The following is a 42,644-nucleotide window of genomic DNA, read 5'->3' as shown; positions in this document are numbered from 1 at the left end:
CCCCATAATTGCCTTGTCCCGCCTGACCGACCAGAATTCGCAGAACAGTGCCTTGTGTCAAGGATAAAGTGGTAGTGAGGACAGCGCCGTGGCCACCCGGGCCAAACCCTGACGACGCCCCCCCCACACCTCCCGCGATGGTTACGGTGTAGGCTCCGGTTGCCGGCACGGTCCACGACTGAATACCGCCCGATACCGATACCGTTCCGGCCAGGAGCGTTCCGCTATAAGCGGTCGCACACTGAGCGGCGGTCGGCCCGTTGGCACCGGTGGCTCCGCACGCCGTGAATTGATAAGGCCCTTTGGGTACCGGTGCCTGTGCCTGTGCTTGGCCCCGTAGCCCCGAAAAGGGCACCCGGAGGGTGTAAGTTGCGGCAGAGGCTCGATTGTTCGCCCCTAGAGCCAGAAGGCTAAGGACAAGAGCTGATAGCGCTGCTCTGGTGTACGTTTTCATTGTGTTTTAGGGCAAGGGGTGGGCGTCGTTGAGCCGTATAGGAAAGCGCGGTCCGGTCCGGTCCGTTCCGGCGACAGGGGCGTGCCGATTACGCGGTTGAGGGGTGCACGCGGGCCCATCGTCGGCGATGTTCTAGCATCCCGGATAAGCCGATAGCCGTTTGCTTTGAGAGATTTTTCAGGAGACTTCGGCGCTTTACAAAAAAGCAGGGGAGTCCCTACACTGGGTGTCTCAGGACACTTCCACAACGACAGGACACTAAATGACCACCTCTACAACGCAAAGCGAAGCACCTAAAGACGGGCTGACTCCGTCACATGCGACTGCTGTTCTCAACGTGGCGCAGAAGTTCGATGTATGCACCTGTCGAACCGCTGCTGGCACGCCGGCAGCTTCGCACCACAAGCCGGATTGCCAATACCGGTTGATGGTCGAGGCCGCGCAGATTCTCGACGGCGTCCCCGGTGGCTGGCCGCAAGTGAACACAGGGGAGACCGAGATTGCCGACACTGCCGACACTGCTCTGGACTGGAAAGAGCGCGCTCTCAAGGCCGAAGCCGCTTTGCAGTGCTCCGGGGCATCGCTGCTCGTGGTGCCGGATGCACAGGTAAGCAACAAGCATCGCGGCGGTACGCAGGCCTATCTCGCTACCGAATACTTCAACGAGGGTTTCAACGCATGCCGCGATGCTGTCCTCGAGGGTATGACGCTCGCAGGCGCCGCCCAGCGCAAGCTGAACGGCTGGCATTTCGGCGAGTATCACGACGGCTGGCTCGTCACCGACCCACAAGGCCGCGTGCATGTTGCGCATGACAAGCCATCGAGCGACGAGACTGAAAGGACGCTTGCGCGGTTGTGTCAGGCGCTGGCTGGTTCGCGGGCCACCGCGTCCACGCAAGTCCAAAGCGTGCTGGAAAACGAGGAGCACAATGGCTAAGGCGCGAATTTCACCGTCGATGCGCGTGGTCCTCGAGAACCTGGCCGCCGGACGGGAAGCCTTCGGACACATCAGCGGGCGGTCCGCGCATGGCGGCGCGTCAGGGACTGCAGGGGCCTTGCTAAGGCAGGGACTTGTAACGAGTGTCGCCGGCCGGATGACGTTGACGGATGCGGGCCGTAACGCTGTCGCCAACAGCACCGCAATCGGCTAGATTGGCCCTGCTGTCGAGGGCCGCCCATGTAATTACGCCCCTTCAGCGAAAGCTTGAAGGGGCATTTCTTTGGCAATAGGGCGCGGCGTCTTTCTTGACGCGCCGCAATACTGCGGTGATTGCGGCATTAGGATGGATTGGGTATCCGGATTCTCTGGTTGAAACGTGTAAGGTTTCCAGACAATCCACATACCCAAGAAAAAGCCGGAAGCGTGAGCCTCCGGCAGTAAATCAGTGCTTGGTCTTCTCGACCTGCTGGAAGACGTCAATTACCTCGGCCCACGCGCGCATGCGCGATTCCTCATCGAGACGATGCTCGCCGTTTGCGCTTCCCCCGCTCGTCGCCTCGCGTCGCAGCATATCCACCGCGAACTGATAGGTGGAGGTGATTCGTTGCTCTGCCGTTTCTGTTCGCGAAGTACCTGCGTTTGTCAGGCGCGCGAGCACCTGAAAATAGACGCGTTCACAGATGACGCGATAACGCAGGTCCGGCAGGTCGGCAGCGACCTTGACGACTGCCAGAGGGTCATCGGCGGTAGCAGCGGCTTTGAGCTTTGCGGCCATATCTTCCATTGCCCGGAAGCTTGCCTTATGCAGTTGGCCGATACCAAAAACCAGCTCTTCCAGTTTCTTTTCGTACATGGTGTTGTCCTCATGAGTTGCACGGTTAGCCCGTGAACGGTATAGCCAACGCGCCGCCACCAACGGCCGGAAGAGCCTTTCTACCCACACGTTGCCCGAGGATTGCGTCGCGACAGTGCTTCAGCGCGTCGCCGTCTCAAGAAAGGGGAGCAGCCGGAGCGTAGTGGGATGGTAGTCCCGCGTCTCGCCGGCAATATCCTTCGATTGTGCGTATGTCTTCCAGCGCATCGCCTCCGAATAGCGCCGGCGGAAGGCCTGGTCGAACGCCGCGCAAACCTCTTCGTACGTGGCGCCCTTCAGCTCCGGTCTGAGCACCATTCCCGGCAGCTGCGTCGCGAGCAGCCCGGCAGCGGGCTGGGTCATATCCAGGTCGGCGGTATTGTGCGGAGAGGCCCAAAGCATGACGATGTCGTCGTCGCGCACGGTATCGCCGCAAAAGACAGCGTAGAGTGCTTGCTTTGTGGCCAGTTTGAAGTTTTGTGTTTGAAAGCCCATCCATCTTCCTTTACAAATTCCGCACCGCTCTGTGCCCCTGCCGAAACTGAAGGTGCACCAGTATTGACGGCAATCCGGTTTTGCTATTGCTGGAGTAGCAGTGCAAAACCGGCGTAATTCGCTTAATCGCCCCACTTCTTGCCGACGACACCAGAAATAATGGCTCCCGCGATACTCCCGGCAACCTTCCCAGCGTCTTTAACCGCCGACAGTGCCTGTTCTTCCATGTGGATTTGCCGCGTCATTGCACTGACTTCACCGCGCACCAGCTCGCGGTTCATTGCCCGCACCTTGTTCGCGTAGGTCTCGCTGAATATCGACTTCGACCAGTCCCAATTGATGGCCCCGGGCTGGCACTGCCACGGAGACTTTTCCGGCGTCAATTCGCCGTTGTACGCATCGACCGCCGCGCCGACAAGGACCTCAAGACCGAGAATGCCGGGGCCAAGCGCAATCTTTTCGCCTGTCGTAAGGCTCCTGCCATCTGCGCGAAACGCGCCGTCAATCTCGGCTTGCGTTGGCGGGTCGTTGAAAATGCTGAAATCGCTCATAGCTCGTGCCTCAAGTTTTCCGATTCGTTATCGCCCTTGTGTGCGGCCCGCGAAGGTTACAAACGGAGGCGGGTCAGTACCACTGCGTCATGGTTGAGCGCAGCGTCGAGGGCATCACGTACGCTGTTGCGTTCCCGATATTGCTGCGGCTGTTCCCCGATGTACGCCAACTCGAGGTGGATACCACCATCGAGCTCAAGCCCCATAGTGATAACTCCGGTCTGCGCGGCAGCTTCGAGTAAATCAAGACGTTTCGTATCAGTCGCCGCATCGAGCTCGCGTGACGTCGTGTTCCGGGCGCGGGCTGCTTCAAGTTCGCCGAGCATGACAATCAAATCGTCATGGCGAACAGTGACCGACCCGATACCTTCGCGGTTGTTGTGGGCCGGGAACCCGCAAGCCGATTGGCGCAAACGGTCGTATGCTTCGTGTCCGGTCATGCTGCGTTTCGGCCCGTCGGTCAGCTTCAGCTCGCCGGCGCGTCGCTGTGAGGTGGCTGCGAGTCCTGCGTCAACAGCCGCCAGTAGCTTCTGCTCCGGCGGTTCGCTGCTGAAAGCGTTGTGAGCGGCGGGGAAGCGCTTGCGCAGCTCAGCGAGCAGATAGTTCAGCCGCGCCGCCGGGGAGCCAGCAGCATCCGCGTAGAAGCTCTCAACAAGTCGCACGACAGAGCGCTCGGCGTCTTCGACCCCGGCCTTCTCATGAAGCGGCGGGGAGGCGCTGTTGAGGTAGGCATTTTGCCACTGTCGCGCGGAGTAAACGAGTTCTGTGAGGCGCGATTGCAGTTCTTTGCGCTGATAGTCGGTGAGGCGGGCCGGTTGGGCGCCTGCCGGCGTATCGGGCGCGCGCGTCGCCTTCACAAACGCGTGCACCTTGTCGGTCAGCGGCGTTGTGTAGTCGGCCTCTGTGTCCGTGTTGTACTCGTGCGCGGGACTGTCAATCAGGTTTCCAATAACGCGAAGCTCCGTTTGCAGGCGCGTTACCTGGAGGCGCAATGCCTGCAACAATTCCTGCAGGTCTGGATGCTTCCAGTTTGGCTCGGCATCGCGCGTGACGGCGTGCGAGGCTTCCCACGCCTTCAGACCGAATCGAATCTGGTCGGTGTCCCAGTTGAAGGCAAGGTCGTCCGGCATCGCGTATTCGCGACGAAACCACGCTTCGAAATTTTGTCGACTCGTCATACAGGTGCTCCTTCGCTGACGCGCAGCGCTTGTTCTATCGCGGCGCGCACGTTGTGCGCATACCATTCACCGTTGTTCGCCTGGCAGTCGAAGACGATTCGATTAATTTCTTCGAGCGACAGCTTTCGGCTACTCGTGGCGGCCCGAGGAGCGACGGCGAGCATCGCCTGGTAGCGGCCCGTCATGTCACCCATGTTCTCGTGACGGCAGCCGGTCGCTACCATTTCCTCGGTCGGTTCCACAGGAGCCCACTGCCAGACGTCGACTGCTTGCGAGTTCGCAAGGGCGCTTGCGGCGGCGCTCCACGCGGCCAGTTCGTCGCGCTGCACGTGGGGAATCAGGTCGCTTTGAGCTGTCGTCACCCGGCCACTCCCGCACGGCCGAGAAGGTCTGCGGCTTTTCGCAAATCTCCTTCGCTGTCGATGAGCGCAGTCTCCAACCGGTCGTCGATTGTCGCGTCCGCAGTGAAGCCCGTTCTGTACGATACGAGCGATTGAAGCGTGTCGAGACGCTGAGCGTCGGTAGGCGCGTCGCGTGCGGTTAGCTTCCGAGGATGATTCGGCTCACTCGCGGCAGGTGCCTCGTTTTCCCAGCGCTTGAAGTACGCGGTTTCCTGTTCCTCGTCGGTCGCGCCTGCTGCGGCAGGGTCGTGCGGTCCGTTAGCAATGGCTGCCGGTGGCGTGTCCAGCATCGCGGTGAGGAACTGCCAGATGAACGCGTCGGAGCTTCCCCCGTCCTGCCAGTTAAAGCGCCACGCCTTGCCGTCAGGCGCGGCTAGCCTGACCTGAAATTCCGACGTGCGCTCCAGCGTCCATCTGTCCGGCAGGGCGACCGTGGTCGGTTTGACCCGCACGGCCTCCGTCGTCACCGCTGACTGCGCGGCAGGAGAGCTGGTGAGAAGATAGCGTCCGAAGTCGGTCAGGTAGTGACGCCCGAAAGGAGCGACGCGAACCGCGCCAAATTCAGCCAGCGCGCGCATGTCCTCCTTGTCCACATCATGCCCGTCCGACTCGGAATCCTCGCAGCATCCGTTGAAGCGACGCAGGCAATGCATGAGCCTATGACCCAGACGCGGAAATTGCTCCACCGGCTCCGCTGTAACAGAGGGCTGCGCTTCATCGCCGGCGCGAGTTGCGTTGTTGATTCCGGGCATTGCTTGCTGTTCCGGATAGCAGACGACAGAAGGGGCGCAAAGATAGAGCTTGGTGCCGTGCGGCAAGTCTTCCAGCCGTTTGCACTCGCCAAGCGTGTTGAGAAACACCTGTCCATCGCGGTGCTGGATGTGCGCCACCGGCTCCGGCGACAGGCGGGTCTGCGCCTCATCTTCCGGTGCGGAGGTGACTGCGAGGTCTGACAGGCGGCTGATTGGCAACCCCCGTATCACGTCCGTCCATGCGCCAATCCACGTATTCGATTGCGCTGACTGTGTCGCAACAGGTGACTGCGCGGGCGGAGTGCACGACTCCTCAAGCTCGGACTCGGCTCTCCCGCAGACCCTGCAAAGCCCCAGCACGACCTCGCCGTTGCGGTCCAGGACCTGCGGCGGCGCGTCTGCGTCGCCCGTCTTGTAGAGCAGGTGAACGGGTTCGCTCTCAGCGACGGCCTCGCTCATGGTTTCGCCGGAGAGCAGCACATTGAGGCGCTTGGCGAGCTCGGGGCATTCGCTGAGCGACAGCCCGTGGGTCCATGCGTCGCGCATGTAATTTATCAGCTGTAAGGTGCTCTCGCGGAATGACTGCGAATCGGCGGTGTTGCTCATTGTTGTGTCCTCTGGTTCATGGTCGCATTTACGCCGGAGCCTTGGCGGCGCGGCGTGCAATCCTTCAGCGCTTTTCTTGAGCTAATGTAAAGGCTACGATTTGGAGGCAATTATACGCGGCCGCCGCTTTTGTAACGAGTGTTTGTTGCCTGCGCCACTTTACAGCGCGGACACCGAGGCTAAAGGATTTGGCTATACAATCGCGCAGGCCTGCAGTGGAGGATTTCCTCTCGACGCTGGCCCGGGCCGGAACGGTTCGCCGCGTTGGGCGGCGCACGGAAACCTAGCCTATAACGGAGAAGAATTCATGAAACTCACCTTCCCGGAGGCGCCATGTTAGTCAGTTAATTACTGGAGACTAGCATGGTTGTCATTCCGAAAAATGATGGGCCGTACACGGTTTATGACCGTAACGGCAATGTGTCGGTGTATCGCACGAAAGCACAGGTGGTCAAAGCGTCTGGCGGGTACGGCCGCCTTAAGCGGCGTCTCGAGCGCGGCAAGCCGGTGTGCGCACGGGCATGGCTCGCCCAGCCCGAAGCGTCGACGGTGTGGTATTACGCCGAGGAGCGTGCTTCTCGGCTGGTGTTGAACACGGTGGGCGACTCGCTTGCGATTGAGGCGTTTGCCGAGTTTGCGCCGGTGAAGAAACCTCGCATTCAAGGTGACTACGGAGTCTCTCACGAGGGCCGCAAGCGCACCAACGGGCGCTGGTATCGAACCATCGGCACCTTCCCCGAGCGTCGCATGAATGCTCTTGTCCTCTTCGAGGACGGCGAGACGGCATCGCGCGCGGCCCGGCAGGGCAAGAACCTGCCGAGCCCTTGGGACGACTACGTTCGGAGCAACGAACGCAATTGGAAGGTTCAACGCCAGAAGCAATACCGCGTCCGCTGACCCGCGATGCGCAGACACAGGTGGCCCGGCCAAAGCCGGGCCACTTCACTTTCACACCAACGAATTCCGAAGGAGAGGTATGCCATTCGACGACACGCTGGAAAACCGGCGCATATCGCAGACAGCGCCCGAGAGCATCACGCTCTGGACGCTCATCGTTACCATGTCGGATTTGCACGCGACAGTGTTCCGGGCGCATGAAAGCATTATTAGCTCGCTGGCGACGCCGAATCTGGACGAAACCGAGGCGCTGGAGCGGGTAAAGATGAACCAGGAACTCATCGAGCGGGCGCAGGAAGCTATTGCCGACATCGAGGCTCTGCTCGAGAGCCGTCGCGCAGCGATTGCGGCCATTCCGAGTCAGGAAGGCTAGCATGCCATCGGTGCCCGCCGAGTCGACAAATGCTCGACGGCCGCGAAATCGAGAGGCACCCCGGAGGAATGGGCCGAGTGGCTCAAGCAGCTTCGGGCGAGGGTAAGCGGGACAGCAATGTGCGATTTTGCAGTACGGCGGGCCAAAGCGGTCATCTCTGAGATGGACACGCGCGCAGCGCTTGGAAACGAGTGTAGTAGCGCCGCATCCCGTCTTTGATTTTCAAGTTCGGTAGGCTTTACAAATGTTTGTCTGGAAAGCACTCGACGGCTTTACATTTTACCGTTTACAATAGGTAACGGCCACGAAAGCACTAGACAAATGCAACAACTCGAACAGAAGAAAATCCGCACTCACAAGTCTATCCGCGTCAGTCAGAAAGACGGTCCCGACACGACAATCGGACTGCAGGTGACGCTGTTCCAAACCGCCGCACAGGCGCTTGGAAGCGAGCAGGCCGTGAGCCGGCTCGTAAAAGACGCCAGCCGGGCCTACGACAACTTGCGCGGAAAAACCACGAGCCGCTCTGAGTTCTGCGCAACGCTGCTTGCCGAGACGATTGGCAGAAACTCGCTCGCAGGCGTTGCCGCGTGACGGACCTCGCCAAGGGATACCGGCCTATATCGAGTGGGGCAGGCCGCATCGAGTAAGGCCGTCCCGTAGCACCTAGATGAGGAACCGCCAGCCGGCGCCATTGAGCCGGGCGAGCAGGGCGCGCAGCCCGCAGTGGGCAATCGACGCGCCTTAAGCTACCGTATGCCGAGTGGAAAAAAAGGAAGCCCGCCAAGCGCGGGCTTTCGAATTTTTATGCGGGCTGCTGTGCGCGTTCACGGATAAGGCGGTAGCTGCAGTTCGCCTTTGCCCACGCCAAAAGCTGCTCCCTCGTGTAGGGGCCGTAGTACTCTGCATCGACACCGTAGCCCGGGTTCAGGCCATACACGACATCCGTTTCCGCCTCGTCCGACCAAATTGGCCAGAGATGGCCGACCCCGCGCCCTATGTACCGCACAATCTCCTGATTGAGCTCAACGACTCGTGAGCGGGCTTTTAGACGTAGTTGCGAGTCAAACTGCTTCTGAGCCTGCTTTACCGCCGCTTTGTCGTCCTCACTCAGTTTTGTGAGGTCCGCCATGATGACGCCGCCAAGGCGTTCGTTGCGTTTCAGGAATGTCGCAGCGAAGACGACATTTCCGGCGCGAAGTGCCTCATGAAAGGCGGTGAGCGCTTGCACATATCCCACGCCGCGCACGCGGATTGCGAACGAACCCGAGTCCCATGCGCCCGCGACGTGGGGGTCCTGATACTTGGAACCTTCGATGAAGCGAAGCTCATTTGTGCACTCCGACAGGCTTTGCGGCGCGAAGCCCAGAATTGCTTCGGGGACATCGCCCTCGGCAATGACGAACTGAAGCTGTTGCGGAAACTTCACGATGCGTTTCGATTCGAGCAGGTCCGGATAGACCGGCTCCTGTCCGCGTCGAAGGACATCAATGGCATCTGCTTCGGATTCGCTCTTGGCCGTCAGGCTCGACAGCAGGACTTCGCTGCCACACTCGTGCTCCGTGCAATGGTCGGAGCCCGTAGCGAATCCCACCAGACCCGAATTCGAAAAGACAAGCTTGCTTTCGCATCCACGATGCATCACTCACCTCAAAAAATGGTTGGGCGTCGCGTATAAGGAAGTCTTCAGTTCTACAAACCGCGCGGACCCTCAAGCCCTTAACAAATAATACACCTGTCGGCAGGCTAAAACGCTTCCCTACACGGGGCTTTGCATATTTGCAGGCCCCTCGTGAACGTTTCCAGCTTTTCAAATCGCGCGGATACCGCTCTTCGAAACCGCACAATCCGTCGTGAGGTGCGCGGACTCATCGAGGCGCTCGAGTCGGTCTCGACAACGCTTTGGCCCGGAAAGTCGGAAAAGCAGGCCGGCAAATGCATCCTGCAGCCCATGCTCAATTGCTGGATTGAACAGGAACTCGTCGAGCGCGGCTGGACGAAGGAAGTGGCGGTTACCGGCGTAAGCGAAACCGACGGCATGCGGGTGGATTTCTGCCGCAAGATTGGCAAGCGGGTCATCCTGCTCGAGGTTCAGCTCGGTAACGTGGGGCGACTCTATGCCGATTTCGCCAAGTTCCAGCACGCGCAGATGAAGGGCAACCTTGCGCTCGCCATTACCGTGTCGCTGACGGCCGCGACGGCCAAGCTCACAGACAGCGGACTCTCGACGCATGAGAACACCCTCACGCGAGTGGCCGAGTTCAATGACACCATCTTCGAGGCTATTCCGGTGCCGCTGTTGTGTCTTGGACTCAGTCACGACCCCTCCAACGTCGTCGACCTCTCGAAGTCGCGTTTCCCGCATCCGAAAATCCTGAGCGGCAAGGGCGCAAAAGCCGAAATCGCGAGCGCAGTCGAGAAGCTTCGCCGTGGTGTTCCGGTAGAGTGGGTCGGCCCTCGAGAAAACGCGGCGGTGATGGTGGCGAGCGGTCGTGTGGCGCCGCGCCGCGCGGCCACGCGCCAGACCGCCCGCCGCACTCACCTGAAAGCGGCATAGCCAAGCGCGCCGCCGGGGCGCTACGCCCTAACTTGTCGAGGGCGGGGACGCCGCCTCTGCGGTCTGGCTCACGAGGTCGTGCGTGACCAACACGGTCCAGTTCAGGCCGTCGCGCAAAACCACGTAGTAGCCGAGCAGTCTCCGCCCTTTCCAGGCGGAGCGCACGCCGCCGGGCGTAGCGCCGGCTAGCATCTCAATCTGGTCGGCGCCGTGCTCCCGCGCGAACGGAATGAGCCATGCTTCTCCGGCCTGGGCCGCGTCGATTTCGTCGATGAAGGTCTGCATCATGGTTGCGGTTCCCGTTAGCGGTAGTACAGGTACACTTGTGGGCCGTCTTTTAGGATGAACAGCTGGAAGCCGACATAGCGCCGGTCCGGCGCACGCAGCTTTACGGCTTGCGCGGGTGTCACCCATCCGTCTTTCGCACACTCGGACGACCAGGTGGCGTCCTTAACGCAGATTGCGAGCGAGCCGTCAGGGAAATGAGAAAACTGGTCCGCGTGCATGAAGCCGGTAGCGGTCGTTGCGGACACGAACCCGGAATTCTGGGATACGGACTCATCCGGCGGCGCCGTATAGGTGGCGTTGGCCGTCCGCGAAAACAGAAGCGACGCGACACAGCCTGCGACAGCGAGCAGAAGCCGCGAGTTCGGATTAAACATCGTTATTCCTATTTGTCTTTTTCAGCACAATCAACCTCACCCAATAGGCTGGCGTCCCGCGTCCTGCATGGGGTGTACCGCGAGTCCTTGCGATGCTTTGCGATATGCAGCGTGAGTCGGTCCTGCAGGTCTCCGAGGAACCCAGGGCAAGGTGGTCAACCGCGTTGCGCGGCGCCGGTCGAGAATTCGGCGCTCGCGTCGCGCCGGCCCAACTCGGCATAGGCTGCTGTACGGGCTTCATCCCCCGCGCTGTCGTACACGCGGCGCTCCCGTCCGGCCAGTTCGTCCAGTTGCTCCGCCTGGTCGCGAAGCGTGCGCGCGAGAGTGTCATTGCCGGATGCAAAAGCGACACCGGCTTTGTCGCGCAGTGCCTTCGCTGCCTTGTCGACGCCGGCGTGGATGCCTAGCTGAAACGCGGCATCGCCAATTGTGCCGGCGAGAGACACCAGCGTTTCGGAAGTGAGGTCTTGGGATTGGCTCATCGTGTCGGGTGATTGTTTAAAGAAATGCACTGCGACAGGAACGCTTAAAGATGCCTGCCCGCCAGCGTTGTCCATACGCCTATTTTGCACGCGCCCACCGGACTGCTATTTCGGCGGCGCGCCGCGCAAAGCCGGTTCGACTCAGGCCGAGGCAGTCTCGCGCGCCTCAGGCGATACCTGCCATTTGCGCGTGAATTCCTGTTCCAGGGCTTCGTTCTGCTCGGGAGTGTTCTTGCTGGACCATACGACCTCTTGTGCTAGCTTGATGGGCTGCAGATAGGGCCACAGGGTCTCGCCGTCCGCAACGACTTCCTGACGCCAGTCATTTGGAACATCCGCGTACTGCGCCTTGTAGTCGGGCAGCTTTTTCCTGTTGTGCTCGAGGGTTTCTGCTGTCTCCGTTGCCGGACTCAGCCTGATGGTGGTCATGAGTACAAGTTCGAGCGAACTCTCCGGCGTGATTCCATAGAACTGCATTGAGCGTTCTGACGACTCGTTTTCGTCTCGGAAGGACGTGAGATAACCGTAGTAGTCAGTGGTGGTCGAGCCTTCCTTGAGCACCTCGCCACCGTGCCGGAACAGCCTCTTGGTCTCGGACTCCTGAATCCAGACGATGTCTTTCTCGAAGGTCATGCGTCGACGCTCACCGCCGACCGTGACGAACTCTGTGAAGGTTTCGGTGGTCCGCTTGACGACCGGGCAGTGTGTTTTGAAGGTACTCATAGTTTTCGCTTTTTGGATAGTGAAGGGCGGAGCCGTGACAGCGCGGATTCGGCTAGAGTTGTCAAGCGCGGCTTCGCGGGTTATCGGTATCCGATGGCGAATCGTGCAAGGCTTGGATTGCAGGGAAAACGAGTTCCCGGAGCGTCGGGTTACCGGGCAGGGCCTCCAGGGCACCCACCGCGATTGCGCGAAGGTCGGCGGGGAGTTCGTCGCCGAAACCATGGGCCGCTGCCCAGCCAATCATTCCGAGAAATCCATTCCGAAGCACCTGAAGTTCTTCTTTGTCAGCCACGAGGGCATCTCCTTTGCGCACGTTGCGGGTTGAGCCAGCCTTGGGTAGCTCTGCCACTCTCCGGCAGAAGAGGTCCCAGAAAGCGGCGTGCATGCTGCGGTGGCTGGGCGTACCTTCTGGCGCTTCCCACTGTTGCCAGGTACGCACTGAGGTGTGCACCAAGCCCGCAGCCCTGATTTGCGAGAGACCTGCCCGTGCGCGCGTCGCTCGCACAAGTTCTGGCGCTGGACTCTCAACGAGGGCGACACGCCGTTTGGTCGTGCGCGCCCGGTTCTGTTCGACCATGCTATGTCGCCTGCGGCGCGCCGCCCTTGAGCGCGCTCAGCTGTCGGTGAGCCGCTGCAAGCTCTTCGCACAACACCGCAACCGTCCAGCCCACGGTATTGACTGTGGACTCCGCAACATCGGCCGGCAAGCTGCGCCGGAGCTCGCGAATCGCCTTGCGCGTGTCGGCGACAAGACCGATAGCCCGGTCGCTCGCCAGCATGCCCGGTCGCGGGAAGGGCGCGGCTTCCAATGCTGCCAAGATGGCCATGCGCATCGCAGGAGTGGCCGCCAGCGGCCCACGCGTGTGCATCACGTTGTCGTACGCCTCGTCGGCCGCCACCAGCATCTCTTCGGTGACCACAGGATTCTGTTCTACTGGCAACATCTCAGTCGTTGCCCTCGAGGACGTGCGTCACTACCATCTGCTCGAGCCACGAGGTGTAAGACGGCTTCGGCTCTGGCAGTTCGGCGTAGGCGACGATGAGGCGCTTGCGCTTGTCGTCGATGATTTCGAGGAAAGCACCGATATCCTCTTCCGGGTCGACGTAGAAGGCGTCCTTGGGCTTGTAATAACCTGCCTCACGCGCGGTGCGCGTGGGCTTGCCCTCGGCGTCGTAATAGTTGCGAGACTCAAAAGTCTGGTTGAACGAGTCGAACTCCGTGAAGTCGACCAGCAACTGGCCAACTTCGGGTTCTGTGACCCTCCCGCCGACGATTGCCATGCGCATGCCCGCCTCCGCATAGCCGTCCCAACGGCCGACCTCGTCTTTACATTCGACGACAACGGGTGCGCCGCTGGCGGCGAGGGTGAAGAGTTCCTTGAATTTCATCCGTTGAAATGCTCCTGGAAACCTCGTCCTTCAGGGCGAGGAGGAAAGGAGGGCCGGCGTAGCCGGCCGCTTTGTTAGTGTGAGTAGCCATAGCCGTCGGCACGCTGTATGACCTTGCAGTGTCGATGACTAATGCCTTGAACGACGCCTTGTGACGTCTGGATGTTAAAGCTGCCAGTAGCGCGAACGGCCACGCGCCCGACGTAGGTGCCGACCTTCTTGCCGGAAGGGACGACGGCCTTGACGCGGTCACCGGTCTGAAACCCGTGTACACGTTTGGTACGCATCAGGTAGCCGCGCGGGAAGCCTTGCGCGGTCAGGCGCGTGCGCTGATAGCTGCCGCGACCCGCGCACTTGACCTCCAGCGTCGGACGCTTCCAACCCTGGACAGTCTCCACTTCACCAACGCAGACGGCATCGAGCGCGTGCGCCTTCGGAATGTGAAAGCGCGTGCGATTCCACTTCGTGCGCCCGCCGCTGGCGAGTTCAACCGCGAGTTCCGTCTCTTTCAGGGCCGAGGCGAGCGCCCAACGTGTGCTGTTGACAGCGGCAGCGTCGCGCAGCGGAGCTTTCGCCCGCGCCAGGATACGTTTGAGCCGCTGCTCGTCCTTGACGAACTCTCGCACATCGAGCGAGCCTTTGCGGCAATTGCACGGTTCGCAGGCAAGCGTCAGGTTCGACACGCGGTTCGAGCCGCCGCGCGCACGCGCGACGATATGCTCAATCTGCAGCGGCACCCCTTCGTCGTCGCAGTACGCGCATTGTCGCCCCCACTTCTCGAGCAGGTACTCGCGAACCTCATAGCCCAACAGTTCGCCTTGCTGATATTCGACGCCGGAAATCTCCGGCTTCTGCATCGCCTGCATGTCGAACCGCACGAGCTCCATCGAGAGAGCCGAGACCGGCGCCCAGCGCATCAGCCGCCGGACCCAGGACATCGTCGTGTCGACGCGATGCTGAAGGCTAGGCGCAAGCCAGCCTTCGCGACGTGTCCGATTGTTGAAGCGCGGCGCGCGGTAGCGAAGGTTCGCGCTACGCCGCCTGCGGCGGAAGGCGCGCCGCGCGGTGAGCGCTTCGCTGATTTGACGGCCGCGATGCACGAGGTCGAAGAGGTTCAGGACAGCCACACCTTCGTCGAACATCCGGACCAGCGCGACACCCGTTACCTTGCTGCCCGGGTCGAGCTTGACGCGAAGCGACTGATACGCGCTGTCCTCTGCAAGACGGTCCGTCAGCCGAATCACGAATGGGACCACGCGATGAACGCGCGCCCGACCGCGCGCGAGTAGCAGGCGCGCCCGCTTCTCACTGCACGGCATTAACGGCCTGCCTCGTCTGTCCAGCACAAATACTGCCATTTACTCTCCTTTGTCCCTTACGGGACCTTGTGACGGAAGCCTTATGGCTTCGCTCCCCTCGCCCATGTTGTACAGCGGTGCATCCTTGCGACCCGTTTCGTGCCTACCCGAAGCGTGTCTGCGGTCGCAGGTTCCAGAGTCCGGAACTGAGGAAAGCATTCCGGAGTGGGTCTTTAACCTCTGTACAACGTAGTCCCCTGCGGGACTGGGGCTGGTCAACCTCGGCTCTTTACAAGCCTCGCCCTTCAGGGCGGGGTGATTGACGTGGGGCTTCTGTCTTGTTTGATGTCGTTAGTTTACGCGCATTGCGCGTCTTTTACAAATCGGAGTTGACTTTACAAAACATGGTCCAAGCCATTCAAGTCGTAGGTGAATACCCGTAAAACGGGCTGTTTAGGGGTGAAGACGACAAAAGATGTGGATTTCCCTTCCTACATTTGAGAAGGTTCAAAAGGGAGGAGACATGAAAAAACCACTCACTTTTTGCTTGGTCGCAACGACCAGTCTGCTTGCACTGGCGGCCACAGACAACGTCGGGTTTCTGGCGCTCAATCCGGACACCTATGACATTGTCCAGCTCATGCTGGCAATGGTATCGGTTGGAGTTGCGGTATTCCACGTCGGCCAAAGGGTTCGCCAGAGAGCCATTAGCGTCGTCCCACTCATTTTTGGCATCATAGCGGGAACGCTGACGGGCGTTGTAGCAACAAAGAATCCGATGCTGGGCACCCAGCTTTGCGGCATCGGCAGCATATTGGCGCACACATCCATCCTGGCGTTGGTTGTCGATTCGATTCTGTGTCTTCTTTCCTACGCGGAACTGGATGGCGCAGAAAGCCTCGCGGAACAGGAAAGTCCGCCGGTATCGTGACCGCCGTCCGTAATTCAACCGCCGTAGTTGGACCTTGGCGGGGTTTTTTATCGCCCGGATTTGTCTGTATAATCCCACGCTTTTGAAGGAATCGTCGGCCGGTCCCGGAAAAGAACGTTTGCGCCCGCATGCCTTTGCGGTTCGTTTCGTTCCTAACTGTGGTTGCAGAGTCCGTACAGATTATTGACCTGGAGTCGGACTAGAATAAGGACGTTGTCTTAGAATGCATGACCTGACCGACGAAGAACTCACAATCGGGTTCAAACTTTTGCAGTCCATCAACGGCGAGAATGCCGCGCGGGAAGGACTCGCTGAGACGCCTGGCCGTTATATGAAGGCCCTGAAGGGCTGGACAGCAGGCTACGCCCAGGACCCGATAGCCGTCTTAAAGACATTCGACGACGGCGCGAAGGACTCAAACGACATCATCCTGCTGACCGACATCCCGCTCTATTCGATGTGCGAGCATCACCTGGCGACCATCTTCGGAGTCGCCCACATCGGATACATTCCCAATGGCCGCATTGTTGGCTTGTCGAAAATGTCGCGAGTAGTCGACATCTTTGCGAAGCGACTGCAGGTGCAGGAAAGGCTGACGAACCAGATTGCGGACGCGATTATTGAGGGTCTCGACGCTAAGGGCGTCGCCGTCGTTCTGGATTGTCGTCACATGTGCATGGAGTCTCGCGGTATCAACAAACCCGGCATTACGACGCGAACCACCGCCCGACGCGGTGTCCTGACTGACCCGGAGATGTACCGCCACGAGTTTCTTCCGCAAATACCCCGCAGCGTTACCGTCTAGGCGCTACATTTCTTTATCTGACAACCCGACGCGAGCACATTGCGAATGCGAACACATCCGAGACGAGGAAAGCCCCACATCGATGTATGCGGCTGGGGAGGAAGCGGGAGCGGGAGTGGGCGGCTTTGGCAGTGTTCGCAGCCGGGAACGTTGTCCGGTTGGGGTATGTCACCGGCGCAAGCTCACTCGGCCTGGGAAGAGCGCAATGGCGTTATGGCAACGGCGCGACTTGTGTTCCACGGACGGGCGCCTATCGCAGCACTTTGGCAGGCGATGCAGCGGTGCCCGCGCCGGAGCTGGCGGCAGCTGCATCTGTCGCTGCCCCGAGGTGTACCGGCGTCGCTCTGAGTACCTCTAGAGCGTCCACCAACTCCTTTGATTCCGCCGGGGATGCCGCCTCGTTTCGGCGGATTTCAGCGAGTTCGAGTAGCTGCGATACACGCTCCTTTGTCAAAGCAAAGATGAGCGAGGCTCGGGGCATATCCGGGAACTTCACTGAGGCGAAACGTACCCACGCGTCACGATAAGCAATCCACCTGCGCTCCGTCTCCTGGACTCCGGATTTCGTTACGTCACCGGACCCTTGGGACCACACCACTTCATCCCCTGTTTGCACGAATCGATAGACTTCGTTTAGCTTACCGTCTTCATCTGAGCTTTCCTTGCTTGTGTGCAAACGGAGTTTGCCCTTGGCGACTCGGCGGAAGGTTTTCGAAAAGCTGTCTTCGTCGGCCTCCCGTTGGTAGCCTTGGGCGAGATAGCCCGGTACACCATCATTGACCGTTTCGTCACATGCCCGCGCGTCGAGGAAAGCATCTTTTGCGGTCAGCAACGGAGCGAGGGCAGCCCGGTCCGATTTGGACCAACCCCGAGTGATACCCGCCAGAACTCTTAGTCTCTTCTTCTTGGCTGCCGCCTCATCGATTATTGGGAAACCATTGACATCGGTATTTACATTTTGGGTACTAGGCGAATTCGCGCTGGGAAGTGGACCGGGGCGGTTATTGCCTTCTGCGAAAACCGGCGTCGAGGCAAAGAGGACTACTGCTGAAAGGACGAGTGTAGTGCTGAGATTGCGCATGCTTTCGGGTAAAGAAATTGGTTGGGCAATGGGTGTAGCAAGCGAAGGGTCGAAATCGGCGGCGGCTGGTGCGTGTGTCCGAAATGCGGCCAGATGGCGGGGCCCATGCTCTGCGGCCAAAGCCAGGCGGGCGGGGAATGCCAGGATATAATGCCAGGCGATTGTGACGGCGTCCTGCGAGAACTCCAGTGGCGTGACCTCGCGCCACGAGCTGAGTGACTCGTCAGGCCGAGCGGGGGACGTCAAACGCATATCGAAGGCCGGCCGCAGAGAGCGGTACGGACCAGGTCATGAACTGAAGGAAGGCTGATGCGATTCATCAAATCCGAAGTCGTCGAATTTGACGAAAAATACGAACGAGCCCGAATCAAAAAGTTTTTTAGCGCCGAAGAAGCCGCGCCGATGCTTGCCGTTCTCGATGCACTGGAAGCCGGTGATTTGAAAACGGCCTCTGACCTGTTGACCGTCGGCGTGGCAAGCCGCATGCCCGCTGTCTTTAACGTCTTCAAGGCGTATCGAGACCACCTGCGGGAACCGGATGTTTACCTGGCTCCGAAGCGGATGGTCAGCGACGAGGGGCAGAACTAGCCATCGGCTGCAGGAATGCTGCGAGTGTCGGGACTTTGATGCGGCCCTCCGGAGGGGCTTGTCATTTCACAAACATGGCGAACGACCCGCTCGTTGCGTCACCGTAGTCGGTGGTGTATCCGCCGCCCGTACCGTCGCCCACGAACCAGGAGAGCCCTCCCCCACGTGTGTCGGCGGTCCAGAAATACACTCCCGCCGTGCTTGCGTAGTCGCACATACCGCGAGTCATGGGGGTGTATCCGGCGTTGCAGGTCTGCTGCCCAGTCCAGGCTAGCGAAGCGTAGCTGGAGAGGCAATCCCCAGCAGGATATGCACTTTGGTTGTAAGTGCAGGTCGGCTTCATGTACCGTACCCGGGTAGTACCTCCGAAAACCCCAACCAGTCGATAACCCGTTGTCACTCGACTATTGATATCCGTATCCGCCAGCTTCCCGCTGCCGTCCGAAAATCCAGCGTTCGTCAGGTAGTTTGTCTGGACGGCGCTGGAGGTGACCCAGGTCGCGGGGGCGGTACTCGCCGAGCCCTTTTCGACCAGCGTCCATCCGCCGCCGTCGGACGTCATATCGCACCAGTCGACCGTGGGCACTCCTCCCACTGAAATCGTGTAGGCGCCGCTTCCTGTGGCTCCCGTGTAGCCGTGGGTTGCGTCTCCCTTCAGATATCCCAGACAGCTCGAAGCATAGGTTCCATCCGCCCATTTGCGTCCGGAGCCAGACGTGACTATTCCGGTTTGAGGAGGCGAAGACGCTGAAGCAGCCAATCCGTGAACAGGAATACGGTAAATGTAGGTGTTCCCCGCAACCGCAGGTGCTGAGCTACTCAACGCCATCGCCGCCAACAAGCTCAAAATTGTCGTCAAGTTTTTAGTCATTACGATTCCTGCGGAAATAAAAGATTTCCACGTGTAGCGATTCGCCCTGCCACATGCGAGGAATCTGGTGTGAGAGCATCTCGCACTATGGATTTCTTGCGCTGTTCGGACCATGGGCGATTGTTTTGGGCATCCCGCTCTGACGACTTGAGTTTCGGCTCCGGTTCGGCGGAAGGAGCGCTCGGCTAATCCACTGGAGGGCACGCATCCCACGCGCGCCCGTGCGTATCAGCTTGCGACCCAGAATCGTTCAGGCGTTGCGCCCGAGCATATGAGCGAGCAGGCGCGCTGTGTTGCGCGCGTCATCGACGCCGCTGTGGTGACGACCTTCAAAGGCCAGGCCAGCGCGTTCGAGTGCGCGCGCGAGGCCAGGACTCTTCTTGCCGAAGCCAAAGAACGCGCCGGCGAACTCCTTGATATTGAAGTGCTTCTGGCCTTCCCACGGATAGGCGACACCTTCATTCGCGCACTGGGTCTCGAGCTGCTTGCGGTCGTAATCGCCGTAGGAGCCCCACAGCTTGACACCGTGCCGCTCATGCAGCGCGCGAACCCGCTCCATCACCTGCGCGAAGCTTTCCGCGTGCTCGACCTGCTCGGGACGAATACCGGTGAGCTCGGTACAGAAAGAGCTGACGAACGACGTCGTCGGTCGCACATAGAACTGCTCTGACTCGAGCACGCGGCCAGTGGCCGGTTCCATCAGCGCCCAGCCTACCTCGATAACTTCCTTCGCGTGGTTTGCGCTTTCCTCAGGGCTGCCGTAGCAGGTAGCTTCAAGGTCTACCACAGCCACAACCGGCAGCGTAACGACCTCGAGCACAAGCCGCGTGATGTCGCGCTGGCGCGCGATGCGGCCTTCCTGTCGTCGCATGTATTCGTCGAGCGCCGCGTTGCTCTCGCGTTGCGGCGAGAGGGCTTCAAGGAGTGCTGCGTCAGAGGCTTGTGAATAATCCATTGTTCTGTTCTCTTGAGTGTTGGTTGAGGCGGCCGTGCCGTCAGAAGAAGCTTTGAAAGACGCCGGCGAGCAGTTCGATGCCAGCAAGCGCAAACGCGACGACGCCGACGAAAAACACAATCGGCCCGGCGAAGGCATGCACCTCGCGCGGCCGGCGTTGCTCCTTTAGATGTTCCACCGTGAGGAAAGCACCGGCCAGTAGAAGAGGCAGCGCACCAACGATATAGGGCAGGCACACTGGCCGCTGCACCGAAGCCGGCATTAGCGCCGCCCACCAGAGCGGCGCAGAAATCAGCACCAGCGCCAGCATGAAGACTGCTACGGTTCCGATGTCGTGTATTTCGAGCGCTGGAGGGGACTCCGGCGAGCAGGACAGCTCTGCCCCGTGACTGGGAGCTTCCAGCGCCATAGGGGATGCCTCTGCCGCCTGGAGCCTTTTGTCAATACGCTGCATGTCCGCCTCGAGGGCGGCGCGCGTAATCCGGTACTCGGGGGGAAGCTTTGCGACTGCGCGCTCGACCGAGTCTCGCGCCGCCCGCAATGTGCGCAATTCACGCTCAGGCTTTCCCGCCGCGCGCGCGTCGTCGCTCTCGCGCAGTCGCGTACGGGCCTGTTCCCAGAATGCTTCGTATTTTTCCAATGTGCCGCTCGATTCGTTGTTTCTGTTGAAGAACCGCCGTCGCCCTTTTCACTGGCCGAGGCACTTTCAGCGACTGCTGAAAGCGGTGTCGCCGATGAAAAGTCTTCGCGCCGCCACGCGGCTACGCGTCGAACGACGGCTCTGTCTCGGCCATCATGGTGGCCAGGCCATGCGCGCTTTGACACAGCGAGCGCATATCGGAGTTAGTAAGCGCGCCCCGAGTGCCTTCCCGTGCACAAAGGCCCCCGAGTGCTTGCTCAGCGTAACGGCGATGAATCTCAGCGCGGGCCTGGGCGTTGCGCCGGTCATCAGCGAACGTGTTGCGAACGTATTCCTTGGCCTCCATCATGGTGCAGCCAAATGCGTCCCGCACTGCGAGCACGACGTCAGAAGGGCCGCGCCCTTTCTCAGGAAGCGGGGCGCCAGTTGCACTACGGTTATTGTTGGTCATTCGGATTGTCCGGTAGTCAATGAAAGTTGGGGGGACGCTTCGCCGCGCGTCGGCCGGGCCATGCCTTTTGCGACGCGCAGCAAGGTTCGTTGGTCGACGGGAATCGCGCCGGCGCTTATCGCCCGGTCACGCTGCTCTGCGGTGACGTCATAGTGAGGGTGCCGCGTGCCACGATGGAACCAGCATTGGTTCACCCCAATGGCGGAAGCGAAAGCGTGCATCTCCTCGAGGCTATCGGCCGAGAGGTGGAAGCGCGGCTTGCCGCGATAGAGGATGGCGGCATCGTCGACGTAGGCAGCCATTCAGTGGTCCGCCCTGGAAGACTCGACAGCGATTGCAGCGGCGGCGCGCGTGATGGCATATCGCAGTGCGCGGGCCGCATCGCCCTGATGGTTTTCCAGGCGCTCCTCGACGTCGACAAGGAGACCACCGGCGAACATGCCCGCTACCGTAATACTCGGACCCATGCGCGTGACGTCAAAGCCGAAGTGGGCCAGCAGGCGCAGGGCCGTGCCGTCGTCATTGAGCGGGTCGAAATCGCCTTGTTCGCCATAAACGGTTGGTGTCTCGAGAAACACCTTCCCCGAGAGAAGGTGCATGAGAGACAACTCGGCGCGTTCGCAAGCGGCGCACGCGGCATCTTGGGTAAGGCGGAGGTCTTCGGCAGTCAGCATCGATGAGAATGAAAATGTGGGAGAGAGCAGTGCACCCGGGCGCACTCGGTCAAATCGCGGCAAGCAGCCGCCAGCAGAGGATTTCAGCCGCTGCCGGCAAAGCGGCGTTGTTTAGCGGCGTATTTCTTTCAGCGGGTTCGACGTTGCGCGCGAGGGCCTCATAGAACTCGTAGGCGGCCTGCAACTCGGCCTCGCCGGCATCGAGCAGATAAAAGAGTCCGCGCAGGATAGCCGCTTGCTGTGAGAGTACCTGTCGCGTGGAAGCCCAGCCAGCCAGATGGTAGGAGAAGGCGTGCACGCCTTCGCCGTTTAGAGCTTTACGCACGGCCGCATTTCCGGCGCGGACTCGACCCTGCGTCGTCGTTGCCGTTCGCTGGGCGGCGCGTCGTGCACGCAGCGCGTGCCTGTTCGCCCACAGGACACGGACATGAACCCGGCGCGCCTGCTTCGTAGAGAAGAACTCATCGACCAACCGACGGATGACGCTGGGATAGGCATGGTGATTTGCCAGTACACGTCGCGCGCGGCCATGTATCTCGCGCAGGGTGGTGCAGAGGGAGTGACTGCCGGCTCTGCCGCTGCCGTGGATTGGGCCACTAAAGTCAGAAAGCACCGTCCCGCTCTGGTCGTCAGCGAGCGCCCAATACGCGCGCGGCTGAATACCCGCGCTCATGTCGCCGCTGTCCGACGTCCACACGAAGCGGCAAAGCGGCTTGTCGCCTTCCTGGAGCACGCTATCGGGGGGCAGGCCGGCGCATCCGTCTTCATGAACGTAAAGTTCATGCACGCCCGCGAGCGCGGCACGCGCCCCGTCATCGGCGGCAAACGCGAGGCGCTCGGCGACATCCGGCTGCGCGTCAGCGGGCGCCGGCCGACTCGTAGCCTGTGCGAGCACGGCTTCCAGCGCAAGCTTCATGCGCTGCGCGTCGGAGACTCCGCCGTCGGCGGCAGCAGCTTTATAGGCGGTCTCTGCGGCCTTGACCATTTCGGTGGAGATAGGCATGAAGTTCCCTTCTTGGGCGTTTTATACGTACGAGTTCCAGATTAGTAAAAGCGGCTGTGCTTTACAATTATACCATCGAGTCCCTGCCATGAGGGTCTGGTCGCAGATGCGCCTGTGGGCGGGCTTTTCAAAGCGAGGCGCGACATTGGCCTCACGTAAGCTGTCGACGTAAAGTGTATGTTTATATGGAAATCATCGACGCGCTGTCTTATACTGAGCGTGTACTTTACAAAAGGACACCCCCCGCGATGACAGTTCCGAGCTTCGGCGCCCCGGGCATGGCACCCCTTTCAGGGAACACTCCTTCGACTTGTGTGAGGCAAGCATGTTGAACGTTGGCAACTACTTTTTCTTAAAGGCGCTCCTTTTCATTGCCGCTTTCGGTGCCATTGGTCAATATTTGCTGCGCTTGACTACGGGAGGCTGCCGCTATCAGCTTGACTACACACGCCAGCCGATGGTTTCTGTGCTGTTGCCTGTTTTCAATGAAAGCGAAAAAATTCTCGACACCATCGCAAGTATCATGTCGTCTAGCTGGCCGCACGATAGACTGGAAGTCATCGCATGGGACGACTGCAGTAAAGATGACTCGTATGAGTGGCTCGAGCATGCGAAGACACTCTATGGTGACCGCCTCATCATCGGGCGTAATGCAACCAACTCCGGGAAGCATCTGACGCTGATTAACGCATCGTATCAAAGCAAGGGTGAAATCTTTATCGTCATGGATAGCGATTGCATCTTTGACAAGAACGCGGTCAAGGAGCTGGCTGCCGGCTTTACGGACCCTGAGGTTGGGGCAGTCGGGGGCGCTGTCGGCGTTCGCAATGTCAACGACAACGTACTGACAAAAGCTCAGGCGGTTGCTTATTTCAAGGCCTTCCAACTCAACAAGGTTTCGCAGTCCCTGGGCAAGTACGTCGCGTGTATCAGTGGTTGCATGTTTGCCGTTCGGGCTTGCGTGTATCGCGAAATTGAATCGGATATTAGTGAGCATATTGTTCTCGGCGTTCCCGTTCGCTACGGTGAAGACCGCTACATGTCTCACGTCATCGGGCTGCATGGGTGGCGCACGTTTATCAATTTCCGCGCATTCTGCTGGACTACTGTACCCACAACGATTGGCGATTTTATCTCGCAGCAACAGCGGTGGTGCCGCTCAGGCTCGCTTGACCCGATTTGGACGATTCTTAATCTGCGTACCAACTTCAAGAAAATTGGTGTTCTGCCGACGCTGACCTGGCTGCTGCCTGCAATGTGTGCGTCCATTGCGCTCTTTGTCTTTCTTGTTGCCGTGATGGCCAATGGCTTTGTGTTCTTTGTCAAGTCGTTGACAGTTTCGGGCTTCGCCGGTGGGGTCCTGTTTGTATTCTTGGGTCTGTTTTACAACCTGATGGCACCACGAATGGCCCCGGGCACCGAAAAAATCAGGAACGTAGTGGAGCTCTTTTTTGCAGCCACTATCTGGCACGCCATCTTCCCTGTGCTGACAGGTGTAGCGTGGCTGACGTTCGACCAAGGCGGTTGGGGTACGCGCACCGAAGCCGCACCTCAGCAACCTGAATCGGTTTCGCAACAGCAATAGCGGCTTGATATTACAACTAGCGAGAGAAAACAAAATGAGCACACCTACTTCGACCACTTCGATTACGGGTTCCCGCTTCGGCAAGCTTGAAATCGGGGCTATTCAAAAGCTGCTAATCAAAGGCTATCGCTGGCTGGCGGTCACGCTGCTGGGCCTTATCCTGGTCAGTGTTGTCTGTTACGGTATTTTGCCGGTCACCTACCTGCTTAATTCCAGCTGGATTGCGCCGGTCATTCTTACAAAATCCGACCCGCGTGTTGCGTCGCTTGCTGGGCAGGTTTTTACAGCCAAGCAGAATCTCGACACCATGAACGAAGAGCTGGGCAGTGCAACTCAGGCCCGTCATCTGTTGCAAACGCAGCATGACTGGCTTGCAGGCATCATCGCACGCTACGAGCATTCACTGGTTTCGGAGAAGGACGCGGACGCCGCCTTCAACCAGCAACTCGGCAAGCTTGCAACGGAAAAACAGGCGTCGACGGCTCACGTTGCAGAGGCTGTGGCAGCGAATCGCAAGCTGGGAGAAAGCATCGAGCAGGAACTTAAGGCGGGTCTGATTACCGCTGCAACGGCTGCTCAGCTAAAGGCCAGCATTGTGACCTCTGAATCCCAGCTGAGCGACAGCAGGATTGCTATGGCAACGATGGCCAACCAGATGTCGGAACTGTCGCGCGGTGTGCAGTCGCTTGGGGGTGGCGGTACCTCGCCGCAAGCCCTGTATAGCCTGGCCCAGGTCAGCGTGCTCAAGCAGGAAATGTCTGAGACGGACCTGAAGCTCGTGCAACTGAATGCTGACGTTGATGCGAAAAGCAAGCAGGTAGGCGAACTCCAGTCGCTGTTGGAAAGCCTGAAGGCAAGCCCCTTCTATATGGCGGCGTATGGTGTCAGTGACATGCGTCGCTTTGCTTTTGTTCCCTACGATAACGATGACGCGGTCCAGGTCGGCAAGCCGATTTATTCCTGCGCGCTGCAAATCGTGGTTTGCTCGAAGGTGGGCATCGTCAAGGCACTGACGAAGGATGAAATCGAGGTGACTCACCCAATTTTCAATACGCGGATGCGTGGCACCCTGGCTGAGCTGGATATGAAGGACAAGGATGCGGCAAAGAAGATGACACTCTTTGTCGGCCACCGTCCCCTGTACGTGTTCTAAGCCACGATGCGCTACCTGCCCGGAGGGGTCCGGGCGGAACAAAGTAGTACAACGAATGAATGACGGGTTGCTAATCCGGTTCTCCAACAAGGCTCCGAGTAAATAAAATGAACAAGACCATTAAACTGCTCGCTCTTAACCTGGCTGTCCTGACCGCTGTGCCCGCGTTTGCGGATGAAACCCAGTCTTTCTGTGACATGACGCAGGCCCAGGCCGAAGTTCAAAAGCAACTTCTTGGCTCGGCGCAGCTATTTGCCACGACGGGTAACCCTGCCACTGGTAACAGCAGCACCATCACCATGGGCATCAGCAAGTCCCTGTCCAAGCACCTGCAAGCCCGCACGACCGGCGAGCTGGCGGACGCCACGTGTGAGTCGTATCGTCTGGACAGGAAGCTGGCTGAGCAGGCTGAAAACGTCGAGCAGCGCGGCGACCTCCTGGCATTTGGTGCGATGGAGCCCTTGCTGCGAAAAGCGCTTGACCTCGCGAATGCGAACATTGACAAGGAAACGTCGCTGCGAAAGGTCAACGCAGCGACCTTGATGGACGTAAAGGCGGCATACGACGCACGGGATACGCTGTCCGCGCTGTTGACGGCGTTGCAGCAAAGCCTTAGCCGTATCCAGGACCAGCTGCCCGAGGCTGAACTCCCGCTGCGCGAACTGGTACAGGAAGACATTGCTGCCAAGGCCGCAGTGGCAGGACAGGCGAGCAAGCTTCAGGCTGAATCGGCGTGGGATGTGTCCATCGCGGCGGGTGCGCAGACGGACCCGCGCCACGATGGTCGTACCCGGCCGTTTGTCGGGGTGACCGTTTCTTATAGCTTTGGGGCTGTTGCCGCCAACCGGGCCGCAAGCCGTGTTGCGAGTCTGACCTCGAAGTACGTGAGCGAGGAACGTGGTGGTCCCGAGATGCAGTATCGGCGTGCACTTGACACGGCTCGCGGCCTCATTCAAGCCGAAGAAGGTATCCTGCGAGGTCTGGACCAGCGCATGGCGTTAGCCGATTCCAACGTGCAGCAGCTGCAAGGTATCGAGACGGATGATGCGCAGCGTGCGCTGCGACAAGCTCGCCTTGAGCAGCTGGGGACTAAAGCACAAATCGAGGGTTCGCAGGCGCGTCTGGACTATCTGCGGGGCTGGCTGGCTCGCAACACGGACAATGGAGTTTGAATATGGTGTGGAGCTTCGCGCCGCACACTGGACCTGAATGGAGGCGCCGGCGGGGGGGTCGCCGCAGCCTCGGCTGTATGATTGACACCGGTCTGTGTTCTCGCACAGACCGGTTTTTTTGGGTAACCGTCTAGCGCAGCCGCAGGCAATCGCCGAGCTGCTGGTTTGATAGCTGGAGGTAACTGTTCGCTCCGGTAAAACCCGGCTCGATAAACTCGACGCGATTTGAATCGACAGCCCAGATGTTCATGCGGTCAAATAGCTGCTCCGCGCTGACGCCTACCGTCCAAGAAGCTTGGTCCTCATCCGCCGCCGCTTCTCGCAGTAACGACTCGCCAATCTGATGGCGGCACTTATCGGTCGGACTCAAAATGTCCGATTTTTTCAGCATGCGGTGCTCTTTCCCGGAAAGCACAAATACTTGGGCATCGGCCCAGTAGTGAATTCTGGATAGTTCCTCTTTTGAGCTGAGGGTCTGCAGAGTCACGAAGTGCTTACCCGACCTGAACGCGGTGATTTCAAGTTCGCACGACGTGGGACTGTCCTCGTCAGGGTCTTCGTCTTCGCGAGGCATGCTCGGCCCGCATTCCATCAGGCGTTCCTTAACGTACTTCCTGACCACTGGGTCATTTATTTTCGGATAGATGACATGGAAGCCTACCTCGCCGACATAACCCGTCAGTTCTTTTGATGGAAGGACCGTATTCTCAGGGGCAACCTTCCACCCGCTGTACGCGAAGGCAGTGTTTACGGATACGAGAACTAAGGCGGCGACGGCTAGGTTTAAAGTGCGGCTCAATTGGATACGCCTGAGGAGAGAATGTCTCCTTTATAGCCACGTCATCGTCGACCCCCATCGCGGAAACGCATAAGTGCGCTAGCTAGACAGAGTTCCTTTAACCACCCCGTGACCGTCAATGCCGTTTTGGCTGTTTACCGTACTCTGCGGCGTTCTAGCTCTCGCCAGTGTCGCGTTACTTTGGCTCCTGTTGTGGCCAACGGCTCAACGGTCAGACGGACGACGAGGTATTTCATTCAGTAGGCTTACATTGCTTGGTCTGCTGGGGGTAGCACTGATTATGTTCGCTCGAGCGGTAAACCTCGGGTTCGATGACACCGCCAAAGTCGTTAATACATACGGGCCGGAGCCTTTACCCGCGATTCAGGGTGTCCGGCAACCGCCGAAGTGCACCGACTTCGACCGGGGGATGGCTGGCGGTGTCAGGCCGGATGGGTTGTACACGCGGCCGGGTTGGGGCGGCGACCCGAAATGCGGGGGAATCGGCTTCACACAGGACGCCGTTGACCTCGATAAGAGCTCGCCAGAGGCCCGAGAACGGTACCTGCGGGAACACAGGCGGTGACCTGCGCAATTCGGAACCTGCTTTAGCAGGGCGGATACGCGAGCTTAGGCGTTGCCCCGGGCACGTGCTCCATCAGAAACAGCGTCCCGGCCGCCGCCTCCTTCAGATGAGGCCGGTACGCGCCGCCGTCGATGAAGACATGCGAGCGGTAAAGAATCGGGTACGGGACGATGGTATGCCCGACATAGGTGAGCGACACACCCGGTTGCCGCTCTCGCGCGACGACAGAAAGGCCATTCGTGTCGTAGGCCGTGTGCATCTCCGGGCGCGCCATCTCCCGAAAAAGCTCACCAGATAACCGCCGGCCCCATGTCAGGGCTTCTATCGAGCGGCCAAGAACGGCCTCGTCTTGAATCTCAGCGTCGGTGATGAAGCGGCCGGCGCGAAAGCGCTCAGCGTGGACGACGTAAAACGTGTCGGTTGCGGATGTTTGTACAGCAAGCGCAAGCGGCAGTGACTCGACGTGCGGTACGAGCTCGTGCAACTCTGCGAGCGTTTGCGCATGCAGTCCCTTGAGCCAATCGCCGGAGTAGAGCCGCGCCTGCAGCTTCGTTCGAAGCTTCGTCGGCCGCCCGAGGAACGACAGCACCATGCGGTCGTGATTTCCGCGCACGGAGTGAAACCAGGGTTCGCGCAGCAGGCGCAGGCACTCGAGGGGAAAGGGACCCCGGTCGATGAGGTCCCCTGTGGCAATGAGCCGGTCGCATCGTGTATCGAAGCTGACAGCGGCCAGCGCGCGCTGCAGCGCCACATAGCAGCCGTGAAGGTCTCCGACGACAAACGTCCTGCCTTTGACGGGGCCGAGCGTTTTGAAAAGTCGGTGCTCGGTGGGCGGCGCGCTGCCAGGGGCGAAGGTCAAGCGATGCTCCACATTGTGTACAGATTGCGTCTAGCGACCCGCTGCTCCGACTTTCGCCAGCTCGATGGCGGGAAGCGTTACATTCAGGCCGTGGTCGATGTTTCCGAGCAAAGCCACAATCAGCCCGCGTAGCTCCTGCAGGGTTTGCTTGAGCACCTGCGCCTGCTGGTTAGACGATTGCAGCGCGCGCCGCCGCTGGTCGACAGCGCCGGCCAACACTGCGTCAGCGATTGCGCCGGTGACATCGGCGGATACGGATAGTACCGCAAGATAGAGCGCCAGCTCGCGAGCAAGGTGGTCCTGCTCATTGATGAACTCCTCGCACTCAGGGATTAGCTGCTGCAGGCGTTCACGCAAGGCGATAATGCTCAGCCGGCAGTCGTCAAGGCTGCGGTGCCGGGTAATGAGTCGTTGCAGGCGAGAGGGATTTGCACGCGCGGCATCGAGCGTGGTCTCCAGGACCTCTGAGCCATTAAGGTCGCTGTATGTGCGCATCACGGTAGCGGCATCAGTGGCGAGGCGGCTTTGCTGCTGTGCTGCGTCGGCACCCCAGGAGGTCACGCCGGCGAGCTTGAATGGCAATAGCTGCGACAGCTTGAGCTTGAAGCGCGGCTCGTCCTGCGCGACCAGCTCTGCATAGGCGGCCCGAGCGTGCCCGAGCGCATGCGTAACGACGTCCGGAATGGCCGGACCCAGGACGGGCTGGCTCGCCACCCCGGCAGGCACCCCGGCAGGCACGCAGGGAGGCGCGGTGCGGCGCGCTGTCGGCGGGTCGAACGCCAGGTCCGCTGCGTGGCGCGCACGCGCGGGCATCTCCGCCCCGGTCGACTCTCGCATGCTGCGACCAGCGTCGGCTGTCCGGGGCGGCTCGTCGAAGTTGACCGCTTGCGCGCGGCGCGCCGTCGGGGGGCTGGCGGGACTGGCCGCATCCGGAGTAGGCGCTGGCGTGTCGTCAAACAGACGGTGGGGAACTTTCGGAGACATGGGCGGCTCGGCTTGCGGCGAAGCAGGGGAAGGCGCGTCGTCGAATACGATTCGAAAGCGGGACTGGGGTTGGGTCATGCCGCACCTTGAGGGCGGAAAAACGGCCCCCGACTGGCGGGGGCCTCGACGGCCCGTAGGCCGTTCACTCGTTAGGCCTGGAACTTCGAGTAAAAGTCGTCCAGCTCGCGGTCCGGATAACCCTGACCGACCGCCTCGAAGAACGTGTCCCCGTTCTCGCGATAAAACGAACCGGCGTGCACCGAGATGTCGGATTTGAAGTCCTCCGACAGCATGTACTGCGCGAGCAGGTCGCCCGAATCTTCGTTGTAGACGCGTACGTACGCTTGCTGCACCTGGCCGAAGGTCAGCTTGCCATAGCGGCGCACATCAAGCGGTTTCTGATAGCGCGAGACGATAAGCGGCACCAGTGCCACGCGTGCATCAAGCGCGGCTCCGTCAAAGAACACGGTTTCCGCGTCGCCATTGGCCCCGGCGGCATTGCCCGTCTGGTTGTCGCCGCTGTGGATGATGCCCAGGCACGGAGAAGCCGGCAGGCCCTTCTTCTCTTCGTTCTCGTCGACGAATGTCGTGGTGTTGTCGCTGGTGCGCGTTTCGCTGTTATAGAAGACGAACCAGCGGTCGTCGATGAGCTTCATGACGGGCTTGCCGTCCTTGAGCTCACCGGAGTCGGCCAGACCGAACAGCGATACGTCCAGGTCAATCTTTTCGCCCGGGCGCGGGCTTTCTTCCCAGCCGAGCGCGACGCGGAAGTGTTGCTTGCCGCCCGATTCCTTGGACAGGTTCACGCGGTCGCCGCGTGCGAGCTTCTTGAACTGTACTGGCATGGTGTCTTTTCCTTGCTTTGACTGTGAGAGATATCGGGATTACTGAGCGGCAACTGCCGCGCGCTGTTCAGCCTTGTTTGCGCGGAGGGAACTCCACACTGCGCATGCGATGGATGCGACGCCGAGCAGACCCGTCACAACTTCGGGCACCTCGTGGACAACGCCGACGAACATCAGGGCGCCAAGCGCGCCGATAGCCCAGAAGGCACCGTGCTCGAGGTAGCGATAGGCTTGCAGCGAGTCATTCTCGACGAGCAGAAGGGTCAGCTTGCGTACATACGCCGCACCGATGCCCAAGCCGATTGCAATCAGGAAAATGTTGTCGGAGATGGCGAGCGCGCCAATCACGCCGTCAAACGAGCAGGACGCGTCGAGCGTCTCGAGATAGAGCAGGCCAAGCAGGCCTTGCTTCACGAACGCCTTCGCTACCTCGCCGCCGGAACCTTCGGCAGCCTCTTCGTCATCGCCCTGGAGGGCTGAACCCAGGCCGTGGGCCGCCACGAAGCTCATGACTCCGCTGATGCCCGCGAACACAAAGGAAAGGCGTTCCTCGTCGGCGACAAACATGGTGGTGATGGCGAGGATACCCAGCGTAAGGAACACGTCCAGCTTGCCGATTTTCCCGGCCTTGCTCAGCGGCTGTTCGATGAAACGGAGCCAGTGGCTGTCTTTCTCGACGTTGAGCATGAATTCCCAGAAGACCATCAGCAGGAACGCGCCACCGAAAGCGGCGATTTCCCGGTGAGAGGACTGCAGCACGTTGGCGTATTGCTTCGGGTCAAGGACTGCCATTTTCGCCGCGTCAACGAGACTGACGTGCCCGAGCACCGCGACAATCGCGAGCGGGAACAGAAGCCGCATGCCAATCACGGCAATGGGCAGGCCCACCCGCATGAATACCGCGCGCCACGCACTGTTCCAGTTGCGCAGCACGGCTGCATTGAGGACGGCGTTATCGAACGACACAGAGATTTCCAGCGGCGCGAGCGTTGCGACGACGAGAAAGCCCTGAACGCCGTTAAGCCAGCCACCGGCAATGAGGCCGAGGACCGTTAGGATGGCAGGCCAGCGAAAATCACTGACCGTGTTCTTGACAGAAGGCATGTGCTTGTTTTCCTTTATGAGCGCAATCGGCTTTACAAAAAGAGCTTGGGGACGTGCGACCGTGGTTTAGCCGCGACCGGCCCCGCGCCCCGAGGGTTCGATGGCAGCAATCTCAGCCGCTATGAGTAGCTCATTGAGCCACCGGATTCCGCGACCGAGTTCGTCCGTGCATTCCAGCTGTTCGCCGGCTGCGTTGGTAAGTGCCAGAACAAGGGGGTTGGGCAGTTCGCCCGGCAGACCCAGGCAAACCTGGTGGACGGCCTCCTCGATGACGCACAGCCCGCGAAGGTTTCCGTCGACCTGTACCGTGCGTTCGGCGCGGTAGCAGCAAACTCCGAAAGTGAGCTTGACTGTCTGCAGGGCCGTTCGGCCACACTGGACGAGGTCGGGGTCGTAATTAAAGGCGGTCATGCTTGTCCTTGAGGAGAGAGGCGGCAGGGACGCCGCCCGCTCGCGCTTACTCGTGGCCGCGAACCCACGTGCAGAATTCTTCGGTAATGACCTGCTCGTAGAGCGCTTCTTCTTCGATATCGAGCGACGAAAGATTGAGGAAGCCCACATTCGGCAGCTTGTCTGCCATCTGCTGCAGGAAACCGAATTCCCGAGGGTTGCCTACCCCAATGAGCGTCCAGTAAAGCGGATACTTCTGGCTTGCTTGCAAGGCAGCCTCGGCTCTGGCGCGGTCTGAGTTCTGTCCATCCGTGATGAACATGTTCCATGCGGGAGTCATGTCGCGCACGGGGGCAGCAGCCTGCGGCTTTGCCTTTGCGCCAAACAGACGCGACAGGAACGAGCCGGACGCCTTCACGCTGGCTTCGGCCATCGACTCCGGAAAGTAAAACTCCGCGATGTCTTCCATGGCCGGTGCGTACAGCGTCCCGTCCCACATCCATTCTTCCTGTTTGCTCCAGATTTCCTGGTGCACCCAGTTACCGTAGTCCGCTACCTTCGCGGTTTCGAGTTGCTTGTGCTTCTCGGAGAACACCCAGCCATCGAGCTCGCCGTTGTCATCGAACGGGCCCGCAAGCGCCATCAGGCGTTGATGGCACTCTTCCATGATGTGTTTCTCATACATCCACTTCGCCGAGCCGGAGGCGTCCAGCGCGGCGCCCGCGCGCACAGTCGTCGGCGTGAGGATGTTTCGCTTCTTCAGCACGACTCGGACTTTCTCGACGCGTTTTTCAAAGTTGACTGCCATGGGAGTCCTCGGGTTATTTACGGGATGCGTTGGCGATGAGCTGCTGGTCGATGGCCTGCAAGCGGGGGAGCGCGTCGCGGCGCATACGTTCGCCCTCCTCGTTGATGAGGCGGATTTTTTCCGCGCCTTCGGTGAAAAGCTTCTGGCGGTATTCGAGCGTCTCGACCGTGATGGCCGGCCGTTGGCCAAGGCGCGCAATCTCCTCGCCGTTGCGGTTGGCCAGTTCGGCCTGTCGGCGCAGAGCCTGGTCGGTCGCGTCGTACATCAGGTTGGCGACTTCAGCCGCCTTTTTCTGTTCGAGGTTCAGGATGTACTCGGCGTACGTTTCCTTGAGAATCGGCAGCAGTTGACGCTCGAACGTGTAGTAGGCGGCCACTAGCGTACGGGCCTGTTCCTGCATGCGCGCGAGCAAAGGTTCACGCTGATGGCAATGGGTGATGGACGCCTCGAAGTCGAAAATCATCTTTTCGACACGCTCGAGCTGGCGCTGCACCCGGGCCTTGTCCTCGGCGGCGAACACGTCGGTGGATGTCCCGAAGGATGCAATTTGCTGGCGCAGCGCGGCCGCGAGTTGCTCCGCGTCAGCCTTGTCGGACTCGAAGCCAAGGCACAGCTGACGGTTCGATTCCAGCATGCGCTCGTAATCCTTGATGCGCGACGCCTGACGTGTGAAGTGCGGCGCGACGGACGCCACAAGCGTATCCAGCCGCTTTTCGACGACGTCGTACTGAGCCTGAAACTTCTCTTTCACGCTCGAACCCAGATGGGTGAGCTTTTGCAGGAGGCCTTGCTTGCCCAGTTGAGCCGGGTCGAGGCCCTTTGCCGAACTGATGATTGCATTCAGCTTCACGCCCAACTCTTCGGCGTCCGACGCCCGCTGGCTGGCGAGAATCTCGTTGACGATGGAGGAGCTTTGCGTCGTGCGACCCGTGGCCAGCCGGTCCAGGTCCTCGTCGGTCACAACGCGAAGGGCTGTGCTCACTGGCTGAGGGGCTGGACGCTGCGAGACTGCGGGCAGGTTGGGGGCAGCCGCAACGGGCGACAGAAGACTGACCGTCGACTTTACAGGCGACGGTGTATCGTCAAAGGAAATTCGGCTCATTTGAAATGGATTTTGTACGTGACGAGAGCCATTGTATAGCAGGTGTAAAGGCTTTACAAATGCTAAACGGTGTCAGTATAAAACAGGTGCAGGTCGGATATGGGAGGGGGAGTTACTGGAGAGGGGGAGGCACACGCAGCGCGTTGCCACGCAGGCCGGAAGAAGGCCGGAGAGGGGCTAGCGCCTGGACGCGCGGCGCGAGGTGGAACGGGGCCGCCGCTAACGAGCGCGACGCACCGTCAATGACGTCAGATGCGTGCAGCGCGGGCATGGCGTTCGATAGAGCGAAGCCGGCCCGGCCACAGTTGTCGTTTTGCTTACAACACGGCGCAATCTGGATTGTAAAAGGCGTCAAGCCGGCGGAGCACGTATGCGTAGCGCCCGAGCAGGTGCTGGTTGCTCATCCCCGCCAGGTCGATATCCGGAATGAACTCCTTCTCGAGGCGGCTTCGCTGCCACTCTGGGTTGGTGCTGGCCCGAAGGAAAGGAAGCCGCCCGTCGCCTTCAAGGTGCGGCACGACCTCGCCGGTCGACAGGAAGTGCAGATATCCCTGAATGCGCAGGTTGTGCTCAAGCAGCATCGCGTTAATGTGCTCCTCTATGAGCTGGCGGGTATGTTGTCCCGGAGCCAGATTGCGGAGGTTTCGGGTAAAGATGTCGCGCGCCATGGTTCTTCCGTTGGTTTTGTACGACGGCCTAGGCGGACGGTGCCGTGACCGCGCGCGCTTCGTCGAGGCGTTTGAGGAGCAACTTCAGATGTCTCTGGTGATACTCGCTGAACCAGCCAATCTGGGCGCGCAACCAGAGCTCATGGGCGTCATCTTGCTGGAGCTCAGTCAGTTCGCTCATGCGCTTGTCAGCGACGCCCTCAAAGTCCGGCGTGATGTGCGCGCGAACCCCAGCAAGCGTGTTTTCGCGAACGAGAAGTTCAAAACGGGCCAACGACTCTTCGGCGGAGCCCGACGAGCCGTGGTCCGCCGCTACGATTTGGCGGGCGCGAGGAAATACTCGAAAACCGGCCATTGTGGCGAGCTCCGCGAGGTTTTCGAACGATTGCAGCTTGTCGGCGGGCGCCTGTTGCGCAGTGTTTTCTGTCATGTTCTTGAGCCTGCAAAGGGGAGGGAGGCGGGGCCGGACTCGTCGACGGTGCGACTTGCCGTTCCGGCCTCAGGGCGGATAGGGAGAGGCCAAGTCTACAACCGAGGCGGCGTTTTGAAAAGGATGTGAGGATTCGCTTGATAAAAGAAAAGGGCGAGATAGTCTCTCGCCCAATCAAATCACTTACGAAGCATCGCCGGCACGTGCTGCCGAAACGCCGTAAATCTCAGCGGTGTCGTTGTTGATAGCCCAAGCCTTGGGGGCGTAGGGCATCGTCCACTCTTCCTCGTTGATGTGTTCGGCGAGCCGCGCATTACCAAGCCCGAGGTCGTCCAGCTCGCCCTCGTCCTCGCGCAACAGCATGCCGCCCTTGTGTCCAAACGCCGTCACCAGCATTTCTCCATTGGGGTCGTTCGTGAGATGCACGCAGGGGATGCCTTCGTTAATCTCAATGCGCATATCCACGACGTCGAGACCCGCCATGTCAGCCAGCTCCGATACGCCTGAGGGCGCGACGAGAACACGCAGGCACTCGGACCCGAAGCTTTCGACCTTCACACGGTACTCGGTCTGGCGGCGGCTCAGCTTCTCCGCATCCAGGCTGAGTTCGTCATGCTTGTCCCACGACTCCAGCGTGGATTCGAACACAACTGCATCGGTTTCCTTCGAGCCTTCGGCATATACCTTGAGCGCCCGATACATATCGAAACCGCACATCCTGCTGACCATCTCGAGTGCCGCGCAGTAGGTGGTGTTGCCGCCACTTTGCTTCACGAATTCCTGCACGTTACGGGCCATCACGGCCGGGTTGACCTTTACGAACATATCAAATCCTTATGGGTTGCGCACGAAGCGCCCTTGACGGGAAATACCAAGTTGCTCGCCTTACCTGACCGACGCTTCGTGCTGAACGCACAAAGTGGATGTCGACTACGATTTGAAGCGGAAGCTTTGCCGTACCGGTGAGCCGGCGCGAGCGGGAGGTGTTCCAGGACCTTGGGAGGTGTAGCGACGTCCGGCGAGCGACCCTGAGGGGGACCGGAGGCTGCCCACCTCGGGCTTCCTACATCGCGCAGCGGCCAGGGGCTTCTGTCTGCAGCGGGGCGTTCGAAGCTGTGCGCGAACTGGAAAGGAGGGGCAGGCGGGAGCGGCGCGGCGACCGCGCGCAAAATCGACGGGCTCGCCCAGCGCACTGGGGAAGGAGGCGTCCGCCGGCCGCCTACCGCACAAAACCGGAATTTCGATTCAGTTTGAAGTTCGAATTCCGGAGTTGCGGCACCCCCGTGGTAGCCCGGCTTTACCGCTTCGCGCTGTGGCGAAACGCCGCGTAAAGGGACGCGACCAAGGCGGACCGGTTCCGACGACTACGAGTTTGTGCCGCTCGTGGCTTCCTCCACTACCGGCGCGTCGGCCCGAAGTCGCATCAATACGTCGTCCGGCAACGCCCGAACGAAATCCATCAACTGCGCTTGCGAAAACAGATGTGCCCCGTCCACGGTGCGGGCTGAATGCCGGCGCGCGACGTCCAGGAAAACGGCTTCGCGGTGCATGCTGTCAACCTGCGGCGGCTCATAAGGAGACTCAGCGCCGTAGACCTCTGCAATCGTTTTGCCTGCTGCTATCGCTTCTGCCCGGTCGATGCCTCGAGCATCCCACGGAGCGGCTGGCGGCGCGTTCCAGATGCTCTCGTCATAGTACGGCGCTTCCGATGCGAACATTTCCGCGTCAGTCGCTTTGACGACCAGTGCGTCGAAACCTTCACCGTCCCTGGCAAAAACTTCGGCCGCCGACGCACCAAACGCGAGCGCCTCGTCTATAGCGCGGCGCAGGTTCACCAGCCCCGGTCGATTTGCGTACACGAGCACTGGCCGATGCCAGCACGCCTGCGGATAGATGTGGAGACACGGGAAATCCGGGTCGTCTGAGAGGGGCGCTGAAGACATAGGGGAGATATCCAAGGGAGGCCGGTGCATCTTAACAAAACAAAAACGTGTTTTTGGTGTCGTTGTCATCCGGCTAGTTCGGTCGTCATTGAGGTGCGACGGAACTCGTACCAATGAAAAGCCGTGTAGCTATTCAATGTATCGAACACCAGGAGACCCGCATGGCTTTTTCCCGACACGGCATGGACCGCGCACGCAAGGCGTTCTTTCGCACGCCCAAACGCAGCAAGCCTAACCTCGAGAAAGACTTGCTTGCAGCGAGCCGCTCCGACTCACAAACGAAGGAAGAGCGGGAGGAGGAGTTCCGGGAAGCGCGCGCCGCCGCCGCGCAACGGGCAGCGAGCAAAAAGCCTCGCAGTCCGACGACCACGGTCGCGCTGGAAGCGACAGCAGGTGGCGCAACAGGCGCGTTCGCCGGCGCGGTGCTCGGTGCCCTGCTGGGTATGGTCTTCGTGCCGAGCGCGGGACCCCGCTGGACAATCGCTCTTGGCATCCTCGGTGCCCTGTTCGGGGCACCTGCCAATGCGTTCTTTCTGCACACTTTGCCGGAGTGGTTGGAGCGCTAAGCTGTCGCGGGCGCCGGAGCGCGGCGATGCACGTCATGGTCGAGCCTTGGCGCAACTTCGCACGAGTGCCCTCCTATCGCATCGCTATACCTCGCAGGACCAACCGCCCCGATGATACGGGGAAAACTTTTCAAGAGAGGACATCGTGAGTTCGTATCAAGTATTGACGCATCTGGCAGCAGGCTTGCAGCCTGACGGACGGCCGTTCGAAGACGGCATCGAAGGATTTCCGGAGAACCTGAAGCGCGCTTTTTCTGAAGGCGCGGCAGCTATCAAGTTCAAGGAAGCATTCATGCAGTTTGTCGATGAACACAACGGCTCTGTAAAGGCTGATAAGGTTCAGGCGGTAGCCGTGAAGACGGCATTTGCCGCCCTCGCGCGTTCCGCGACGGACAGCGCTGCGGCACCTGCTGCAGCCAGCGCAGCGCCCGCACAGGGTGCGCAACCGGCCGCCGCGCAAGCAGCGGAACGGCCCACGCAAGCGGCTGCTCCCGCAGCTGCCGCAGCGAGGCCCGTCGCGTCGCCGGCAGCTAACGCTGCGCAGGCGGGTCAGGGTGCTGCGGCCAGTACACGGGCTGCCACTTCGACCAGTCGCGTGGACGGCGTCGCAGTAAAAACGCCGCCCGGGACGACGACCTTCGGGGGGCAGGGCACCAAGTGGACGCCGGAGGAGGACGCAGAACTCGTTCGCGCGTACCGGGACGAAAAGCTGCCTCTGCACGTCATCGCCCAGCGGCACAACCGTTCGCCTGTTGCCATTGGCATGCGTCTGGTTGAGCCGCACAAGCTGATGGCCAAGGAGGAGGTCGACGCGTTGCGTGCGCGGACTCGCGCAAGCTACACGCCGCCCGCTGAAGCAGCGGCTCCTGTTGCCGCACCGGTGGCTGAGCCTGATGACGATGTTGGCTTGTCGGCGGCGCAGCTCGCCACGCTCAGTCAGGCGGAGGAGCCGATTTATAGTTGAAGTCTAAGGTGCTGTGGGTTTCACACCCATCAGCGTGTCTCATTCGAAAGCCCGCTTCGCGCGGGCTTTTTTCTTGGGCGACTCACTTGGGTTGCAGCAGATGCCCTGCGGGTCCTTACCTACGGCGCGATTTCCTGGCCGTTCCGGCTGAAAGGTTTCCCGCGATTTACGGTGGCTATACGAGGGATTGGCGCCCTTGCCCCTCCCTTCAAGACGAAACCATGCGAAAAGCAACACGGAAACTAGCGCTCACAGGACTGTTCGGCATCCTGCTGTCGGCCGGACCGGCCCTCGCTAGCAACTATATCTACCGCATTCCCATGCCGGGCCTTTTGGCCAGCTCAACCGGCACCAACACTAATACGGGCTCAAGCGGGACCGGTGGTGCTGGCGTATGTACGCCGGGCACGACGGCCTTTTCATACACCGGAAGTGCGCAATCCTTCACTGTGCCTGCGGGCTGTACCCAGATAGCGGTCGCCGCATGGGGCGCGGGTGGCGGGGGCAGCACGACCTACGGCACCGGAGGAGCGGGAGCGTATGCGGGGGCAACCTTCAGTGTCGTGGGTGGGGAGCAATTTACCGTCATCGTGGGACAAGCCGGCCTGTCGGGAACGACGTCCCCGCGAGCATCGTACGGCGGCGGCGGGTCCGGCGCTTATTCCACTCTTTATGGTGCGGCCGGCGGTGCTGGGGGCGGCGGAGCTTTCCTCCAGCTCAACGGTCAGGACCTTCTCGTGGCCGGGGGCGGCGGCGGTGGAGGCTGGGATGATTATTCGGGTTCTTCCGGCTACGGTTCTATGACAGGCTTCAACGGCCAGACGACGACGGGCACAGGCGCAACCACAACTTCAGACACCGGAGGCGACGGCAACGGAGGAGGAGGCGGTGGCGGCCATAACGGTGGCCAGGGCGGAATCAAGACCACCAATGCGTCGTGGCAATTCTATCCAGGGGGCCAAGGGGGAATGTCCTACCTCGACGCTTCCGCGACCAATCAAGTCAGTGTGGCAGCCTCGGGCACAACCGTGCCGATGACAACGAGCCCCGGCTACGTTTCAGGCGTTGGGGTCGCAGGTACGTACAGCAAAGGAGCGGGTAATGCTCGACTCGTTATTGTCTATCAGTGACCACTCGGACAGCCACACACATAACGGAGTCGATACGGAGATGAAGTCGTTCAAATTTGTAGCGAGACCAATGCGTGGGATTTTAGCGATGACGCTGGCCGTAACGCTAGCCGCAAGCGGTAGTGGGGTAGCCGCGTCTACAAACACATTAGGCGGCACGGGGCAGCAGCCGTCTGGGTCAATCACGACATCAAGCATATATGGGCCGCTTACGGATAGTGAAAAGGCGCTTATCGGCCAGGACACGGACGGTAACGGTGTACGCGACGACGTTGACGCGTGGATAGTCTCGACATTTAGGGACCCGGCAACGAAAGCGGCCGCGACGGCGGAGGCGCAATGGCTTACGTGGTCAATGATTCGAGGTGCGCGCGGTACTGCGACGACGACCGCCGAACTCAACGCGTGGTCGACCGTACACAGTTGCTTCCACGAAACCGCATTCTCGTCGATGGGCTCCAACGTCCCGTCGGCGCGAGTCTGGGAAGCGAAAATTTTTAACAGCTACGCTCGGACGAAGGCGTATCTGACGTGGGATGCATCCATGGACGGCACGATGTCATCCGTGAGCGGTAGTCCCTGCAACGACATTTCGCAAATGCCGGTGCCATGAAAAGCTCACCGTTCCCGAAAGGTTGCTACACGACTCAGGTCAATTACTTTTTTGGAGTCTTTTTATGCAACCGGTCAACACCCAAGTCGTTCGCCTCGCTCTCGATGCCCTGAACAAGCGCAAACCCGTTGTTGTCACGCCCCAAGGAAAGCCGATGCCGGGAATTTTTGGCACCTGCTACCGAGTGTCGGTACCCACGACGATGGCTGGCCGCGTCACGTGCAAGCTGGACAAGTTCGTCGGCGGCGCACTCGTTGGGACTGTTGTGATGCATGAAAAAAATGGCAGCTTTTTCGTCGGTGCAGCTCACTGACGCAAGCGAATCTTCACCGCCTTATTCGAAGCCGACCATCTGGTCGGCTTTTTCTTTGTGTGATGGACGAAGGGGCTGCATGAAAAAAGCGAGCCAATCAATCGGCTCGCTTCGAATCAGCTAGTGTCGCGCCCTGAGAGGGGCGGAGGCGTTCAGGCCAGGTCGACGGTCACGAACTTTTCGAAGACCACGAACCCAGCTTCGGACAGCGCCTGCATCAAGTCCGATACCTCGTCGTTATCGACCGACAACTTACGAGCCATCTCCTGCGCGTCCAGTTCGGTCACTCCGTCGGGAGCAAGCGCTACCAGTACGTTCTGTCCGTCGACGTTGTCGACCGTGACCAGCACGCGCTCTGCGATGGCACGGTTTCTCGCTTTCGAGTCTTCTTGCATGTCCATGATGTCCTCAGTTGGTTGGTTTGCTTTGCAGCTCTGTGTGTAGAGACCGCGACGTGAGAAGTATTTCGGACGGTTGGGAGCAGTACGGCGCCGAGAAAGAGAAACGGCCCGGGATTGGGCCGTTTGACGGGGCGGAAAGCCTCGAGACGCGTCAGTCGACCGTCTGGATGTATTCGAAGCCCATCTGTGCGTAGAGCGCTTTGGCGAGCTCGTTTTTGCCGAAGAACGCCTGCACTTCAGCGGGAGTTGTACACACGGCCACTTCGTTTCTCACCATCTCGCCGAGCACAAGCGTGAGGCCCCGGCGTGCCGCGACGTATTTGCCGCCTTTCGTCTGGTACAACGCGAAGTGAAACGAGCGACCGCCCTTCACCGCACTGAAAACCTGCCCGATGAGCTTTCCTTCGAAACGAAGGTCCATGTCGTCTGTGCGACTGAGCGTGTACGTCCGGAGCTCGTCCGCCTCGTCTTTCGGCGGCATTGCTTTGGCGTTGTCCTTCGCGACGGCCTGGGCTGTCTCCGGGTGCCAGCGCAACGTCTTGCGGACATGGTCGGCAACCTGCTCGTGGAGACGCTTGAAACCGGGCGGGACGAATTCGCCGGCGAAGAATGCGTCGCCGCCGAGCTGGAATGAGCGCGTCTCCTTTTCACCGGCGATACTCACGCGCACTGACGGCGGTTGCACGGAACGGGAATGCGGGGAGGGGATGTACACCTCGTAGCTCTGCTCGCCTTGCGTGGCTTTGACAAAAAGCTCGTCAGGAGTCAGTCGGGCGGTCATTTCGGTGCCCGCGTGGCCCGACATCGAGAAATGTAGCGGCTCAAATACGTCGTCGAGCGTGGCGCACAGCCCAGCGGCGGCGCGGGTGATTTCAGCTTGCAGCTTGGTCGCAAACTGGAACAGGTCATCCGACAGGATTGACTTCATTACAATCTCCTTCACAACACACCAGGTGACCTCGCCTGGCCGAGTGCAATCCACAATTGCAACGGATGTAGGGACGTTTTTTATACACGCGGGGATGTGACTTTACATTGGCCGTGCGCTTTGCAAATGCTAAACTGCTGAGAATATCTGGTAAAGGCTCATGGTAATGGCAGCAATTCATATTCTAGGTGGGGGCACAGACGCGCCCCTGCGCAGTGACGTCGTACTCTCAACCCCTGGTCGCGGAACGACCGCGCGAGAAGTGGCGAGAATCTGCGCGGAGTGGGGGCTTGGCCAGACCACCCGTCTCGCCCTGACTGAGCGCGCTGACCCGAAAGGGTGGGCGCTTCGTACGACGCAGGACGTGTCGGATTACGTCGACGAGCTGCTCGAGGACGAATCTGTCAAGGTGCTCGTGATGGCCACCTCGCTCTGCCGTTGGCGCGCGCTCGAGGGGGCGGAGGAAAAACCGTTGAGCGCAAGACCGACGGCGGGCGATATCGCGCAGGTGACGCTGGTCCACGGCTCCAGCCCTGAAGACCTAGTCCGTGCACGTCGGCCCGACATCGTGCTGGTTTCGACGTTGCGGACCGCAGGGAAGGACGACAATGGCTTACTAGTCGCAACCCTGAGACACGCGCGCAAGACCGGAGCTAACGTGGTCATCGGTCGCGACATTGAATCGCGTGACGTCTTCGTGGTGGGGCGGGCG

General features: G+C 60.2%; 53 protein-coding genes. 16 read left to right on the top strand and 37 right to left on the bottom strand.

Features of this window, described 5'->3' with window-relative positions; translation table 11 throughout:
- The first annotated feature begins 791 nt into the window (after window positions 1-791).
- The gene (locus F6X40_RS35025; protein ID WP_187631012.1) at window positions 792-1,391 is read left to right on the top strand and encodes a hypothetical protein; all 600 of its coding nucleotides are present in this window, start codon (window positions 792-794) and stop codon (window positions 1,389-1,391) included.
- Between the two features lie 445 nt (window positions 1,392-1,836).
- Here the strand turns inward: F6X40_RS35025 and F6X40_RS35020 are convergent, their stop codons facing one another.
- From F6X40_RS35020 to F6X40_RS34995, 6 genes are all read right to left on the bottom strand, one after another.
- Window positions 1,837-2,247 (bottom strand): hypothetical protein, encoded by a 411-nt coding sequence (locus F6X40_RS35020; RefSeq protein WP_187631011.1) that lies wholly within the window; start codon window positions 2,245-2,247, stop codon window positions 1,837-1,839.
- A gap of 120 nt (window positions 2,248-2,367) precedes the next feature.
- A complete protein-coding gene (locus F6X40_RS35015) occupies window positions 2,368-2,742 on the bottom strand; it encodes a hypothetical protein (RefSeq protein WP_187631010.1) in 375 nt (124 codons plus the stop codon).
- 122 nt (window positions 2,743-2,864) lie between these two features.
- Complete coding sequence (locus tag F6X40_RS35010) at window positions 2,865-3,293, bottom strand: hypothetical protein (RefSeq protein WP_187631009.1); 429 nt, start codon at window positions 3,291-3,293, stop codon at window positions 2,865-2,867.
- A gap of 56 nt (window positions 3,294-3,349) precedes the next feature.
- Window positions 3,350-4,471, bottom strand: coding sequence for a hypothetical protein (locus F6X40_RS35005; RefSeq protein WP_187631008.1), 1,122 nt, complete (start codon window positions 4,469-4,471; stop codon window positions 3,350-3,352).
- The gene (locus F6X40_RS35000; RefSeq protein WP_187631007.1) at window positions 4,468-4,833 is read right to left on the bottom strand and encodes a hypothetical protein; all 366 of its coding nucleotides are present in this window, start codon (window positions 4,831-4,833) and stop codon (window positions 4,468-4,470) included. Before F6X40_RS35000 ends, F6X40_RS35005 begins: the two co-directional genes overlap by 4 nt.
- Window positions 4,830-6,230 (bottom strand): hypothetical protein, encoded by a 1,401-nt coding sequence (locus F6X40_RS34995; protein ID WP_187631006.1) that lies wholly within the window; start codon window positions 6,228-6,230, stop codon window positions 4,830-4,832. The genes F6X40_RS35000 and F6X40_RS34995 overlap by 4 nt, the downstream gene beginning before the upstream one ends.
- A gap of 363 nt (window positions 6,231-6,593) precedes the next feature.
- Here F6X40_RS34995 and F6X40_RS34990 point away from each other — a divergent pair, with 363 nt between their 5' ends.
- The 3 genes from F6X40_RS34990 (at window position 6,594) to F6X40_RS34980 (ending at window position 8,094) form a co-directional block, all read left to right on the top strand.
- Window positions 6,594-7,127, top strand: coding sequence for a hypothetical protein (locus F6X40_RS34990; RefSeq protein ID WP_187631005.1), 534 nt, complete (start codon window positions 6,594-6,596; stop codon window positions 7,125-7,127).
- A 79-nt stretch (window positions 7,128-7,206) separates the two neighbouring features.
- Window positions 7,207-7,500, top strand: coding sequence for a hypothetical protein (locus F6X40_RS34985; protein WP_187631004.1), 294 nt, complete (start codon window positions 7,207-7,209; stop codon window positions 7,498-7,500).
- Between the two features lie 321 nt (window positions 7,501-7,821).
- On the top strand, window positions 7,822-8,094 hold the full coding sequence (locus F6X40_RS34980; protein WP_187631003.1) for a hypothetical protein: 273 nt from the start codon (window positions 7,822-7,824) through the stop codon (window positions 8,092-8,094).
- A 211-nt stretch (window positions 8,095-8,305) separates the two neighbouring features.
- On the opposite strand, the gene F6X40_RS34975 is transcribed toward F6X40_RS34980, so the two are convergent.
- Window positions 8,306-9,142, bottom strand: coding sequence for a hypothetical protein (locus F6X40_RS34975; RefSeq protein WP_187631002.1), 837 nt, complete (start codon window positions 9,140-9,142; stop codon window positions 8,306-8,308).
- Window positions 9,143-9,292: 150 nt separating this feature from the next.
- On the opposite strand from F6X40_RS34975, the gene F6X40_RS34970 reads away from it, so the two are divergent.
- Window positions 9,293-10,057 (top strand): hypothetical protein, encoded by a 765-nt coding sequence (locus tag F6X40_RS34970; protein WP_187631001.1) that lies wholly within the window; start codon window positions 9,293-9,295, stop codon window positions 10,055-10,057.
- A gap of 27 nt (window positions 10,058-10,084) precedes the next feature.
- Here F6X40_RS34970 and F6X40_RS34965 read toward each other — a convergent pair whose 3' ends face one another.
- The 8 genes from F6X40_RS34965 to iscB form a co-directional block, all read right to left on the bottom strand.
- Window positions 10,085-10,345, bottom strand: coding sequence for a hypothetical protein (locus F6X40_RS34965; protein ID WP_187631000.1), 261 nt, complete (start codon window positions 10,343-10,345; stop codon window positions 10,085-10,087).
- 14 nt (window positions 10,346-10,359) lie between these two features.
- Window positions 10,360-10,719, bottom strand: a complete 360-nt coding sequence (locus F6X40_RS34960; protein WP_187630999.1) for a hypothetical protein — start codon at window positions 10,717-10,719, stop codon at window positions 10,360-10,362.
- A gap of 155 nt (window positions 10,720-10,874) precedes the next feature.
- A complete protein-coding gene (locus F6X40_RS34955; protein WP_187630998.1) occupies window positions 10,875-11,276 on the bottom strand; it encodes a hypothetical protein in 402 nt (133 codons plus the stop codon).
- Window positions 11,277-11,342: 66 nt separating this feature from the next.
- Entirely contained in the window at window positions 11,343-11,924 is a 582-nt protein-coding gene (locus F6X40_RS34950) for a hypothetical protein (RefSeq protein WP_187630997.1), read from the bottom strand.
- A 61-nt stretch (window positions 11,925-11,985) separates the two neighbouring features.
- On the bottom strand, window positions 11,986-12,216 hold the full coding sequence (locus F6X40_RS34945) for a hypothetical protein (protein WP_187630996.1): 231 nt from the start codon (window positions 12,214-12,216) through the stop codon (window positions 11,986-11,988).
- A 286-nt stretch (window positions 12,217-12,502) separates the two neighbouring features.
- On the bottom strand, window positions 12,503-12,868 hold the full coding sequence (locus F6X40_RS34940; RefSeq protein ID WP_187630995.1) for a hypothetical protein: 366 nt from the start codon (window positions 12,866-12,868) through the stop codon (window positions 12,503-12,505).
- A 1-nt stretch (window position 12,869) separates the two neighbouring features.
- On the bottom strand, window positions 12,870-13,313 hold the full coding sequence (locus F6X40_RS34935; protein WP_187630994.1) for a hypothetical protein: 444 nt from the start codon (window positions 13,311-13,313) through the stop codon (window positions 12,870-12,872).
- A gap of 74 nt (window positions 13,314-13,387) precedes the next feature.
- Entirely contained in the window at window positions 13,388-14,671 is a 1,284-nt protein-coding gene (gene iscB, locus F6X40_RS34930; protein WP_187630993.1) for an RNA-guided endonuclease IscB, read from the bottom strand.
- A gap of 463 nt (window positions 14,672-15,134) precedes the next feature.
- Here iscB and F6X40_RS34925 point away from each other — a divergent pair, with 463 nt between their 5' ends.
- Window positions 15,135-15,542 (top strand): hypothetical protein, encoded by a 408-nt coding sequence (locus F6X40_RS34925; protein ID WP_187630992.1) that lies wholly within the window; start codon window positions 15,135-15,137, stop codon window positions 15,540-15,542.
- Between the two features lie 223 nt (window positions 15,543-15,765).
- Window positions 15,766-16,347 (top strand): GTP cyclohydrolase I FolE, encoded by a 582-nt coding sequence (folE, locus tag F6X40_RS34920; protein WP_187630991.1) that lies wholly within the window; start codon window positions 15,766-15,768, stop codon window positions 16,345-16,347.
- Between the two features lie 250 nt (window positions 16,348-16,597).
- On the opposite strand, the gene F6X40_RS34915 is transcribed toward folE, so the two are convergent.
- A complete protein-coding gene (locus tag F6X40_RS34915; protein ID WP_187630990.1) occupies window positions 16,598-17,428 on the bottom strand; it encodes a lysozyme inhibitor LprI family protein in 831 nt (276 codons plus the stop codon).
- Window positions 17,429-17,737: 309 nt separating this feature from the next.
- Here F6X40_RS34915 and F6X40_RS34910 point away from each other — a divergent pair, with 309 nt between their 5' ends.
- Window positions 17,738-18,016 carry a hypothetical protein gene (locus F6X40_RS34910; protein ID WP_187630989.1) on the top strand — a complete coding sequence of 93 codons (279 nt, stop codon included), beginning with the start codon at window positions 17,738-17,740 and terminating at the stop codon, window positions 18,014-18,016.
- A gap of 61 nt (window positions 18,017-18,077) precedes the next feature.
- Here F6X40_RS34910 and F6X40_RS34905 read toward each other — a convergent pair whose 3' ends face one another.
- The 7 genes from F6X40_RS34905 to F6X40_RS34875 form a co-directional block, all read right to left on the bottom strand.
- Entirely contained in the window at window positions 18,078-18,887 is an 810-nt protein-coding gene (locus F6X40_RS34905) for a hypothetical protein (protein ID WP_187630988.1), read from the bottom strand.
- A 250-nt stretch (window positions 18,888-19,137) separates the two neighbouring features.
- Window positions 19,138-19,929, bottom strand: a complete 792-nt coding sequence (locus F6X40_RS34900; RefSeq protein ID WP_187630987.1) for a 3'-5' exonuclease — start codon at window positions 19,927-19,929, stop codon at window positions 19,138-19,140.
- Window positions 19,883-20,482, bottom strand: a complete 600-nt coding sequence (locus F6X40_RS34895) for a hypothetical protein (protein ID WP_187630986.1) — start codon at window positions 20,480-20,482, stop codon at window positions 19,883-19,885. The genes F6X40_RS34900 and F6X40_RS34895 overlap by 47 nt, the downstream gene beginning before the upstream one ends.
- A gap of 121 nt (window positions 20,483-20,603) precedes the next feature.
- Window positions 20,604-20,933 carry a hypothetical protein gene (locus F6X40_RS34890; protein WP_187630985.1) on the bottom strand — a complete coding sequence of 110 codons (330 nt, stop codon included), beginning with the start codon at window positions 20,931-20,933 and terminating at the stop codon, window positions 20,604-20,606.
- On the bottom strand, window positions 20,930-21,235 hold the full coding sequence (locus tag F6X40_RS34885; RefSeq protein ID WP_187630984.1) for a DUF4031 domain-containing protein: 306 nt from the start codon (window positions 21,233-21,235) through the stop codon (window positions 20,930-20,932). The genes F6X40_RS34890 and F6X40_RS34885 overlap by 4 nt, the downstream gene beginning before the upstream one ends.
- Complete coding sequence (locus F6X40_RS34880; protein WP_187630983.1) at window positions 21,236-21,532, bottom strand: hypothetical protein; 297 nt, start codon at window positions 21,530-21,532, stop codon at window positions 21,236-21,238.
- A gap of 124 nt (window positions 21,533-21,656) precedes the next feature.
- Window positions 21,657-22,610, bottom strand: a complete 954-nt coding sequence (locus F6X40_RS34875) for a hypothetical protein (RefSeq protein WP_187631013.1) — start codon at window positions 22,608-22,610, stop codon at window positions 21,657-21,659.
- A 325-nt stretch (window positions 22,611-22,935) separates the two neighbouring features.
- Here F6X40_RS34875 and F6X40_RS34870 point away from each other — a divergent pair, with 325 nt between their 5' ends.
- From F6X40_RS34870 to F6X40_RS34860, 3 genes are all read left to right on the top strand, one after another.
- Window positions 22,936-24,195, top strand: a complete 1,260-nt coding sequence (locus F6X40_RS34870; protein WP_187630982.1) for a glycosyltransferase — start codon at window positions 22,936-22,938, stop codon at window positions 24,193-24,195.
- 34 nt (window positions 24,196-24,229) lie between these two features.
- Window positions 24,230-25,348: a hypothetical protein gene (locus F6X40_RS34865; protein ID WP_187630981.1), complete on the top strand. Its 1,119-nt coding sequence runs from the start codon at window positions 24,230-24,232 to the stop codon at window positions 25,346-25,348.
- Between the two features lie 107 nt (window positions 25,349-25,455).
- Window positions 25,456-26,520: a hypothetical protein gene (locus F6X40_RS34860; RefSeq protein WP_187630980.1), complete on the top strand. Its 1,065-nt coding sequence runs from the start codon at window positions 25,456-25,458 to the stop codon at window positions 26,518-26,520.
- 130 nt (window positions 26,521-26,650) lie between these two features.
- On the opposite strand, the gene F6X40_RS34855 is transcribed toward F6X40_RS34860, so the two are convergent.
- From F6X40_RS34855 to F6X40_RS34800, 12 genes are all read right to left on the bottom strand, one after another.
- The gene (locus F6X40_RS34855) at window positions 26,651-27,319 is read right to left on the bottom strand and encodes a hypothetical protein (protein WP_187630979.1); all 669 of its coding nucleotides are present in this window, start codon (window positions 27,317-27,319) and stop codon (window positions 26,651-26,653) included.
- Between the two features lie 587 nt (window positions 27,320-27,906).
- The gene (locus F6X40_RS34850) at window positions 27,907-28,743 is read right to left on the bottom strand and encodes a metallophosphoesterase (protein ID WP_187630978.1); all 837 of its coding nucleotides are present in this window, start codon (window positions 28,741-28,743) and stop codon (window positions 27,907-27,909) included.
- 30 nt (window positions 28,744-28,773) lie between these two features.
- Window positions 28,774-29,580 (bottom strand): hypothetical protein, encoded by an 807-nt coding sequence (locus F6X40_RS34845; protein ID WP_187630977.1) that lies wholly within the window; start codon window positions 29,578-29,580, stop codon window positions 28,774-28,776.
- Window positions 29,581-29,876: 296 nt separating this feature from the next.
- Window positions 29,877-30,572 (bottom strand): TerD family protein, encoded by a 696-nt coding sequence (locus tag F6X40_RS34840; RefSeq protein ID WP_187630976.1) that lies wholly within the window; start codon window positions 30,570-30,572, stop codon window positions 29,877-29,879.
- 39 nt (window positions 30,573-30,611) lie between these two features.
- Entirely contained in the window at window positions 30,612-31,676 is a 1,065-nt protein-coding gene (locus F6X40_RS34835; protein ID WP_187630975.1) for a DUF475 domain-containing protein, read from the bottom strand.
- A gap of 66 nt (window positions 31,677-31,742) precedes the next feature.
- On the bottom strand, window positions 31,743-32,087 hold the full coding sequence (locus F6X40_RS34830; protein WP_187630974.1) for a DUF5406 family protein: 345 nt from the start codon (window positions 32,085-32,087) through the stop codon (window positions 31,743-31,745).
- A 46-nt stretch (window positions 32,088-32,133) separates the two neighbouring features.
- Complete coding sequence (locus F6X40_RS34825) at window positions 32,134-32,874, bottom strand: VWA domain-containing protein (RefSeq protein WP_187630973.1); 741 nt, start codon at window positions 32,872-32,874, stop codon at window positions 32,134-32,136.
- 13 nt (window positions 32,875-32,887) lie between these two features.
- Window positions 32,888-33,976 (bottom strand): toxic anion resistance protein, encoded by a 1,089-nt coding sequence (locus F6X40_RS34820; RefSeq protein ID WP_187630972.1) that lies wholly within the window; start codon window positions 33,974-33,976, stop codon window positions 32,888-32,890.
- A gap of 317 nt (window positions 33,977-34,293) precedes the next feature.
- Complete coding sequence (locus tag F6X40_RS34815; RefSeq protein WP_187630971.1) at window positions 34,294-34,644, bottom strand: hypothetical protein; 351 nt, start codon at window positions 34,642-34,644, stop codon at window positions 34,294-34,296.
- 28 nt (window positions 34,645-34,672) lie between these two features.
- Window positions 34,673-34,999, bottom strand: coding sequence for a hypothetical protein (locus tag F6X40_RS34810; protein ID WP_187630970.1), 327 nt, complete (start codon window positions 34,997-34,999; stop codon window positions 34,673-34,675).
- A 258-nt stretch (window positions 35,000-35,257) separates the two neighbouring features.
- The gene (locus F6X40_RS34805; protein WP_187630969.1) at window positions 35,258-35,899 is read right to left on the bottom strand and encodes a hypothetical protein; all 642 of its coding nucleotides are present in this window, start codon (window positions 35,897-35,899) and stop codon (window positions 35,258-35,260) included.
- Between the two features lie 539 nt (window positions 35,900-36,438).
- The gene (locus F6X40_RS34800) at window positions 36,439-36,909 is read right to left on the bottom strand and encodes a hypothetical protein (protein ID WP_187630968.1); all 471 of its coding nucleotides are present in this window, start codon (window positions 36,907-36,909) and stop codon (window positions 36,439-36,441) included.
- Between the two features lie 221 nt (window positions 36,910-37,130).
- Here F6X40_RS34800 and F6X40_RS34795 point away from each other — a divergent pair, with 221 nt between their 5' ends.
- From F6X40_RS34795 to F6X40_RS34780, 4 genes are all read left to right on the top strand, one after another.
- Entirely contained in the window at window positions 37,131-37,583 is a 453-nt protein-coding gene (locus F6X40_RS34795; protein ID WP_187630967.1) for a hypothetical protein, read from the top strand.
- Between the two features lie 163 nt (window positions 37,584-37,746).
- Complete coding sequence (locus F6X40_RS34790; protein ID WP_187630966.1) at window positions 37,747-38,547, top strand: hypothetical protein; 801 nt, start codon at window positions 37,747-37,749, stop codon at window positions 38,545-38,547.
- A gap of 221 nt (window positions 38,548-38,768) precedes the next feature.
- A complete protein-coding gene (locus F6X40_RS34785) occupies window positions 38,769-39,677 on the top strand; it encodes a hypothetical protein (protein WP_187630965.1) in 909 nt (302 codons plus the stop codon).
- Window positions 39,678-40,354: 677 nt separating this feature from the next.
- A complete protein-coding gene (locus tag F6X40_RS34780; protein ID WP_187630964.1) occupies window positions 40,355-40,603 on the top strand; it encodes a hypothetical protein in 249 nt (82 codons plus the stop codon).
- Window positions 40,604-40,755: 152 nt separating this feature from the next.
- Here F6X40_RS34780 and F6X40_RS34775 read toward each other — a convergent pair whose 3' ends face one another.
- Both F6X40_RS34775 and F6X40_RS34770 read right to left on the bottom strand, forming a co-directional pair.
- Window positions 40,756-41,004, bottom strand: a complete 249-nt coding sequence (locus F6X40_RS34775; protein WP_187630963.1) for a hypothetical protein — start codon at window positions 41,002-41,004, stop codon at window positions 40,756-40,758.
- A 151-nt stretch (window positions 41,005-41,155) separates the two neighbouring features.
- Window positions 41,156-41,932, bottom strand: coding sequence for a hypothetical protein (locus F6X40_RS34770; RefSeq protein WP_187630962.1), 777 nt, complete (start codon window positions 41,930-41,932; stop codon window positions 41,156-41,158).
- A 364-nt stretch (window positions 41,933-42,296) separates the two neighbouring features.
- Between F6X40_RS34770 and F6X40_RS34765 the strand changes: the two genes are divergently transcribed.
- The coding region (locus F6X40_RS34765) for a hypothetical protein (RefSeq protein ID WP_187630961.1) at window positions 42,297-42,644 on the top strand (348 nt) is incomplete at its 3' end.

The organism is Paraburkholderia sp. UCT31 (assembly GCF_014397655.1).
Classification (GTDB): domain Bacteria; phylum Pseudomonadota; class Gammaproteobacteria; order Burkholderiales; family Burkholderiaceae; genus Paraburkholderia; species Paraburkholderia tuberum.
Note: the sequence above shows the minus strand (reverse complement) of the source record. Positions and strands in the feature narration are given on the sequence as shown.

Coding starts and splice junctions, on each gene's coding strand:
- F6X40_RS35020 (WP_187631011.1), bottom strand. CDS start 2,247: ATGTACGAAAAGAAACTGGAAGAGCTGGTTTTTGGTATCGGCCAACTG.
- F6X40_RS35015 (WP_187631010.1), bottom strand. CDS start 2,742: ATGGGCTTTCAAACACAAAACTTCAAACTGGCCACAAAGCAAGCACTC.
- F6X40_RS35010 (WP_187631009.1), bottom strand. CDS start 3,293: ATGAGCGATTTCAGCATTTTCAACGACCCGCCAACGCAAGCCGAGATT.
- F6X40_RS35005 (WP_187631008.1), bottom strand. CDS start 4,471: ATGACGAGTCGACAAAATTTCGAAGCGTGGTTTCGTCGCGAATACGCG.
- F6X40_RS34995 (WP_187631006.1), bottom strand. CDS start 6,230: ATGAGCAACACCGCCGATTCGCAGTCATTCCGCGAGAGCACCTTACAG.
- F6X40_RS34990 (WP_187631005.1), top strand. CDS start 6,594: ATGGTTGTCATTCCGAAAAATGATGGGCCGTACACGGTTTATGACCGT.
- F6X40_RS34985 (WP_187631004.1), top strand. CDS start 7,207: ATGCCATTCGACGACACGCTGGAAAACCGGCGCATATCGCAGACAGCG.
- F6X40_RS34980 (WP_187631003.1), top strand. CDS start 7,822: ATGCAACAACTCGAACAGAAGAAAATCCGCACTCACAAGTCTATCCGC.
- F6X40_RS34975 (WP_187631002.1), bottom strand. CDS start 9,142: ATGCATCGTGGATGCGAAAGCAAGCTTGTCTTTTCGAATTCGGGTCTG.
- F6X40_RS34965 (WP_187631000.1), bottom strand. CDS start 10,345: ATGATGCAGACCTTCATCGACGAAATCGACGCGGCCCAGGCCGGAGAA.
- F6X40_RS34960 (WP_187630999.1), bottom strand. CDS start 10,719: ATGTTTAATCCGAACTCGCGGCTTCTGCTCGCTGTCGCAGGCTGTGTC.
- F6X40_RS34955 (WP_187630998.1), bottom strand. CDS start 11,276: ATGGACAACGCTGGCGGGCAGGCATCTTTAAGCGTTCCTGTCGCAGTG.
- F6X40_RS34950 (WP_187630997.1), bottom strand. CDS start 11,924: ATGAGTACCTTCAAAACACACTGCCCGGTCGTCAAGCGGACCACCGAA.
- F6X40_RS34940 (WP_187630995.1), bottom strand. CDS start 12,868: ATGTTGCCAGTAGAACAGAATCCTGTGGTCACCGAAGAGATGCTGGTG.
- F6X40_RS34935 (WP_187630994.1), bottom strand. CDS start 13,313: ATGAAATTCAAGGAACTCTTCACCCTCGCCGCCAGCGGCGCACCCGTT.
- iscB (WP_187630993.1), bottom strand. CDS start 14,671: ATGGCAGTATTTGTGCTGGACAGACGAGGCAGGCCGTTAATGCCGTGC.
- F6X40_RS34925 (WP_187630992.1), top strand. CDS start 15,135: ATGAAAAAACCACTCACTTTTTGCTTGGTCGCAACGACCAGTCTGCTT.
- folE (WP_187630991.1), top strand. CDS start 15,766: ATGCATGACCTGACCGACGAAGAACTCACAATCGGGTTCAAACTTTTG.
- F6X40_RS34915 (WP_187630990.1), bottom strand. CDS start 17,428: ATGCGCAATCTCAGCACTACACTCGTCCTTTCAGCAGTAGTCCTCTTT.
- F6X40_RS34910 (WP_187630989.1), top strand. CDS start 17,738: ATGCGATTCATCAAATCCGAAGTCGTCGAATTTGACGAAAAATACGAA.
- F6X40_RS34905 (WP_187630988.1), bottom strand. CDS start 18,887: ATGACTAAAAACTTGACGACAATTTTGAGCTTGTTGGCGGCGATGGCG.
- F6X40_RS34890 (WP_187630985.1), bottom strand. CDS start 20,933: ATGACCAACAATAACCGTAGTGCAACTGGCGCCCCGCTTCCTGAGAAA.
- F6X40_RS34885 (WP_187630984.1), bottom strand. CDS start 21,235: ATGGCTGCCTACGTCGACGATGCCGCCATCCTCTATCGCGGCAAGCCG.
- F6X40_RS34880 (WP_187630983.1), bottom strand. CDS start 21,532: ATGCACCTTCTCTCGGGGAAGGTGTTTCTCGAGACACCAACCGTTTAT.
- F6X40_RS34875 (WP_187631013.1), bottom strand. CDS start 22,610: ATGCCTATCTCCACCGAAATGGTCAAGGCCGCAGAGACCGCCTATAAA.
- F6X40_RS34870 (WP_187630982.1), top strand. CDS start 22,936: ATGTTGAACGTTGGCAACTACTTTTTCTTAAAGGCGCTCCTTTTCATT.
- F6X40_RS34865 (WP_187630981.1), top strand. CDS start 24,230: ATGAGCACACCTACTTCGACCACTTCGATTACGGGTTCCCGCTTCGGC.
- F6X40_RS34860 (WP_187630980.1), top strand. CDS start 25,456: ATGAACAAGACCATTAAACTGCTCGCTCTTAACCTGGCTGTCCTGACC.
- F6X40_RS34845 (WP_187630977.1), bottom strand. CDS start 29,580: ATGCGAGAGTCGACCGGGGCGGAGATGCCCGCGCGTGCGCGCCACGCA.
- F6X40_RS34840 (WP_187630976.1), bottom strand. CDS start 30,572: ATGCCAGTACAGTTCAAGAAGCTCGCACGCGGCGACCGCGTGAACCTG.
- F6X40_RS34835 (WP_187630975.1), bottom strand. CDS start 31,676: ATGCCTTCTGTCAAGAACACGGTCAGTGATTTTCGCTGGCCTGCCATC.
- F6X40_RS34830 (WP_187630974.1), bottom strand. CDS start 32,087: ATGACCGCCTTTAATTACGACCCCGACCTCGTCCAGTGTGGCCGAACG.
- F6X40_RS34825 (WP_187630973.1), bottom strand. CDS start 32,874: ATGGCAGTCAACTTTGAAAAACGCGTCGAGAAAGTCCGAGTCGTGCTG.
- F6X40_RS34820 (WP_187630972.1), bottom strand. CDS start 33,976: ATGAGCCGAATTTCCTTTGACGATACACCGTCGCCTGTAAAGTCGACG.
- F6X40_RS34815 (WP_187630971.1), bottom strand. CDS start 34,644: ATGGCGCGCGACATCTTTACCCGAAACCTCCGCAATCTGGCTCCGGGA.
- F6X40_RS34810 (WP_187630970.1), bottom strand. CDS start 34,999: ATGGCCGGTTTTCGAGTATTTCCTCGCGCCCGCCAAATCGTAGCGGCG.
- F6X40_RS34805 (WP_187630969.1), bottom strand. CDS start 35,899: ATGTTCGTAAAGGTCAACCCGGCCGTGATGGCCCGTAACGTGCAGGAA.
- F6X40_RS34795 (WP_187630967.1), top strand. CDS start 37,131: ATGAAAAGCCGTGTAGCTATTCAATGTATCGAACACCAGGAGACCCGC.
- F6X40_RS34785 (WP_187630965.1), top strand. CDS start 38,769: ATGCGAAAAGCAACACGGAAACTAGCGCTCACAGGACTGTTCGGCATC.
- F6X40_RS34780 (WP_187630964.1), top strand. CDS start 40,355: ATGCAACCGGTCAACACCCAAGTCGTTCGCCTCGCTCTCGATGCCCTG.
- F6X40_RS34775 (WP_187630963.1), bottom strand. CDS start 41,004: ATGGACATGCAAGAAGACTCGAAAGCGAGAAACCGTGCCATCGCAGAG.
- F6X40_RS34770 (WP_187630962.1), bottom strand. CDS start 41,932: ATGAAGTCAATCCTGTCGGATGACCTGTTCCAGTTTGCGACCAAGCTG.